The organism is Salinisphaera dokdonensis CL-ES53, assembly GCF_040361215.1.
In the GTDB taxonomy this organism is placed as follows: Bacteria; Pseudomonadota; Gammaproteobacteria; order Nevskiales; family Salinisphaeraceae; genus Salinisphaera; species Salinisphaera dokdonensis.
This window is the reverse complement of record NZ_APND01000001.1, coordinates 1,077,910-1,134,127: the sequence shown is the minus strand read 5'-3', so window position 1 is coordinate 1,134,127 and position 56,218 is coordinate 1,077,910. Positions and strand designations below refer to the sequence as shown.

57 protein-coding genes and 1 tRNA gene (2 of these 58 running past the window's edge) are annotated in these 56,218 nt (G+C 64.4%); 30 read left to right on the top strand and 28 right to left on the bottom strand.

Annotation, left to right across the window (positions count from 1 at the left end; translation table 11 throughout):
• Together flgM and flgA are read right to left on the bottom strand one after the other, a co-directional pair.
• Positions 1–14, bottom strand: partial view of a flagellar biosynthesis anti-sigma factor FlgM gene (gene flgM / locus SADO_RS05355; protein WP_353109831.1) — the 5' portion only. The gene continues 262 nt to the left of window position 1, outside the view; only the first 14 of its 276 coding nucleotides appear in the window; the start codon lies at positions 12–14; its stop codon lies beyond the left edge, outside the window.
• Between the two features lie 140 nt (positions 15–154).
• Positions 155–817 carry a flagellar basal body P-ring formation chaperone FlgA gene (gene flgA, locus SADO_RS05350; RefSeq protein ID WP_353109830.1) on the bottom strand — a complete coding sequence of 221 codons (663 nt, stop codon included), beginning with the start codon at positions 815–817 and terminating at the stop codon, positions 155–157.
• Positions 818–1,054: 237 nt separating this feature from the next.
• Here flgA and flgB point away from each other — a divergent pair, with 237 nt between their 5' ends.
• The 11 genes from flgB (at position 1,055) to flgL (ending at position 11,828) form a co-directional block, all read left to right on the top strand.
• Positions 1,055–1,480, top strand: coding sequence for a flagellar basal body rod protein FlgB (gene flgB, locus SADO_RS05345; protein WP_353109829.1), 426 nt, complete (start codon positions 1,055–1,057; stop codon positions 1,478–1,480).
• Positions 1,481–1,505: 25 nt separating this feature from the next.
• Entirely contained in the window at positions 1,506–1,910 is a 405-nt protein-coding gene (flgC, locus tag SADO_RS05340) for a flagellar basal body rod protein FlgC (RefSeq protein WP_353109828.1), read from the top strand.
• A gap of 17 nt (positions 1,911–1,927) precedes the next feature.
• Complete coding sequence (locus SADO_RS05335; RefSeq protein WP_353109827.1) at positions 1,928–2,602, top strand: flagellar hook assembly protein FlgD; 675 nt, start codon at positions 1,928–1,930, stop codon at positions 2,600–2,602.
• 114 nt (positions 2,603–2,716) lie between these two features.
• Positions 2,717–4,135, top strand: coding sequence for a flagellar hook protein FlgE (flgE, locus tag SADO_RS05330; RefSeq protein WP_353109825.1), 1,419 nt, complete (start codon positions 2,717–2,719; stop codon positions 4,133–4,135).
• 58 nt (positions 4,136–4,193) lie between these two features.
• A complete protein-coding gene (gene flgF / locus SADO_RS05325; RefSeq protein ID WP_353109824.1) occupies positions 4,194–4,952 on the top strand; it encodes a flagellar basal-body rod protein FlgF in 759 nt (252 codons plus the stop codon).
• A 67-nt stretch (positions 4,953–5,019) separates the two neighbouring features.
• Complete coding sequence (flgG, locus tag SADO_RS05320; RefSeq protein WP_353109822.1) at positions 5,020–5,802, top strand: flagellar basal-body rod protein FlgG; 783 nt, start codon at positions 5,020–5,022, stop codon at positions 5,800–5,802.
• A gap of 9 nt (positions 5,803–5,811) precedes the next feature.
• Positions 5,812–6,501, top strand: coding sequence for a flagellar basal body L-ring protein FlgH (locus SADO_RS05315; RefSeq protein ID WP_353109821.1), 690 nt, complete (start codon positions 5,812–5,814; stop codon positions 6,499–6,501).
• Between the two features lie 49 nt (positions 6,502–6,550).
• Positions 6,551–7,660: a flagellar basal body P-ring protein FlgI gene (locus SADO_RS05310; RefSeq protein ID WP_353109819.1), complete on the top strand. Its 1,110-nt coding sequence runs from the start codon at positions 6,551–6,553 to the stop codon at positions 7,658–7,660.
• Complete coding sequence (flgJ, locus tag SADO_RS05305; RefSeq protein ID WP_353109817.1) at positions 7,661–8,842, top strand: flagellar assembly peptidoglycan hydrolase FlgJ; 1,182 nt, start codon at positions 7,661–7,663, stop codon at positions 8,840–8,842. It abuts the gene before it with no gap.
• Between the two features lie 116 nt (positions 8,843–8,958).
• Complete coding sequence (gene flgK / locus SADO_RS05300; RefSeq protein ID WP_353109816.1) at positions 8,959–10,587, top strand: flagellar hook-associated protein FlgK; 1,629 nt, start codon at positions 8,959–8,961, stop codon at positions 10,585–10,587.
• Between the two features lie 23 nt (positions 10,588–10,610).
• Complete coding sequence (flgL, locus tag SADO_RS05295) at positions 10,611–11,828, top strand: flagellar hook-associated protein FlgL (RefSeq protein WP_353109814.1); 1,218 nt, start codon at positions 10,611–10,613, stop codon at positions 11,826–11,828.
• Positions 11,829–11,888: 60 nt separating this feature from the next.
• Here flgL and fliR read toward each other — a convergent pair whose 3' ends face one another.
• From fliR to fliF, 13 genes are all read right to left on the bottom strand, one after another.
• Positions 11,889–12,680: a flagellar biosynthetic protein FliR gene (gene fliR, locus SADO_RS05290; protein WP_353109813.1), complete on the bottom strand. Its 792-nt coding sequence runs from the start codon at positions 12,678–12,680 to the stop codon at positions 11,889–11,891.
• A gap of 31 nt (positions 12,681–12,711) precedes the next feature.
• Positions 12,712–12,981: a flagellar biosynthesis protein FliQ gene (gene fliQ / locus SADO_RS05285; protein ID WP_353109811.1), complete on the bottom strand. Its 270-nt coding sequence runs from the start codon at positions 12,979–12,981 to the stop codon at positions 12,712–12,714.
• Positions 12,982–12,997: 16 nt separating this feature from the next.
• The gene (fliP, locus tag SADO_RS05280; protein ID WP_353109810.1) at positions 12,998–13,753 is read right to left on the bottom strand and encodes a flagellar type III secretion system pore protein FliP; all 756 of its coding nucleotides are present in this window, start codon (positions 13,751–13,753) and stop codon (positions 12,998–13,000) included.
• Positions 13,753–14,265, bottom strand: coding sequence for a flagellar biosynthetic protein FliO (fliO, locus tag SADO_RS05275; RefSeq protein ID WP_353109809.1), 513 nt, complete (start codon positions 14,263–14,265; stop codon positions 13,753–13,755). Before fliO ends, fliP begins: the two co-directional genes overlap by 1 nt.
• Complete coding sequence (fliN, locus tag SADO_RS05270) at positions 14,262–14,744, bottom strand: flagellar motor switch protein FliN (RefSeq protein ID WP_353109808.1); 483 nt, start codon at positions 14,742–14,744, stop codon at positions 14,262–14,264. The genes fliO and fliN overlap by 4 nt, the downstream gene beginning before the upstream one ends.
• Positions 14,741–15,754: a flagellar motor switch protein FliM gene (fliM, locus tag SADO_RS05265; protein ID WP_353109806.1), complete on the bottom strand. Its 1,014-nt coding sequence runs from the start codon at positions 15,752–15,754 to the stop codon at positions 14,741–14,743. Before fliM ends, fliN begins: the two co-directional genes overlap by 4 nt.
• A gap of 8 nt (positions 15,755–15,762) precedes the next feature.
• On the bottom strand, positions 15,763–16,248 hold the full coding sequence (gene fliL / locus SADO_RS05260) for a flagellar basal body-associated protein FliL (RefSeq protein ID WP_353109804.1): 486 nt from the start codon (positions 16,246–16,248) through the stop codon (positions 15,763–15,765).
• A 105-nt stretch (positions 16,249–16,353) separates the two neighbouring features.
• Positions 16,354–17,763, bottom strand: a complete 1,410-nt coding sequence (locus SADO_RS05255) for a flagellar hook-length control protein FliK (RefSeq protein WP_353109802.1) — start codon at positions 17,761–17,763, stop codon at positions 16,354–16,356.
• 21 nt (positions 17,764–17,784) lie between these two features.
• Entirely contained in the window at positions 17,785–18,231 is a 447-nt protein-coding gene (fliJ, locus tag SADO_RS05250) for a flagellar export protein FliJ (RefSeq protein ID WP_353109800.1), read from the bottom strand.
• A gap of 1 nt (position 18,232) precedes the next feature.
• Positions 18,233–19,627 (bottom strand): flagellar protein export ATPase FliI, encoded by a 1,395-nt coding sequence (fliI, locus tag SADO_RS05245; protein ID WP_353109799.1) that lies wholly within the window; start codon positions 19,625–19,627, stop codon positions 18,233–18,235.
• The gene (locus tag SADO_RS05240; protein WP_353109798.1) at positions 19,628–20,317 is read right to left on the bottom strand and encodes a flagellar assembly protein FliH; all 690 of its coding nucleotides are present in this window, start codon (positions 20,315–20,317) and stop codon (positions 19,628–19,630) included.
• Positions 20,310–21,314, bottom strand: a complete 1,005-nt coding sequence (gene fliG / locus SADO_RS05235; protein ID WP_353109796.1) for a flagellar motor switch protein FliG — start codon at positions 21,312–21,314, stop codon at positions 20,310–20,312. The genes SADO_RS05240 and fliG overlap by 8 nt, the downstream gene beginning before the upstream one ends.
• A complete protein-coding gene (gene fliF, locus SADO_RS05230) occupies positions 21,307–23,025 on the bottom strand; it encodes a flagellar basal-body MS-ring/collar protein FliF (RefSeq protein ID WP_353109794.1) in 1,719 nt (572 codons plus the stop codon). The genes fliG and fliF overlap by 8 nt, the downstream gene beginning before the upstream one ends.
• 303 nt (positions 23,026–23,328) lie before the next feature.
• Between fliF and fliE the strand changes: the two genes are divergently transcribed.
• Positions 23,329–23,679, top strand: a complete 351-nt coding sequence (gene fliE, locus SADO_RS05225) for a flagellar hook-basal body complex protein FliE (RefSeq protein ID WP_353109793.1) — start codon at positions 23,329–23,331, stop codon at positions 23,677–23,679.
• An 81-nt stretch (positions 23,680–23,760) separates the two neighbouring features.
• On the opposite strand, the gene SADO_RS05220 is transcribed toward fliE, so the two are convergent.
• The 3 genes from SADO_RS05220 to SADO_RS05210 form a co-directional block, all read right to left on the bottom strand.
• On the bottom strand, positions 23,761–24,810 hold the full coding sequence (locus tag SADO_RS05220; protein WP_353109791.1) for a flagellin N-terminal helical domain-containing protein: 1,050 nt from the start codon (positions 24,808–24,810) through the stop codon (positions 23,761–23,763).
• A 276-nt stretch (positions 24,811–25,086) separates the two neighbouring features.
• A complete protein-coding gene (locus tag SADO_RS05215) occupies positions 25,087–26,145 on the bottom strand; it encodes a flagellin N-terminal helical domain-containing protein (RefSeq protein WP_353109790.1) in 1,059 nt (352 codons plus the stop codon).
• 278 nt (positions 26,146–26,423) lie between these two features.
• Positions 26,424–27,476, bottom strand: a complete 1,053-nt coding sequence (locus SADO_RS05210; protein ID WP_353109788.1) for a flagellin N-terminal helical domain-containing protein — start codon at positions 27,474–27,476, stop codon at positions 26,424–26,426.
• 288 nt (positions 27,477–27,764) lie between these two features.
• On the opposite strand from SADO_RS05210, the gene SADO_RS05205 reads away from it, so the two are divergent.
• Positions 27,765–28,475, top strand: coding sequence for an RNA polymerase sigma factor FliA (locus SADO_RS05205; protein WP_353109786.1), 711 nt, complete (start codon positions 27,765–27,767; stop codon positions 28,473–28,475).
• A 383-nt stretch (positions 28,476–28,858) separates the two neighbouring features.
• Positions 28,859–30,538 (top strand): methyl-accepting chemotaxis protein, encoded by a 1,680-nt coding sequence (locus SADO_RS05200; RefSeq protein ID WP_353109784.1) that lies wholly within the window; start codon positions 28,859–28,861, stop codon positions 30,536–30,538.
• Positions 30,539–30,640: 102 nt separating this feature from the next.
• On the opposite strand, the gene SADO_RS05195 is transcribed toward SADO_RS05200, so the two are convergent.
• Positions 30,641–31,804 carry an MFS transporter gene (locus SADO_RS05195; RefSeq protein ID WP_353109783.1) on the bottom strand — a complete coding sequence of 388 codons (1,164 nt, stop codon included), beginning with the start codon at positions 31,802–31,804 and terminating at the stop codon, positions 30,641–30,643.
• Positions 31,805–31,938: 134 nt separating this feature from the next.
• Between SADO_RS05195 and pyk the strand changes: the two genes are divergently transcribed.
• From pyk to SADO_RS05175, 4 genes are all read left to right on the top strand, one after another.
• Positions 31,939–33,360: a pyruvate kinase gene (pyk, locus tag SADO_RS05190; protein ID WP_353109781.1), complete on the top strand. Its 1,422-nt coding sequence runs from the start codon at positions 31,939–31,941 to the stop codon at positions 33,358–33,360.
• A 203-nt stretch (positions 33,361–33,563) separates the two neighbouring features.
• Positions 33,564–34,553 carry a hypothetical protein gene (locus tag SADO_RS05185; protein ID WP_353109779.1) on the top strand — a complete coding sequence of 330 codons (990 nt, stop codon included), beginning with the start codon at positions 33,564–33,566 and terminating at the stop codon, positions 34,551–34,553.
• Between the two features lie 10 nt (positions 34,554–34,563).
• A complete protein-coding gene (locus SADO_RS05180) occupies positions 34,564–35,145 on the top strand; it encodes a Maf family protein (protein WP_353109777.1) in 582 nt (193 codons plus the stop codon).
• Positions 35,142–36,086, top strand: a complete 945-nt coding sequence (locus SADO_RS05175; RefSeq protein WP_353109774.1) for a bile acid:sodium symporter family protein — start codon at positions 35,142–35,144, stop codon at positions 36,084–36,086. Before SADO_RS05180 ends, SADO_RS05175 begins: the two co-directional genes overlap by 4 nt.
• On the opposite strand, the gene SADO_RS05170 is transcribed toward SADO_RS05175, so the two are convergent.
• The 4 genes from SADO_RS05170 to SADO_RS05155 all read right to left on the bottom strand — a co-directional run bounded on the left by SADO_RS05170 (position 36,083) and on the right by SADO_RS05155 (position 39,737).
• A complete protein-coding gene (locus SADO_RS05170) occupies positions 36,083–37,225 on the bottom strand; it encodes an alpha/beta fold hydrolase (protein WP_353109773.1) in 1,143 nt (380 codons plus the stop codon). The two genes, SADO_RS05175 and SADO_RS05170, sit on opposite strands and share 4 nt — an antisense overlap.
• 52 nt (positions 37,226–37,277) lie before the next feature.
• Positions 37,278–37,949: a peptide-methionine (S)-S-oxide reductase MsrA gene (gene msrA, locus SADO_RS05165; protein WP_353109771.1), complete on the bottom strand. Its 672-nt coding sequence runs from the start codon at positions 37,947–37,949 to the stop codon at positions 37,278–37,280.
• Between the two features lie 62 nt (positions 37,950–38,011).
• Complete coding sequence (locus tag SADO_RS05160) at positions 38,012–39,346, bottom strand: MFS transporter (RefSeq protein WP_353109769.1); 1,335 nt, start codon at positions 39,344–39,346, stop codon at positions 38,012–38,014.
• Between the two features lie 28 nt (positions 39,347–39,374).
• Positions 39,375–39,737, bottom strand: a complete 363-nt coding sequence (locus tag SADO_RS05155) for a gamma-glutamylcyclotransferase family protein (RefSeq protein WP_353109767.1) — start codon at positions 39,735–39,737, stop codon at positions 39,375–39,377.
• A 67-nt stretch (positions 39,738–39,804) separates the two neighbouring features.
• Between SADO_RS05155 and SADO_RS05150 the strand changes: the two genes are divergently transcribed.
• The gene (locus tag SADO_RS05150; RefSeq protein ID WP_353109765.1) at positions 39,805–40,503 is read left to right on the top strand and encodes an NUDIX hydrolase; all 699 of its coding nucleotides are present in this window, start codon (positions 39,805–39,807) and stop codon (positions 40,501–40,503) included.
• Positions 40,500–41,330 (top strand): MBL fold metallo-hydrolase, encoded by an 831-nt coding sequence (locus tag SADO_RS05145; protein WP_353109763.1) that lies wholly within the window; start codon positions 40,500–40,502, stop codon positions 41,328–41,330. The genes SADO_RS05150 and SADO_RS05145 overlap by 4 nt, the downstream gene beginning before the upstream one ends.
• Here SADO_RS05145 and SADO_RS05140 read toward each other — a convergent pair.
• The 4 genes from SADO_RS05140 to murB all read right to left on the bottom strand — a co-directional run bounded on the left by SADO_RS05140 (position 41,327) and on the right by murB (position 46,228).
• Complete coding sequence (locus tag SADO_RS05140; protein WP_353109762.1) at positions 41,327–42,115, bottom strand: dienelactone hydrolase family protein; 789 nt, start codon at positions 42,113–42,115, stop codon at positions 41,327–41,329. The genes SADO_RS05145 and SADO_RS05140 overlap by 4 nt on opposite strands.
• Before the next feature lie 71 nt (positions 42,116–42,186).
• Positions 42,187–43,845, bottom strand: coding sequence for an isovaleryl-CoA dehydrogenase (locus SADO_RS05135; RefSeq protein ID WP_353109760.1), 1,659 nt, complete (start codon positions 43,843–43,845; stop codon positions 42,187–42,189).
• Between the two features lie 177 nt (positions 43,846–44,022).
• Positions 44,023–45,144, bottom strand: a complete 1,122-nt coding sequence (locus SADO_RS05130) for a PstS family phosphate ABC transporter substrate-binding protein (protein WP_353109759.1) — start codon at positions 45,142–45,144, stop codon at positions 44,023–44,025.
• A 70-nt stretch (positions 45,145–45,214) separates the two neighbouring features.
• Entirely contained in the window at positions 45,215–46,228 is a 1,014-nt protein-coding gene (gene murB, locus SADO_RS05125) for a UDP-N-acetylmuramate dehydrogenase (RefSeq protein ID WP_353109757.1), read from the bottom strand.
• Positions 46,229–46,375: 147 nt separating this feature from the next.
• Between murB and SADO_RS05120 the strand changes: the two genes are divergently transcribed.
• The 3 genes from SADO_RS05120 to SADO_RS05110 are packed head-to-tail and all read left to right on the top strand — an operon-like array spanning position 46,376 to position 47,782.
• Positions 46,376–47,032 carry an HAD family hydrolase gene (locus SADO_RS05120; protein WP_353109756.1) on the top strand — a complete coding sequence of 219 codons (657 nt, stop codon included), beginning with the start codon at positions 46,376–46,378 and terminating at the stop codon, positions 47,030–47,032.
• Positions 47,029–47,385: an EamA family transporter gene (locus SADO_RS05115; RefSeq protein WP_353109755.1), complete on the top strand. Its 357-nt coding sequence runs from the start codon at positions 47,029–47,031 to the stop codon at positions 47,383–47,385. Before SADO_RS05120 ends, SADO_RS05115 begins: the two co-directional genes overlap by 4 nt.
• Entirely contained in the window at positions 47,375–47,782 is a 408-nt protein-coding gene (locus SADO_RS05110; RefSeq protein ID WP_353109753.1) for a DMT family transporter, read from the top strand. The genes SADO_RS05115 and SADO_RS05110 overlap by 11 nt, the downstream gene beginning before the upstream one ends.
• Before the next feature lies 1 nt (position 47,783).
• Here SADO_RS05110 and SADO_RS05105 read toward each other — a convergent pair whose 3' ends face one another.
• Positions 47,784–49,568, bottom strand: coding sequence for a pilus assembly protein TadG-related protein (locus SADO_RS05105; RefSeq protein WP_353109751.1), 1,785 nt, complete (start codon positions 49,566–49,568; stop codon positions 47,784–47,786).
• 139 nt (positions 49,569–49,707) lie between these two features.
• On the opposite strand from SADO_RS05105, the gene SADO_RS05100 reads away from it, so the two are divergent.
• The 7 genes from SADO_RS05100 to SADO_RS05070 all read left to right on the top strand — a co-directional run.
• The gene (locus tag SADO_RS05100; protein WP_353109750.1) at positions 49,708–51,498 is read left to right on the top strand and encodes a M61 family metallopeptidase; all 1,791 of its coding nucleotides are present in this window, start codon (positions 49,708–49,710) and stop codon (positions 51,496–51,498) included.
• Entirely contained in the window at positions 51,482–53,329 is a 1,848-nt protein-coding gene (locus tag SADO_RS05095) for an AMP-dependent synthetase/ligase (protein ID WP_353109748.1), read from the top strand. The genes SADO_RS05100 and SADO_RS05095 overlap by 17 nt, the downstream gene beginning before the upstream one ends.
• Positions 53,330–53,341: 12 nt before the next feature.
• Positions 53,342–53,965, top strand: a complete 624-nt coding sequence (gene plsY / locus SADO_RS05090; RefSeq protein ID WP_353109746.1) for a glycerol-3-phosphate 1-O-acyltransferase PlsY — start codon at positions 53,342–53,344, stop codon at positions 53,963–53,965.
• Positions 53,965–54,927, top strand: a complete 963-nt coding sequence (locus SADO_RS05085; protein WP_353109744.1) for a biotin--[acetyl-CoA-carboxylase] ligase — start codon at positions 53,965–53,967, stop codon at positions 54,925–54,927. The genes plsY and SADO_RS05085 overlap by 1 nt, the downstream gene beginning before the upstream one ends.
• Entirely contained in the window at positions 54,924–55,640 is a 717-nt protein-coding gene (locus SADO_RS05080) for a type III pantothenate kinase (RefSeq protein WP_353109742.1), read from the top strand. The genes SADO_RS05085 and SADO_RS05080 overlap by 4 nt, the downstream gene beginning before the upstream one ends.
• A gap of 64 nt (positions 55,641–55,704) precedes the next feature.
• Positions 55,705–55,780 (top strand) — tRNA-Thr (locus tag SADO_RS05075).
• A 375-nt stretch (positions 55,781–56,155) separates the two neighbouring features.
• A protein-coding gene (locus tag SADO_RS05070; protein ID WP_353109741.1) for an NADH-quinone oxidoreductase subunit NuoE family protein crosses the window boundary here: on the top strand, positions 56,156–56,218 show its 5' end (the start). 408 nt of this gene lie beyond the right edge of the window; 63 of the gene's 471 nt are visible here — the first part of the coding sequence; the start codon lies at positions 56,156–56,158; its stop codon lies beyond the right edge, outside the window.

Sequence of the window (56,218 nt, the reverse complement as noted above, 5' to 3'; positions counted from 1 at the left end):
GGGTCGATCTGCACGGCGGTTATCCTTCGTTATAGAACGATTGTGGGTGCCATGGCGGGAAGATCGGCGATCCGGTTTTTTTCTTTAATCCGTTCCGTAGATATCTGGTGCCGGCGTCGCATCACATTCCGTTCCTGTACACCCGCGCGGCGATTCAACGCCGCAGGGTCACCGTATTCTGGTCCGTGCTGGTGCCGGAAACAATCGCGCCGTCATTCGTGCTTACGCGCACCTCGCCGCCGAGTGGGGCCGCGTTGAGCGCCTTGCCTTCGGTGGCGATCGAAAACCCAGGCCCCATGGCGATCACACGAACCCGCGCGCCGCGCTCGATGGCCACCGGCTGCTTGACCATGTAACTGCCCAGTGGCCGGCCGGCCGCGACCCGTCGCGTGACCGCCATGCCCAGCAGCGCGTCCGGGCGCGTGGCTACGCCGGCCGGCAGGCGCGACAGATCGCCGCTTTCGCGTTTGAGATCGGCCATGCCGAGCACGGTGCCGGGCATCAGCGCGCGTGCAGCGACGTAGTAGTCCGCAACCACATCGACGCGCGCCTGGTAGTAGCGCGTCCCCGGCCGATCGCCCGGGCACTGAACGCCGACGGTGAGATTGCCCGCGACCCGCGTGTTGCGACCGGGAAGGAAGGGGGCCGGCTGGCGGCATTCGCTCATCGCCACGCGCGGCATCGTCACGCTCACCCGCACGTCGGCAGCTGCGGCATCGGTCTGCGAACGCAGATACTCGACCAGCAGCGATTCCATATCCGTCGTGGCCGCCTGCGCAGACGACGCAGCCAGAACGCATAGCAATGCGGTGGGCATCAAGGCGTTACGGAATATTGGAATAAGTCGTCGCATGGCGAAAGACCGGCGTGCTGCGGGGACGAGAGCCGTTGGGGACGGCGGTGTCTGCCGGCGAATTGTAGGCGGCGAGCGTGAACGCCTAAACGCGGAAATAGACCAGAAAGCGTGTCTTGTTCTTCCGATAAGGCACGTCGCCACGCTCTTAGTATGGCCTTCCACTGAGGGAACCGACCGCGGCACGAGAGGACAGCCGGCATGCTCGACCGACTTGAAGCATCACTGAGTTTCTACAAGAACGCGCTCGATATTCGCGACAAGCGCCAGGGCGTGCTGGCCGCGAACATTGCCAACGCCGACACGCCCAATTACAAGGCGCGCGACTTCGATTTTCGGGCTGAGCTCGATCGCGCGATCGGCGCGTCGTCGAGTGCGACCGGCGGCGGCATGCCACTTGCGACCACGGCCGCGGGCCATATGGGGCCGCAGGCGCCGGGCAGCGTCGGCGCCGGGACCGAGCTGGCCTATCGCAACGCCTCGCAGCCGAGCCTCGACGGCAACACCGTCGACATGGACGTGGAGCGCGTCGAGTTCATGGACAACGCGGTGCACTACCGCGCCAATCTTCAGATTCTGGGCAACCAGATCAAGTCGCTGCGCAGTGCCATGCAGCCCGAGCGCTAGCCGCTCGTCCAACGGGGGATAACCAATGTCGATTACCAGCCTGTTCAACACCGCGAGCTCGGCGCTGACTGCCCAGTCCCAGCGCATGAATGTGGCCGCGAGCAACCTTGCCAACGCCGACAGCGTGGCCGGGCCCGACGGCGAGCCCTATCGCGCCAAGCAGGTCATGTTCCAGGTCGATGCCGCGCCGGGCGCGAACGTTGGCGGCGTGAAGGTGGGCGATGTCGTCGAGAGCGACGCGCCGTTTCGCGAGGAATACAACCCCGGCCATGCGATGGCCGACGACCGCGGCTATGTGCGCATGCCCAACGTCAATCCCACCGACGAGATGATCAACATGATCTCTTCGTCGCGTTCCTACCAGGCCAATATCGAAGTACTCAATACCGGCAAGGAGCTGGCGCTGCGTACCTTGACGCTCGGCGAATAACGCGAGGTTTCACGATCATGGCATCAGACATTCTGGGTTCCGTCGGCGCCGCCAGTAGCGGTACGGCGACCGCTTCACCCGCACGCGGCCGCGCGACCGACATGAGCGAGCAGTTCATGACGCTTCTGGTGGCGCAGATGCAGAATCAGGACCCGCTCAATCCGATGGACAACTCGCAGGTGACCTCGCAGATCGCGCAGATCAACACCGTGAGCGGTATCAACGATCTCAACGATTCGCTGGCGAACATCAATAGCCAGATCGACACCTCGCAGCAGTTGCAGGCGAGCGCGCTGATCGGTCGTGGCGTTCTGGTGCCAGGCGACGGCATCAGCGTGGGCGAAGAGGGCGCGGCGACGCCGTTCGGCATGGAGCTGGACGGCCCGGCGAGCAGCGTCAAGCTCACCATCACCGACAGCATCGGCACCGTCGTGCACGAGTCCAGCTACGCGGACCAGCCGGCCGGCGTGCAGTCCTTTTCGTGGGACGGCCAGGACGCGGCCGGCGCCATCGTCGGCGCAGGCAGCTATCGGGTGACCGTTGCCGCGACCGGGCCCGACGGCGAGCCCGTCGCGGTGAAGCCGCTTTCGATGGGCTATGTCGGCGGCGTGGTGTCGGGTAGCGACGGCCCGCAGCTGGATCTGGGGCCGAACGGGCTGGTGTCGCTGGATGAGGTACGCCAGATCATCTGAGCTTCGGTCTGAGCATCGACCGGAACTGGCGCCGCAAACGCGCGCTTATTGATCAATCGGTATTCGCGATCCTCGTGAATACTTACAAAAGTCGAAAAACGAGGGGCAACCATCATGAGTTTCACGCAAGGCGTCAGTGGTCTGAATGCTGCCAACAGCAGCCTGGACACCATCGGTAACAACATCGCGAATTCGCAGACCGTCGGCTTCAAGTCGGGTCGCAGCGAGTTTGCTGATATATATGCCGGTGCCAAGACCGGCCTCGGCGCCCAGGTCTCCGGTGTGACCCAGAGCTTCACCGGTGGCGCGCTTACCAATACCGGCCGTAATCTCGATCTGGCGATCGACGGCGGCGGCTTCTTTCGGCTGACCGACGGGTCGCAGACGCTGTATTCGCGCAATGGCCAGTTCCAGCAGACCAAGGAAGGCAATCTCGCCAATGCGCAAGGCGCGTTGCTGACCGGCTACAACGTCAGCAACTTTAACAATCCCAGCGCCGAGCCCAGCGTGGCGGCGGGCGGCAACCCCGTGCCAATCCAGATTCCGACCGAGCGTCTGAACGCCAAGGCCACCACCGATGCGTCGCTCGAAGCCGCGTTGGATGCCGGCACCGAGGTCAAGGGCGACGCGTTCAGTGCCGACGATCCCGCCAGCTACAACTGGAGCACGCCGAATACGGTATTCGACTCGCTCGGCAACGCGCACAGCGTGAACCTGTATTTCACCAAGACCGACGTCAACAGCTGGCGTGTGAATGGCGACATGGCGCTGGGCGCGGAAGCCAACCTGCCGACCACCGTCGACGCCAACGAAACCTATGAAGGCTTCGATCCGGTCAATGACGGCAACGGCACCTACAGCTACACCTCGGCCAGCGGCAACAGCTACACCGCGTATGTCGCCGGCGCGATGGAAAACGGTGACGGCACCTACTCCGGCGGCCAGATTAGCTACACCGAGCAGCTGCCCGCGACCACGTTGAACTTCGACGCCAACGGCAATCTGAACGCGGCGACGCAGCCGGGCAAGGGAGCGAACGTGCCGGCGACTGCAGTCGCCTACAGTCTGGACGCCAAGAACGGTTCGGCGCCGATCGATTTCGTGTTCGACTTCAACGGCTCCTCCCAGACCGCCCAGAGTTTCTCTGCGGGTACCCCGCAGCAGAATGGCTATGTCTCGGGTGATCTGACCGGTATCTCCTTCGAGACCGACGGCATGATCCGTGGCACCTACTCCAATGGCCAGGCGCTCAACCTGGGCCAGGTCGCACTCGCCAGCTTCCGTAACGAACAGGGGCTGTCGCCGGTCGGCGGCAATGCCTGGGTCGAGACCGCGGAATCCGGTCAGGCCGGTCTGGGTACTGCGGGTACCGGCCAGCTCGGCAGTGTGCTGGGCGCCACGCTCGAGAGCTCCAACGTGGATCTGTCGCAGCAACTCGTCGAGATGATCATCGCGCAGCGCAACTACCAGGCCAACGCACAGACCATCAAGACGCAGGATCAGGTACTGCAGACCGCGGTCAATCTTCGCTAGACGACCGCACTGAGCTTCCTTGATCCCTGATCGTTCACTGCTGCCGGATGCCTGAGTCATGGACCGATTGATCTATACCGCCCTGAGCGGCGCCACCCAGACCCTGGATCGCCAGGCCGTGGTGGCCAACAACATGGCCAACGCGTCGACCCCGGGTTTCCGGGGCCAGCTGTCCATGTTTCGGGCGGTGCCGGTCAACGGCGACGGTCTGGCAACGCGCGCGATCACGGCTAGCACCACGCCCGGCGCCGACATGTCGCCGGGGCAGATGACCGAAACCGGCCGTTCGCTCGACGTGGCGATCGATGGTTCTGGCTGGCTGGCCGTGCAGGACGCCGGCGGACGGGAGGCTTACACCCGTGCCGGCGGCCTGCAGACCGATTCCACCGGCATCCTGCGCAGTAACGGCAACCCGGTGCTCGGCGAGTTCGGGCAGCCGCTGGTGCTGCCGCTGGGCGCGCAGGTCACGATCGCGGCCGACGGCACGATCTCGGCCCTGGGCGCGGGCGATCGGCCGAGCGCAATCGCCCAAGTGGGCAAGCTGAAACTGGTCGACCCGCCGGCCGAAGCCATTGCGCGCGGTGCCGACAACCTGTTCCACCCGCGCCAGAAGGCGGATGGCAGCGAAGGCGAGCCGTTCGCCGCCGACGAGAACGTGCGCGTGGTCAGCGGCGCGGTGGAGTCCAGCAACGTGGATCCGACCGAGGCGATGGTGTCGATGATCGACAACGCGCGTCGCTTCGAGATGCAGATGAAGATGATCAGCAGCGCGGACGAGAACGCGCAGAGCGCCAATCAGCTGCTCTCACTGACCTGATCGCGCAGAAACCAAGCATTGATGCAGGCCGACTTCAGCGCGGCCCGCTCTTAACGAGGAAAGGCACATGATTCGTTCTCTCTGGATTGCCAAGACCGGCCTAGAGTCCCAGCAGGTCAAGCTCGACACCATCGCCAACAACCTGGCTAACGTGTCCACCAACGGCTTCAAGCGTTCGCGCGCCGTGTTTCAGGATCTGCTCTATCAGGACATGCGCCAGCCCGGCGCGATGTCCTCGGTACAGACGAATCTGCCCTCCGGCCTCCAGGTCGGCTCCGGCGTGCAGCCGGTGGCCAGCGAGCGTCTGCATACCCAGGGCAATCTGGAGCAGACCGGCAACTCCAAGGATATCGCCATCCAGGGCAAGGGCTTCTTTGCCGTGCAGATGCCGGACGGCACCAGCGCCTACACGCGCGACGGCTCGTTCCAGATCGACCAGAACGGCCAGCTCGTCACCGCCACCGGTTTTCCGGTCGAGCCGGCGGTCACGATCCCCGAGAATGCGCTGTCGATCAGCGTGGCCAGCGACGGCACCGTGTCGGTCACCCAGCCGGGCACGCCCGAGAACGTACAGGTCGGCCAGATCCAGCTGACCACCTTCATCAACCCGACCGGCCTGCAAAGCATCGGCGACAACCTCTACCGCGAGACCACTGCCTCCGGCCCGCGTAACGACAGCATCCCGGGCCTCAACGGGGCTGGCCTGCTGCGCCACAAGTTCGTCGAGACATCGAACGTGAATGTGGTGGAAGAGATGGTGAACATGATCGCCACCCAGCGTGCCTACGAGATCAATTCCAAGGCGGTCGAGACTTCCGACCAGATGCTCCAGCGTCTGGCCCAGATGTAGTCGACGACCATGCACAACCCGTCATTCCGGTTTCGCGTGCTGCGCTTGGTCGTCATGGTCGCCGCACTCGTGGCGCTGTCGGCCTGTGCCCAGTTGCCGCGCAAGAACGTGGTCGAAGGCCCGACCAGCGCGCCGCCGCAGCCGATGCCGGCCCCGCCGGCGGATGGCTCGATCTTCAGTGCCAGCTATACCAAGCCGCTGTTCGAGGACCGCCGCCCGCGCCAGGTCGGCGATATTCTCACCGTCGTGCTCGACGAAAAGGTCAGTGCCTCGAAGAGTTCGGCTGCCAACGCCAGCCGCAACGGCTCGGTCGAGTTCACGCCGACGCAGATCCCGGAAGTGCTGGAAGACCTGCTGTCCGGGCAGGCCACCGATCTGTCGGGCGCCAACACATTCAAGGGCAGCGGCGGCGCCAACGCCTCGAACAACTTCGTCGGTACGATCACCGTCACCGTCATGGACGTGATGCCCAACGGCAATCTTCAGGTTGCGGGCGAAAAGCGCATCGGCATCAATCAGGGCGTGGAATACATCCTGTTTTCCGGGGTGGTCAATCCCCGCATGATTTCGGCCGACAGCACCGTGGCCTCGACCCAGGTCGCGAACGTGCGTCTCGAGTACTACGGCGACGGTTATATCGACGAAGCCCAGAACATGGGCTGGTTTCAGCGTCTATTACTCAATTTGTCGCCGATCTAGGTCGGGTCTAATAAGTCGCGCGCTCCTGTCTGCATGAATGGAACATCAGATGATCAAGTCCCTGTGCCGTACTCTGACCGCGATCACGCTCGGTGTTGCCGTGGTCGCGACCGCGCATGCGGCACGCCTGGGTGATATCGCCACTTTCAGCGGCGTGCGTTCCAACCCGCTGGTCGGTTACGGCCTCGTCGTCGGCCTCGGCAACACCGGTGACCAGACCACGCAGACGCCGTTCACCAGCCAGGCGCTCAAGAACATGCTCACCCAGCTGGGCGTGACCGTGCCGGCCGGCACCAACATGCAGCTCAAGAACGTGGCCGCCGTGATGGTCACCGCCGATCTACCACCGTTTGCCGGCCCGGGGCAGGAGCTCGACGTGACCGTGTCCTCGGTGGGCAACGCCAAGAGCCTGCGCGGTGGCACGTTGCTGATGACGCCGCTCAAGGGCGCGGATGGCAATATCTATGCGCTGGCGCAGGGTAACGTGCTCGCGCCGGGCATCAGTGCCGGGGCGGCCGGCAGCAGTGTGCAGGTCAACCAGACCAGTGCGGCGCGGATTCCCAACGGCGCCATCATCGAGCGGACCGTACCGTCCGAGCTGGCCCGTGGCGGCGAGATCGAACTCGAACTCAAGCGCGCTGACTTCAATACCGCGCTGCGGACCATGAACGCCGTCAACCAGGCCTTCGGCAGCAATGTGGCCAGCGCGCTCAATTCGCGCACCATCAAGCTGCAAGCGCCGGTCGATGCCAGCGCCAAGGTCGCCTTTCTGGCCCGTATCCAGGATCTCGACGTGACGCCGGGCCGCGAGACCCCGCGCGTGGTGATCAACTCGCGTACCGGCTCGGTGGTGATGAACAGCAACGTCACGCTCAAGAGCGCCGCGATCGCCCATGGCAGTCTGTCCGTGGTGATCGATTCCAACCCGATCGTGAGCCAACCGAACGCCTTTTCCGGTGGCCAGACCGCGGTGGTGCCGAATGCTGATATTAGCGTGCAGGAAGGCAGCGGCGTGTTGCATACGATCAGCGAAAGCGCGTCACTGCGCCAGGTCGTCGATGCGCTCAACCGTCTCGGTGCGACGCCGACCGATCTGATGGCGATCCTCGAAGCCCTGAAATCCGCCGGCGCGCTCAATGCCGAGCTCGAGATCATCTAGATGAACAGCGGCGGAGCCTCGGGCGAGTTCGCGCTCAGCGTCCAGTCGATCTCGAAGCTGAAGTATTCCGCTCGACGTGACCCGGAAGAAGGTGTACGCCAGGCCGCCAAGCAGTTCGAGGCGCTGTTCCTGCAGCAGATGCTCAAGCAGATGCGTGCGGCCGTTCCGGAGAGCGGGCTGCTGCAGAGCCAGCAGTCGGATATGTATCAGTCGCTCATGGATCAGCAGTGGTCGCAGACGCTCGCCGAGCGCGGCGTCGGCTTGGCCGACATGCTCACGCGCCAGTTGCAGGGCAGCCCGAAAGCCGCCGATGCCGCGGCAGCGGACGCCGCCAATGGCAGCGCGTTCGCCGGTATTCCCACGGCCGCGCCCCAGCCGCTGCGTGCCTCCGATCCGATCGACGCATCGCGCGCCAAGGCGATGGCCACGGCGGTAGCCGCGAAAGGCGCAGAAGACAAACCGCGTCCGCCGCTGCAGGCAGCACAGACGCCGGTCGTCCCGGCCTTTGCCGCGGCTGTCGAGAGTTCGGATACAAGCGCAGCCGACAAGGTGCGGCGCGCTGTCATGCCCAAGCATGTCAACGATTTCCTAGATCGCATGGAGTCCGCGGCCCAGGTCGCCAGCGACGAAACCGGTCTGCCCAAGCGGCTGATTCTGGCCCAGGCCGCGCTCGAGACCGGCTGGGGCCGGCATGAAATCCGGCATGCGGACGGCTCGCGCAGCTACAACGTGTTCAATATCAAGGCGACCGGCTGGCAGGGCGATTCCGCCGAGGTCACCACCACCGAGTTCGCAGGCAGCCGCGCCTACAAGACCCGCGCCGCGTTTCGTGCTTATGAATCCTACGAACACGCCTTCTCCGACTACGCGCGCCTGATCAGCGAGTCACCGCGCTACGCGCCGGTAGTCAACGCGCCGACGGCCGAGGATGCTGCCCGCGCGCTGCAGAACTGCGGTTATGCCACCGATCCGGCCTATGCCGAGAAACTCGTCTCGATCATGTCGCGCCTGCCCGAGGACACAGCAGGACCTGTCGCGGCGGCGCCGCTCGTCGATACCGCGGGCCAGGCGCCAGTGATCAATACGTCGGCCGGCGTTGGCGCGCCCCAGGTTCTGCCCACCGAGGGCGTGCAGATCGCGCGGGCGGACAGAGCAGGCGTCGATCTGAGCCAGCTGTTCTAGGTGCCGATTCGGGCCGCCGGTAGTGGCCGGGACGGCGTTCAATATTGCAGGGGTTTGGCCGTTAATCACTTAAGCGTTGCGCAAATAGAGCGCAACAGACATTTATAGAGCGATCCATGTCCAATCTCTTCGGTATTGGCCTGAGCGGTCTCGGTGCGGCACAGACCGGGCTGTCCACGACCAGCAACAACATCAGTAACGTCAACACGGCCGGCTATAGCCGCCAGACGACGAGCCTGAGCACTACGCTTGCCGGCAGCGGCCAGGGCGGCGTGCGTGTCACCGGGGTGGAACGCCAGTACCAGCAATATCTGACCAGCCAGCTCAACGATGCCAAGAGTAGCTCCTCGGCGCTGGATACCCATCTCGGCCAGATATCCCAGATCAACAACCTGCTCGGCGACAGCGAAGCCGGCCTCGCGCCGCTGATGCAGCAGTTCTTTGCCGGTCTGCAGACGCTGGCCGCCAGCCCGGCCGACCCGGCCGCGCGCGAGTCGATGCTGGGTGACGCGAACAACATGAGCGCCCAGTTTCGGGCCTTCTCCGAATATCTCGGCGACATGCAGGAGAGCGTGGCGTCGCAGATGGGCGGCGCGGTGGATCAGATCAATAATTACGCCGCCCAGATCGCCAATCTCAATACCCAGATCGTGCAGACCGAGGCCAAGACCGGACAGACGCCCAACAATCTGCTCGACCAGCGGGACAGTCTGGTTTCGGCGATGGGCGAGCTGGTGGATGTGAAGGTGTCGGTCCAGGACGGCAACAGCTACCAGGTCACGGTCGCCGGCCAGCCCATGGTCGACGCCAACGGCGCGAAATCGCTCAAGCTCGTGAACTCCAGCGACGACCCGACCCGCAAGGCCGTGGCATTCGAAACTGGCGGTGGACGCCTGCGTGAACTGTCGGAAGACAGCATCCGGGGCGGCACGCTCGGTGGCCTGTTGGCCTTCAGTTCGGACTCGCTTGAGCCGGCCCAGCAGCGTCTCGATCAGCTTGCCCACACGTTGGCGGCACGCGTGAACGAAGTGCACCAGAGCGGCAAGGACCTGAAAGGCAACGACGGCCAGGCGTTCTTCGGTGTCGCCTCGCCGGCCAGCTATGGCGATGCCGACAATCTCGGTACCGCGACGCTGAACGCCCAGTTCGTCGACGGTGAGAGCGCCGATGTGCGCGCCAGCGACTACGAGATCGCCTACCGCGGTGACTCGAATCAGTACGAAGTGACCCGCCTGAGTGATGGCGACAAGCAAGTATTCGATGGCGGCGATATGCCGCTGACCTTTGGCGGCATGACTGTCGATGTCGACGGCGCGCCCCAGGACGGTGACTCGTTCCGACTCAAGCCGCTCGCGCGTGCCGCGGCATCATTCGAAGTCGAGATCAAGAACACGTCACTGATCGCGGCCGGTCAGGCCGACGGCGGCACCGGCGATAACCGCAACGCGCTGGCACTGGCCGGTCTGCAGAGCGAATCCAGCGTCGACGGCGATACCAGCTTCAACAGCAGCTATGCCCGGCTGGTCAGCGATATCGGCAACAAGACCCGCTCGTTGCAGGTCAACAGCAGCGCTCAGGAGCGCCTCACCAGCGAACTCGAGACCGCCCAGCAGTCCGTGTCTGGCGTGAATCTCGACGAGGAGCGCGTGAACCTGCTGTATTACCAACAGATGTATCAGGCCAATGCGCGCGTGATCGAAACCGCCGCCAGCCTGTTCGACTCGCTGCTGGGCATCCGCGCCTAGCCGCCACCGGGAAGACAAACGCCATGCGCCTGAGCACCAATTCGATCTACAGCATGAGCATGCGGTCGATACTGAACCAGCAGAGCAAGGTGGCCGATGTCGGCCAGCAGCTGGCCACGGGCAAGAAGATTGTCACCCCCGCCGATGATCCGCGGGCCGCGGCCCAGGCGCTGGTGGTCTCGCAGGCGTCGGCGGTCAACGACCAGTTCACCGCCAGCCGCAGCGCGGCACGGAACAGTCTCTCCGCCGAGGAGGCTGAACTCAATCAGGTGACATCGGCACTGCAGGCGGCGACCCCGCTGCTGGTTCAGGCCGGCAACGGCACGCTCAGCGATGCCGACCGCAACTCCATCGCCACCCAGCTCGAGGGTGTCTACGCTCAGCTACTGGGTAGCGCCAACGCGCAGGATGGCAATGGCCGCTATCTGTTTTCAGGCTTTGATGGCGACACCCAACCCTTCGTCGAAGAAGCAGGCGGCGTGATTTATAAAGGCGATCAGGGCCGCCAGGAACTCCAGGTCGATGCCTCGCGTTTCATGGCGGTGAACGATACCGGCACCGCGGTTTTCGCTTCGGTCACTGACAGCGCGCAGTACGTCGGTACGGCGGATGCAGGCAATGCCGGTACCGGCGTCTTCACGAGCCTGAACGTGGCCAACGCGTCGGCGCCCGACCATGGCGACAACTTCGAAGTGCGCTTTACCGAAAACGGCGGCCAGACCACCTATACGGTGAGCAACGCCACAACGGGCGACACGGTGGTCGCCGAGCAGCCGTTCGTCGAGGGCGAGGCGATCGCGCTCGGCGAGAGCATGCAGGTCAGCCTCAAGGGCGTGCCGGCGGACGGCGACAATTTCGTTTTCGCCCGTGGTCGTGCTGAAGACAACAACGTCCTCGATACCATCGCCGGCGTGATCGACGGTCTGCGTCAGGGCACGGAGACCCCGGCCCGCGATGCGGCGCTCAAGAACACGCTCAACAGCGCGCACCGCAAACTCTCCAACTCGCTGGACAACGTGCTCACCGTGCGTGCGTCGCTGGGCTCGCGCATGAACGAACTGGATACGCTGGATACGGTCGGCGAAAACCGCTCGCTCAACTACGAGACCACCCGCTCGCAGCTCGAGGATCTCGATTACGTGAGCGCGATTTCCGAATACAGCCTGGCCCAGGTGGCGCTGCAGTTCTCGCAGCAGACCTTCACCGATATCCAGAAACTGTCGATGTTCGATATCGTCTGATCGCGATGGGCGGCGATCCTGAGCGCCGCCCGCCGGATTGCGCGTGAAAGGTCGTGCTAGCTAGCCGGCTCCGGCCATCGCGGCCAGTATGGCCTCCATGGCATTGATGCCATCCACGAACATGCGCTCGAACAGGCCGCCCATTTCCGGCGTCATGAAAGTGAGCAGCACGATGCCGGCTATCAGTGTCAACGGGAAGCCGATCGAGAAGATCGACAGCTGTGGTGACGCGCGATTGAGGATGCCGAGCGCGAAGTTGATTGTCAGCAGCGCCGTGACCAGCGGCAAGGCGAGCGTCAGCCCGGCGCTGAACACCGTACCGCCCCACATCACCAGCAGCTGCCAGCCCTGAGCGTCTATGTTGCCGGCGCCGATCGGTAGCTGGATGAAGGTCAGCGCAAGTATGCGGATCATCACCAAGTGGCCATCGAAGGCGAGAAAGAACAGCAGCGCGAACACGTTGAGGATCTGCGCAAGCACCATGACGTTGGCGCCCATTGCCGCAGAATAGAAGGAGGCGAAACCGAGCCCCATCTGCAGGCCGATATAGTCGCCGGCTGAGCGGATCGCGGCGAACACCACGCGCATGACCATGGCGATGGCCACGCCGATCAGGATCTGCTGGATAACGAGCCAGACCCCGGCATAAGACACCGGCGGCACGTCGGGTGGCGCCGGCAGGGTGGGCGCGATGACCAGCGCCAGCAGCACCGCGAGCCCGACCTTGGCCACCCGCGAAAGACCGTTCTCGCCGAGGATCGGTGCGACCGCCACGAACGCCAGGATGCGAACGAAGGGCCAGAACAGGCTCATGACCCAGCCGGTGATCTGGCTGGTGGTGAATTCGATCATGGCGTGCGGCGGATCGCGGCGCGACCGGCGTCTAACCGATCAGGCCGGGAATGCTCAGGAACAGATCGCGGGTGAAATCCTGGATCAGGCTGAGCATCCACGGGCCGGCCAGAATCAGCGTCGCGAACACGGCCAGAATCTTGGGGATGAATGACAGCGTCATCTCGTTGATCTGGGTCGCGGCCTGGAACAGGCTCACGATCAAGCCGACCAGCAGCGCGGTGAGCAGCAGCGGCGTGGCCATGAGCAGGGTCACTTTCATGCCCTGGTAGGCCAGCTCCATGACGGTTGCGGGATTCATCGAAGCGGCCTCGCATTCACATGAAGAAGCTGTCGGCGAGCGAGCCGATCAGCAGGGTCCAGCCATCGACCAGCACGAAAAGCATCAGCTTGAACGGCAGCGAGATGGTCGCCGGCGGCACCATCATCATGCCCAGTGACATCAGCACGCTGGCGACCACCAGATCGATGATCAAGAACGGGATGAAGATCATGAAACCGATCTGGAACGCGGTCTTGAGTTCGCTGGTCACGAACGCGGGCAGCAGCAATCGCATGGGTACGTCTTCGGGGCCCTGCATCGGCGGTATGTCGCCGAGGTTGGCGAACATCGCGAGATCCGCTTCGCGGGTCTGATGCAGCATGAACTCGCGCAGCGGCTGGGCGCCGGTCTGCAGCGCCTGCTGGAAAGTGATCTCGTCGCGCGTGAGCGGTTCGTAGGCGGTTTCGTATATCTGGTCGAACACCGGCGCCATCACGAAAAAGGTCAGGAACAGCGCCAGCCCGAGCAGCACCTGGTTGGGCGGTGCGGTCGGCGTGCCGATGGCACTGCGCAATAGACTGAGCACGATGATGATGCGGGTGAAGCCGGTCATCATCAGCAGCAGGGCCGGCAGGAAAGCCATGCCGGTGAGCAGGACAAGCGTCTGCACCGACAGCGTCCAGGCCTGGCCGCCATCCTCGAGCGGGCGCGTGACTACGCCCGGTAGCGTGCTGGCGTCCTGCGCGCCCGCGCTCAGGCTGATGCCGACGCCGAGGCCGATCAGCAGCAGCCGCCAGACCCCTGAAAGCATCAACGCCGCCCGTCGCGGCTGAACCGGGAACCGGCGCGTCGCAGATTCTCGGCAAACGCCTCGCTGAAGCTCGGGTTGGTCGCCGGCCGACTCTTGTCGTCGGGTGCTGGTCGCTCGCCCGCCGGCATGGTGTGCAGGGTGTTCACGCTGTTTGGAGCTACGCCAAGCACCAGCCAAGTGTCCTCGACCTCGATCACGACCACGCGCTCGCGTGGCCCGAGACTCTGGCTGGCGATAATATCCAGCGAGCGGCCGCCGCGGTTCTTGTACGGCCCGAAGCGCTTGAGCAGGGCGCCACAGGCGAAGATCAGCCCGATGACGATGATCAGCCCGATCGACGTCCGCCCGAGGCTGCCTGCGCCGAGCGGTTCGCCGGCCTGCGGCACGGCGGCCGGCGTATCCTTGCTCGTACGCGTCTGCGTGTGCAGCCAGTCGGCCGTGCCTCTGGTGGGCGCGGTCTGGGCGTTGCCGGTATCGGTTGCTGCCTGGGGCGCGTCGCTCTCGTCGTTCATTTGTTGAGCTTGTGAATCCGTTCCGAGCGGGTGACGATTTCGGTGATCCGGATGCCGTACTTGTCGTCCACGACCACGACTTCGCCCTGGGCGATGAGGTAGCCGTTGACCAGGATCGACATCGGCTCGCCGGCCAGGCCGTCGAGCTCGACCACCGAACCTTGGGCGAGATCGAGCAGCTCGCTGATCGTCAGGCGGGTCTGGCCCAGTTCCACCGACAGCGTGACCGGTATTTCCATGATCATGTCGAGTTCGCGTGGCGTGCCGGCCTTGGCTTCTCCTTCGAGCGGCTTGAACACGCTATCCCCGGCGTTGGTGGCCTCACCGGTGCCGGGCTTGCTGCTTCCGGCCTGCTCGGCCATCGCGTCACCCCAGGCATCGTCGGTGCCGTGGCCGGTGGCCAGGTCGGCATCGGCCTGTTCGGCGAGTGCGCTGGCCCATTCGTCGCGGGCGCCGTTGTCGGCGGTCTTGTCGTTCATTGCTTTGATCCCTGATTAGGCGTGGCGGCCTTATGATCGATGACACGGGTGACGCGCAGTGCCTTGCGGTCGTTCAGGCGACCGAAGTCGCATTCGAGCACCGGCACACCGTCGACACGGGCGGTGATTTCCTTGGGCAGGTCGATCGGCAGTACATCGCCGACCTCGAGCCGCGAGACGCGTCCCAGCGTGGTATCGATCGTGGTGAAGTCGGCGACCAGGCGGACGTTGCTTTGCTTGATCTCGCCGGCGAGCTGCTGGGTGCGTTGGCGTTCTTCTTCCGGATCCTTTTTCTGCAGCGGCCCGGAAAGCACGTCCCGAATCGGCTCGATCATGGAATAGGGCATGCAGATCTGGAAATCGCTGCCGAAGGCGCCGACCTCTACGTGAAAGGTCGAACTGATGACCAGCTCGTTGTCGTTGTTGGTGATGTTGGTGAACTTCACCTGCATCTCGGCGCGCTGATATTCCAGCTCGACCGGGTATACGCCTTTCCAGCCTTCGGCGTAGCTGTCCAATGCCAGCGATAGCAGGCGCTGGATGATGCGCTGCTCGGTGTGAGTGAATTCGCGACCTTCGGAACGGGTCAGGAAACGGCCATCGCCGCCGAACAGGCTGTCGACCACCAGATAGACCAGGTTCGGCGGAAACACCACCAGTGCATTGCCGCGCAACGGCTTGATGCTGATCAGGTTGATGTTGGCCGGCACCGGCAGGTTGCGGGTGAAGTCGCTGTATTTCTGGATCTTGACGCGGCCGACGGTGATATCGGCGTTGCGGCGGATCAGATTGAACAGCGCCATGCGGAAACGCCGCGCAAAGCGTTCGTTGATGATGTCGAAGGCATGCAGGCGGCCGTGCACGACGCGTTGCTGGGCGGCCGGGTCGAAGGCACGAATCGTCTTGCCTTCGCTCGTTTCCGGTTTCGCGGGCGCAGCGGCTTCGTCTCCGCTCACGCCGTGCATGAGGGAGTCGATTTCGTCCTGCGAGAGCATGTCGTCGTTGGCCACGGCGTTGCCTACTGAACGATGAAGTCGGTGAAGAGCACGTCCTGCACGCCGATCGGCTCCTCGCCGTCGATGAACGGCTCGGCGATCGCGACCTGCAGCTTGTTGGCGAGCATCTGCTTGCCGTCGCCGGTGGTCAGCTGCTCGGCCTGTGAATCAGTGAGGATCATGAGGATACGGTTGCGCACCTGGGGCATGTGCTCGGTCAGGCGGCTGGCTTGCGGTTCGCCATCGACCTTGAGCGCGATGCGGATATAGAGAATGCGTCCGCGCGCGTCCTGCAGGTTGGCGGTAAACGGATCGATCTCCACGAAAACCGGTTTGGGTGGCGGCGCCTTCTTGGCGTGCTCGGCTTCGCCGCCAGCGGCGTCATCGTTCATGAACATGTACGTGCCGCCGATCGCCGCGCCGGTGACGATGACCAGCGCCAGCGCCATGATCACGAGCCAGAGTGTCTTGTTGCCGCTGCCGGCGGATTGGGTGTTGTCGGTGGCCATTCGAAGTGGTTGTCCTGCGTGTTTTTCGGGCCGCCCGGTCCCGGGTCGGTCAGCCGGCCATGGGCCGGATCCGTGCGTTTATCGCCGCGTTGTACGAGCCGCCTGTCAGGCGAAGATGTCGATGCCGCCGTCGACCGTTCGACCGGCCAGCGTGGTTATGGCAATCGGGCCGGCCGACATGTTGTCCGCGAGCCCCTCGCGCGTTTGCTCAGCCGTCGCGCCGGCTTGCGTACCGGACGAGCCCGTGCCCGGATCCTGTTCCGGGTTCTGGCCCTGGTCGCTCACCGATGCCTGGCCTAGGGCGATGCCGCTGTCGGCGAAGGCATGGCGCAACTGCGGCAGCGCGGCCTCGACCGCGGCGCGCACGTCGGCATGGGCGGATACGAAATGCAGCTGTGCCTGCTCGCCCATCTTCAGCGAGACGTGCAGCTGACCCAGTTCGCGCGGGTACAGCGTGAGTTCTGCCGAGCCGTCGCCGAAATGGCTCAGGCGCAGCGCCTGCTGGTTGACGGCTTGTTTCCAGGCCTCACTGCCGAGCGGCGCGTTCACCGCGGCGGCCAACATGGGCGACGGTAATGCCGGTGATGCCATGGCGGCCGGTGCCGGGCTCGCATGCGCGCTATTGGCCGACGCTGCCGACAGGCTGGTGAAATCGATATTCGATGCCGTGGCCGTGCGGCCGTCGCTCAGCTTGAAGCGCTCGCCGTTCGCCGCGAACAGGCGGTCGATGGTCGGCGCGAGCCGGGCAGCGTCGTCGCTGGCGCTGGCTTCAGCCTGGAGTGCATCGAGCGTCATCGCTTCGGTGGCCTGGCCCTTAACTGGAGAAGCGGTCAGGCGCGCATCCGAACGCACCCGGCTCTGTGCGGTGCTGTCTATTCTTGCGCCTTGTCCGGCCCGTGCGGCTTCAACGTCCGGAACGAGCGTCGCGTTGCGCGGATCGATCGGCGCCTGCAGCGATCCGGCGGGCGCTGCGAGCGCGGCGGTCTGCGCATCGCCCGGCGACGATTGCGTGTTCGGCGATCGTGCTACGGGTGCGGTGTTGTCTTCAGCGGTTGGCGGCGTGATGTGCGCCGACAGCTCGACGGCGCTCTGGTCGAGGTCCTGTTCGTCGGTCGTATTCTGCTTGTCCTCGCGCGCGACACGCGGGTCGCCATCCGCGATCGCGGCCTGGTTGTCGACGTTGGCGTGATTCGATGTCCGGACCGAGCGGGCCAGCGGAGCATCCGTTGTGTCCGCATCGTGCCGATGAGCGCTGGCAAGGCCGCGCTGGCGCTCGATCGCCTGGGCCGGATCTTCGATCTCCTTGCCGGCGTCAGCGGTCTTCGCTACCGCCGCTTTACGCGCGTCGGCAACAGCCGAGTCGTTACCTTCGGGCGCGCTGTTCGTCGCCCTCTGACCGGCCAGAACGGTGCCGAAGCTCACGCCACCGTCGTCTGCGGGCGTGTCCCGGGTCTGCGGGCTGCGCCCCGAATCGGTCGGGGTGGTTGCTGCCGGGCGCATGAGTTCGACGCTCATCGTGATGATTACCGAAAAGAGTTAGCGGCCGGAGCCGACGAACAGGGCGCGACTGGCGAACTCGTCGGTCTGACGCTGTTCGCGTTTGGCTTCAGTCTTGGCGGCCGCATCTCGGCGGCGCGTGGCGAGCACGTCGAAAGAGTTCAGCCGGCGCTGGCGCGCGCGCCAGTTGCTGTTGCCGGTTTCGACGTGGCGCTCGCTGGTGTCCAGTGCCCGGCGCTGATGGTCGATGGCCTGCTCAAGCGAGGCAACAAAGCGCTGATAGTTCTGCAGGCTCGACATGCTCATGCCGTCGGCCATGGCGTCGTCGAAACGGCGCTGGTATTCGGCGCGATAATCCACCAGCGCCTGGAGCTTCTGTTCGGAGGCGCGCCGGGCCTGCTGCAGACGGCCGAGTGCGCTGGCCGCGGCGTCGCGTTCGTCCGTGGCCAGGTCGATGAGGGTGTCGAGCGTGCTGGTCGCGGGCATGTCAGTTCACCGCCCGTTCGGGCAGCAGCTGACCCAGCCGCTGGCGTGATGTATTGAAGTCATCGTGCTCGTTCATCGATTGCTGCAGAAACGCCTCGAGTTGCGGATACAGCTCGATCGCCTGATCGAGCAACGGATCGCTGCCCGCCGAATAGGCGCCGACACTGATGAGATCGCGGTTGCGCTGGTAGCGAGAGAGCATTTGCTTAAAGTACTGGATGCGCGCCAGGTGCGTTTCGTCGATAAGCGCCGTCATTGCGCGGCTTATCGACGCTTCGATATCGATAGCCGGGTAGTGGCCGGCCTCGGCCAACGTGCGCGAGAGTACGAAGTGGCCGTCGAGGATGGCGCGCGCCGAATCCGCGATGGGGTCCTGCTGATCGTCGCCTTCGGTGAGCACGGTGTAGAAGGCGGTGATCGAGCCCTTGCCGGGCGCATCGTTGCCGGCGCGTTCGACCAGTTTCGGCAGCTTTGCGAACACCGACGGCGGATAACCCTTGGTCGCCGGCGGTTCGCCGATCGCCAGCGCGATCTCGCGCTGGGCCATGGCGTAGCGGGTGAGCGAATCCATGATCAGCAGCACGTTCTTGCCGCGATCGCGAAAATCCTCGGCGAGGCGAGTGGCGTAGTCGGCACCTTGCAGGCGCAGCAGGGCCGAATCGTCGGCCGGTGCGGCGACGACCACGGCTCGTTTCAGACCGTCGGTGCCGAGAATGTTGTCGATGAAATCCTTCACTTCGCGACCGCGTTCGCCGATTAGGCCGACAACGATGACGTCGGCCTGCGTGTAGCGCGCCATCATGCCCAGCAGCACGCTCTTGCCGACGCCGGAGCCCGCGAACAGGCCGAGCCGCTGACCGCGGCCGACCGTGAGCAGGGCATTGATTGCGCGAACCCCGACATCCAGTACCTGATGTATCGGCTCGCGATTCAACGGATTGAGTTTGGGCGCGGTCAGCGTCGCGTGCCCCGCATCGTGCAGCGGCCCGTGGCCGTCCAGCACGCGCCCGCGCGCATCCACCACGCGGCCGAGCAGCACATCGCCGACCGGCACACGCTTGCTGCCGATAGACTGCGCGCCCGGTGGCGGCAGGGTGGGCCATACGCGTGCGCCGGGCACCAGGTCCGCGGTATCCACGAACGGCATGAGCAGGAGTTTTTCCTGGTTGAAGCCGACGACTTCGGCTTCCGCGAAGTCGTCGCCGTTGTGGATTTCGACCATGCAATGCGCGCCCAGGGGCAGCTGCAGGCCGACCGCCTCCAGCACCAGGCCGGTCGCACGGGTCAGACGACCGCCCTCGCGACAACGATCAAGGCTGCTGACCTGTTCGCGGGCCGCGGTAAGGTCGTTCAGCCAGAGCGAGAGCAGGGCGTCGGCGTCGGAGGATTGGGTCATTTAGTGTTCGCCGTGGCCGACGGTGTGCAGCAGCCGTGTCCAGCGATCACTGCCGGTGGCATCGATCGCGCGTTGCTCGGTTTCCACGCGGCAGTCGCCGCGGGCCAGGCCCATGTCGGGCCGCAGCGCCCAGCCCGAAGCGTCCAGCGCCTGCGACAGGTGCTGTTCGACGAGCGCGAGATCCTCGATGTTCACGTAGAGCGTCGGGGAACCGGTGATGCTCGGATTGTCGGCAAGCAGGTCCTCGATGTCGTCGACGATATGGGCCGGCTTGAGTTCGAGCGCGCGCCCTGCCAGCTGGCGGCCTGCTTCCAGGGCCAGCTCGACCAGCTCGTAGGAAATCTTGTCGTTTAGCGAGTCGACCGCTTTGCGAAAGCTGGTCGTCATCTCGCGAATCGGCGCGAGCTGGGTTTCCAGTTCGGCAGCGAGTTGTGCCTGCTGTTCGGCACGCACCTGGGCTTCGGCCTCGGCGCGCCCCTGTTCGAGGCCGGCGGCATAGCCTTCTTCGCGGCCCTTGTTGACGGCTTCTTCCTTGGCCAGCTCGAACAGCGCAAAGCTGATGCCGTCTTCGCGCCGGCGTGCGGGCGCGTCGTCCGGTTCTCCGGCTGCGCTTCGCGAGGTCCGGCGATCGAGCGCGCCCATCTGCCAGGGGCGCCATGCATCGCTGCGGGCGGCGCTGCGATCAGACATATTCATCGTCGTCCTTGCTCAGGGTGATCTCGCCGGTATCCGCAAGACGGCGTACGAGCAGAAGCAGCGCCTTGCGCTCGGTTTCGACCTGAGACACGCGGATCGGGCCGCGCATTTCCATGTCTTCGCGCAGCATCTCGGCGGCGCGATTCGCCATGTTGGCGGTGAAGCGGCCGATGAGTTCTTCCGTGGCGCCCTTGAGTGCAATGACCAGGCTGTTCTGGTCGATGTCCTGCAGCAGGCGCTGGATGGTGCGGTCGTCTGCGCTGACCAGATCCTCGAACACGAACATCTGGTCGAGAATCTTCTGGGCGAGCGACTCGTCGTGGGCGCGCACGCTCTGGAGCACGCTTTCCTCGTGTGCCGAATTCATCAGGTTGAGGATTTCGGCCGCGGTCTGGACGCCGCCCATCTTGCTGCGCTTGAGGTTCTGGCCGTCGAGCAGGCTGCCGAGCACTTCGGTGAGCTCCTGCAGGGCGGCCGGCTGGACGCCGGAAAAAGTCGATACGCGCAGAACCACGTCGTTGCGAAGCTGCTCGTCGAAATGCAGCAGCACCTCCGCCGCCTGCGAGCGCTCCAGATGCACCATGATGGTGGCGATGATCTGCGGGTGTTCGTCGCGGATCATCTCGGCGACGACGGTCGGCTCCATCATGTTGAGCGCGTCGATGCCGGTGCCTTCGTTGGCGTCGAAGATGTCCTCGAGCAGGCTCGCGGCGCGTTCCTCGCCCATGGCCTTTACCAGCACCGAACGGATGTGGTCGCCCGAGTTCACGTTGACCGCGCTGACCTGCTCGAATTCGTCGTGGAATTCGCGCATCACTTCGCTGATCTGCTCGTTCGAGACGTTGCGCAGGTTGGCCATCTTGAGGCCGAGTTCCTGGGCGTCCCGGGCCGACAGATGCTTGAACACGTCGGCCGCGGTGTCCTCGTCGAGCGTCATCATCAGGATGGCGCCGCGCTCAGTACCGGTGTCGTTGAACAGTTGTCTAGCCATTGGCGTGCATCCAGCTCTTGACGATGGCGGCGACCAGGCGCGGGTCGTTCTTCGCGGCGTCGCGGGTGGTGGTCAGCAGGGCGTCCTGCTGGCGGCGCAGCGTGCGCCCGGCATTGAGATTGGCGCTCAAGTCCTGGCCCTGCGGATCGTCGACGCCGAGGTCGCCCGCGATATCGCCGTTGCGCGCATCGGCCAGGCGCACCGGCGCCATGTTCGGGATCTGGGCGAGCATCGGCTTGATGAACTTGCGCCACACGAACCAGGCGACAATGGCGAGCAGCAGGTACTTGAGTGCGTTTTGCGCCATCGCGAGCAGTTGCCGGTCCTGCCACCAGGGCGCGCTCGGCTGGGTCACGACGTCCGGCTTGGCGTTGAACGGCATGTTGATGACTTCGAGCGAGTCGCCGCGCGCCGCCGAGAAGCCGATCGCTTCGCGCACGAGGCTCTTGATCTGGTCCATGCGCTCCTGCGACAGCGGCATCGGCTGTAGCTCGCCTTCGGCGTTCGGCTGCATCGGATAGCCGATCACCACCGCCGCGGAAAGCCGCTGCAGGCGGCCGGCCTGATCACGCGTATGGCGGATGGTCCGGTTGAGCTCGTAGTTGACCGTAGAGCTGGTCACGCTGGAGCCTTTCGGGTCGTTGCCGCCGAAGGCCAGGCCGGCACGGCCGTTCATGTTGAGGTTGGACTCGCCCGCGCCGCCGCCCTGTTGCTGCGGGCTGTTGATCGGCGAGGCCATGTCCGGGCTGGGCTGGTTGCTCAGCGCGCCGGGCACGCCGCCAATCATCGCGCCGCCGTTGTTGCGGGTCGAGTTGCTTTGCTCGCTGCGGATCGCGGCGTTGTCCGGATCGCCGTTGGGGGTGTAGATCTCCTGGGTCTGTTCGCCGGTGGAGAAATCCACGTCGGCAACGACCTGGGCGCGAATGTTGTCGCTGCCGACCACTGGCGAGAGTATCGACTGGATGCTCTGGCGGTAGCTGTCTTCGACCCGCGTCACGTAGGCGAGCTGGGTATCCGTGCTCGCCTGGGCCTTGGTGTTGTTGTCGGACAGCAGTTTGCCGCTGGCGTCGACCACGGTCACGGATTCGGTCGGCAGGTTGGTGACGCTGCTTGCAACCAGGTTGACGATGGCCGTGACCTGGCCGTCACCGAGCGCACGGCCACGGTAGAGATCCAGCACGATCGAGGCGGTCGGCTTTTCGCGCTCGCGCACAAAGACCGAGGACTCCGGGATGGCCAGATGCACGCGCGCGCTGCCGACGGCCGCGATGGTTTCGATGGAACGGGCCAGCTCGCCCTCGAGCGCGCGCTTGTAGTTGACGTGCTCGGCGAATTGGCTGATGCCGAAAGACTGGTTATCCATCAGCTCGAAGCCCACACCGCCGCCGTTCGGTAGGCCTTCGCCGGCCAGGCTCAGGCGCGTGCGGTCGATCATGTCGGTAGGCACGAGGATCGTCTGGCCGTTGGCCGCAAACTTGTAGGGAACCTGCATCTGCTCGAGTTCGGCGATGATCTCGCCGCCGTCTCGGTCGCTCAGGTTCGAGAACAGCACGCCATAGCTCGGGCCCACGCTCCACAGCGCCATGCCCACCAGCAGCGTGATGGCTGCGGCGATGCCGACAATCAGCGGAATACGCGGGTTGGCGCGCAGCTGATCCAGCAGACCGGGTTTGCTCTCGGTCGCTGCGACGGGCGTTTCCGCACTCGCCATGCCTGTCCCTCATGCAAGAGAAGTTGCCGTCGCGCTGCCTGTGTGCAGACGTCGCGACGCCGATTCTCCTCGCTTTCCGGGTCGCAACAGCGCGCACCGAACGAGCGGGGAGTGGCGCCATTATTGCCGAGCCGAGAAAAATCAAAGGCCGAATAAGCCCGCTTTTTGTGCGGCATTTGATTGGATTAGCTTTGCGAGCGGTGCGCTACTCTGCGTCACATGCAAACTGGAACCGAAGCCAGCGCGGCTTGTGAAAGCGCCTTCTTCTGACCGGTTGCCCCATCAGATCAGGAGTTCGACGGCATGAGTGTCTCGGGTGTGAGCAACCTCAACAACGTATTGCAGCAGCTGCAGTCGACGGCCGCCCAGGCCGGCGCGAAGCCGACATCCGCGCCAACCGCAGCGCAGAAAGTCAACGAAGGCCCCGACAAGGTCGACTTCTCGAATGCGCTGGTGGCTGCGATCGACAAGATCGACAGCATGAAGCAGAGCGCCGTCGCCCAGGGTCACGCCTTCGAGCGCGGCGATGCGGGTGTGGGCATCAACGATGTGATGGTCGACATGCAGAAAGCCGGGCTGGCTTTCGAGATGGGCGTGCAGGTGCGCAACCGCGTCGTCAATGCTTATAAAGAGATCATGAATATGCAGGTCTAGCGTTTTGTCTTGAACGCTGAAACGAAAAGAGGGCGCCCTGGGACGCCCTCTTTTTTTGCCTCTTGCGAGATGGTCAGGCCGTTAGCCCAGCAGCGAGAGCACGCCCTGACTGGTCTGGTTGGCCTGTGCGAGCACGGAGGTACCGGCCTGCTGCAGGATCTGGGCCTTGGACATGTTCGACACTTCAGTGGCGTAGTCGGCATCGACGATGCGCGAGCGGGCCGAGCTGATGTTGATCTGGGTGGTGTCGATGTTGTTGATGGCCGAATCCATGCGGTTCTGTACCGCACCGAGATCCGAACGCAGGTCGTCCACTTGCTTCAGAGCACTGTCGAGGGCCGCCAGTGGGTCGCTGGTCTTGCTGACCGGCCCGCTTGCGACGTCGACGGTGTAACTCGCAGTGTCATTCGCGTCGTCGAAGGATACGCCGGAAACTGAGAAGGCCTCGCCATCACTATTTACAGCGTACTGGTTGCCGTCGGCATCGACCTGGAGTGAGTAGTCGCCTGAAACGTCTGTACCGTCTCCATCGACGACCGTAGCGTTTGTAACAGCGTCTCCGTCTCCGTCGACAGCGCCCGTCAAGGGCGCATCGACCCCATCAACGTTGAAGCCGTCAAGATTGAGCGACTCTGAGTCCATCTTGGCCAGGTTGATGGTGATGGTCTCGCCATCCTTGGAGCCGACCTGGATATCGATGGCGGTCTTGGAGCCATCGAGCACGTTGGTGCCGTTGAAGGCGGTCTGCTCGGAGATGCGATCGATCTCGCCCAGACGCTGGTCTATTTCGTTCTGGATGGATTCCAGATCGGACTGGCTGTTGGTGCCGTTGGCGGCCTGCACGGTCAGTTCGCGCACGCGCTGCAGGTTGTCGTTGACCTGGTTGAGCGCGCCTTCGGTGGTCTGGGCCAGCGAGATGCCGTCGTTGGCGTTGCTGGAAGCCTGCTTCAGACCGTTGATCTGCGAGGTCATGCGGTTGGAGATGGCCTGACCGGCAGCATCGTCCTTGGCGGAGTTGATCTTGCTGCCCGAGGACAGGCGCTCGATGGCGCTGTTGAGCGACTTCTGCGAGGCGTTCAGATTGCTCTGGGCCGTCAGCGAAAGCGTATTGGTGTTGATGACGAATGACATGTTTTTGTTCCTGTGGCTGCGGTCTGTGACGTGCTGAAAGGCGGGGCCTTGTGCCGTGATACGGCGTCAGTTCGCGCCGTTGGTGTCATATCGCCCCAGGGCGAAAATTCTTTAGTGAAAGGGCTTTTTTCGCTGGTTTATTATTAGCCTTGCATTACGCTCGTTTGTATCGGCAACTGTCGGTGCCCGTCTCGTGTATTGAGGCGATTAGTAATAAAAAAGGGGCGCCGCAGCGCCCCTTCTGAATACCGCGCATTAGAACGCGATGGTTGGCTTTTAACCCAGCAGCGAGAGCACGCCCTGACTGGTCTGGTTGGCCTGGGCCAATACCGAGGTGCCGGCCTGCTGCAGGATCTGGGCCTTGGACATGTTCGATACTTCAGTGGCGTAGTCGGCATCGACGATGCGCGAACGGGCCGAGCTGATGTTGATCTGGGTGGTATCGATGTTGTTGATGGCCGAATCCATGCGGTTCTGCACCGCACCGAGATCCGAACGCAGATCGTCGACCTGCTTCAGGGCGCTGTCGAGGGCGGCCAGTGGGTCTTGGCTGGTGTAGCTGACTGCGTTGGTATCATTAATGGTCGTAGCATCTGCCGAGGTGAGGCTATCCAGGCTAGTGCCCGTATCACTGGCGACTCCATCTTTGTCAATTGTTGCCCCCGTATAGGTTTCACTGCCGGCGCCGGCGCTACTGTCCTCGATAGCGTAGGCAGTCTTGCCTTCGCCATCTGTGTAAGACACTAGTGCTTTATTAGCGCCCAACGCGCTTGTGGTGGCGTCGAATGTGGTTGCGCCACTACCGTCGACGTTGAAGCCGTCGAGGCTTAGCGACTCGGCATCCATCTTGGCCAGATTGATGGTGATGGTCTCGCCGTCCTTGGAGCCGACCTGGATATCGATGGCGGTCTTGGAGCCATCGAGCACGTTGGTGCCATTGAACGCGGTCTGCTCGGAGATACGATCGATCTCGCCCAGACGCTGATCGATTTCGTTCTGGATGGATTCCAGATCGGACTGGCTGTTGGTGCCGTTGGCGGCCTGCACGGGCAGTTCGCGCACGCGCTGCAGGTTGTCGTTGCCCTGGTTGAGCGCGCCTTCGGTGGTCTGGGCCAGCGAGATGCCGTCGTTGGCGTTGCTGGAAGCCTGCTTCAGACCGTTGATCTGCGAGGGCATGCGGTTGGAGATGGCCTGACCGGCAGCATCGTCCTTGGCGGAGGTGATCTTGCTGCCCGAGGGCAGGCGCTCGATGGCGCTGTTGAGCGACTTCTGCGAGGCGTTCAGATTGCTCTGGGCCGTCAGCGAAAGCGTATTGGCGTTGATGACGAATGACATGTTTTTGTTCCTGTGGCTGCGGTCTGTGACGTGCTGAAAGGCGGGGCCTTGTGCCGTGATACGGCGTCAGTTCGCGCCGTTGGTGTCATATCGCCTAGGGAGGAAAATTCTTTAATAGTTGGAGATGTTTTTAAGATTTTCTGCTTTGAATAAATTCTAGAAAATTGTTTGCACTAATCCGATCGGGCAGCCTATTTCTCGCTGGCTGTATCTGTGAATAGAAAAGGGGCGCCGAAGCGCCCCATGAACCCGTATAAATACGAGGTGATTTTTCAGGTCTAGCCCAGCAGCGAGAGCACGCCCTGACTGGTCTGGTTGGCCTGTGCGAGCACGGAGGTACCGGCCTGCTGAAGGATCTGGGCCTTGGACATGTTCGATACTTCAGTGGCGTAGTCGGCATCGACGATGCGCGAGCGGGCTGAGCTGATGTTGATCTGGGTGGTGTCGATATTGTTGATGGCCGAATCCATGCGGTTCTGCACGGCACCGAGATCCGAACGCAGATCGTCGACCTGCTTCAGAGCGGAGTCGAGTGCCGCAAGCGGATCGGAGCTTTGGGCTTCTACCGCGGCGTCCTGATCAACCGTGAACGAAACGGTGTCGGCGTCTTCGTCGATCTCAACATCGCTTACTTTGACGAAAGTCGCACCGGTGTCGCTGGACGCCATGTAATTCCCGTTGTCGTCTTGGTAGAGCGAGTACCCGGAAACGTCCGTGCTTCCATCGGCCGCGGTCGGTGTGGCAGTCAAAGTGTCGCCATCCGAGTCGGTCGTGACCGTTGCGGGGGTGCCTGCGTAGCCATCGACATTAAAGCTGTCGAGATTCAGCGACTCGGCATCCATTTTGGCCAGATTGATGGTGATGGTCTCGCCATCCTTGGAGCCGACCTGGATGTCGATGGCGGTCTTGGAGCCGTCGAGCACATTGGTGCCGTTGAAGGCGGTCTGCTCGGAGATGCGATCGATCTCGCCCAGACGTTGGTCGATTTCGTTCTGGATGGATTCCAGATCGGACTGGCTGTTGGTGCCGTTGGCGGCCTGCACGGTCAGTTCGCGCACGCGCTGCAGGTTGTCGTTGACCTGGTTGAGCGCGCCTTCGGTGGTCTGGGCCAGCGAGATGCCGTCGTTGGCATTCGAGGAGGCCTGCTTGAGACCGTTGATCTGCGAGGTCATGCGGTTGGAGATGGCCTGACCGGCGGCATCGTCCTTGGCGGAATTGATCTTGCTGCCCGAGGACAGGCGTTCGATGGCGCTGTTGAGCGACTTTTGCGAGGCGTTCAGATTGCTCTGGGCCGTCAGCGAAAGCGTATTAGTGTTGATGACGAATGACATGGCGGTATTCCCCGTGTGAGGTGGTGTTCGGCGGCTTGCCGGGTGCGGCAGGAATTCGCCGCTGGGGTGCATATCGTCCCGGGCGTCTCGATCTTTAATGCGGCCTGTTCGCGATCGCCATGGCTTTGGCATCGGTATCGCGCTATCTGACGAGAAGGCGTCGAAACATGCTCTTAATTTGTCGATCGACCGGATGGCGGTCGGCCTACTATTTCGTCATCGAAAACATCCCGCATTGCTCAGTCGGTCGACGCGCAGCGACGGGTTGCCATTCCAGACGGACAGTCTATGTATACGGCTCAAGGCAAGATCGATCGGTCCCAGGCGGTGGAGCAGTATCTGCCGCTGGTCAGGCGTCACGCGCTGTCGTTGCAGGTGCGCCTGCCGGCCAGTGTCGAACTCGACGACCTCATTCAGGCCGGCATGGTCGGACTGCTGGACGCGTTCAATCGGTTCGACGCCTCCCAGGGGGCGTCGTTTGCGACCTATGCATCCCAGCGGGTGAAGGGCACGATGATCGACGAACTGCGCAGCCGCGACTGGCTGCCGCGCAGTGTGCGCCGCGCCAGCCGAGACGTGGATCGCGCGATCCAGCGTCTGGAGCATCAGATGGGTCGTCATCCCAGCGACCGCGAGATCGCTGAAGAACTCGACATGCCCATTACGGAATATCACCGTCTGCTGCACGACGTGAACAACGGCTTCATCGAAGCCTTCGAGGAAAGCGGCAGCGACGATACGGTGGCATCGGTGGTTTCGCCGGATGTGGCGACGCCGACCAACCCGCTTGACGCGCTCATGGCCTTTGGCGACCGCGAACAGCTCGCCGAAGCGATCGACGAATTGCCCGAGCGCGAGAAGCTGTTGCTGGGTCTCTACTACCAGGAAGATCTCAACCTAAAAGAGATCGGTGCGGTGTTGGGTGTCAGCGAGTCGCGAGTCTGTCAGCTGCACAGCCAGGCGGTGGCGCGGCTACGCGCGCTGCTTGTCGAGCACTAACTGTATCTCGACTGCGTCGCGGTCTATTCCAGTTGATCTTGCGCCGGTGAAATTCTAGGCCGGCCGAGCTCCCGTGCGTGGAGTCGTCGCAAAACCTCCGGCTTCGAGCGAGCAAGCCCGGTCAAAGCGCTTACCCCGCAAGTTTTTTGGCGTACCGAAATAACACCCCACCACGTTCAAGCATTGCATCGATGCGCCGATAGGTACCGCGTTTAGCGTGGCGTACTCGTGACGCGTCGATTGCGCTTGAGAGTGCGATCGGATGCCTGTCGGCTTAGTCGAAACGACGCCACCGAAATTGCTGCGCCGGACTTTTGGCCTACGTGAGCCAAGAGCAGCGTCGTCACAAATACAGCATGGGCATGCTTGCGATGAGAAAAAGTGTGAAAGCGAAGTTGGGGTTGGGTTTCGGCCTGATTACATTACTGTTTGTCGCGCTCGGCGCGTTCTCTCTCTACAGCAACAATGAAGTCGCTGCCGTTACCGATCGCATTTACTCCAAGAACTTGCAGGGTTTGATCGCAGTGGACGGGGTCAGAAGCAAGCTCAATGAGATGCGTAACGATGTGCAGCGGGCCATGTTGTTTGGCGACGATGGCACGCAGCTCGCTCAGTCGATAGACGACCGGATCGCTCAGATCACACAGCAATGGGAAGCGTATTATCCAGCGCTGCTGACCGGTCCGGAAGAACGGGCCCAGGCCGATAGCGCAGCGGCCGAATTCAAGGCGTTCGTCCCGGTCTTGAGTACCGTGCTCGAGCCGATGAAGACCGGTGAGATGTACGAGGCGACGGCGCTTTATGCCGTAGACGTAGCACCAGCTTTCGAAAAGCTGATCCAGAACATGGATGCACTGGGCGCTTACCAGACGCAACGTGCCGGCGCGTTCTTCGCACAAGGCGAAGCCATGGTCGCGACCGATCGCAATATCGTTATCGTGAGCCTCGCGGCGGTGATGCTGCTCTCGCTGGCCATCATGTTTTTCCTTGCTCGAATGATCACGCGCCCGCTGGATCAGGCGCGGGCGGTGGTTGCCTCGATCGCCGAGGGGCGGCTCGAAAACGACATCGACAATCCCTACAAGGACGAATTCGGTGCCATGCTCGGCGCGCTCAAGGACATGCAGAACCGGCTGTCCGAGACGGTCGCGGGCGTGCGCAAGAGTTCCGAATCAGTCGGCGTCGGCGCGAGCCAGATCGCCTCGGGCAATGACGAACTCAGCAGTCGCACCCAGGAACAGGCGGCGAATCTCGAGGAGACCGCGGCCTCGATGGAACAGATGACCTCCACCGTGAAGCAGAACGCGGACAACGCGGCCCAGGCCGATCAGCTGGCGCGCGGTGTACGCACCCAGGCGAGCGAGGGCGGGGCCGTCGTCGGGCGCGCGGTCGCAGCGATGCAGGAGATCAACGCGTCCAGCCGCAAGATCAGCGAGATCGTGGGCCTGATCGATGACATCGCCTTTCAGACCAATCTGCTTGCGCTGAACGCGTCGGTCGAGGCGGCGCGTGCCGGCGAACAGGGTCGCGGTTTCGCGGTCGTCGCCTCGGAAGTACGCAATCTCGCCAGCCGTAGTGCGGCGGCGGCCAAGGACATCAAGGCACTGGTGGAGGACAGCGCGGCCAAGGTCGCCGATGGTTCCGAGCAGGTGGCGTTGTCCGGCAAGACGCTCGACGCGATCGTGGAGAACGTGCACAAGGTCGGTGACATCATTGCCGAGATCGCGGCGGCGAGCAGCGAGCAGTCCAGCGGTATCGAGCAGGTCAATCTGGCCGTGTCGCAGATGGATAGCATGACCCAGCAGAACGCGTCGCTGGTCGAGGAATCCGCGGCGGCCAGCCGCTCGCTGGAAGAGCAGGCGCTCGCGCTCAAGCGCCAAGTCGCGTTCTTCCGACTTGAAGGTGATGCCACCGTGACGGCCGGCCACGCGCCGGCGACGGTCGGCGAGCCACAGGGTGTCCGTGTCCGACAGCCGGTGTCCGCGCCGACCCCGGTTGCTGGCAAGGCCGCAGCTTTCAATGATCCCGCCTTCATCGACGACAAGGAATGGGCGACGTTCTGAGTCGTCCTTGATAACGATCAAGCCCTGCCTTTCGCGGGGCTTTTTTCTTGGTGTCCTGTCATCAGCTGGAGACGCCGGCTTAGACGGCTACCAGTTTCCCGCTCAGTCGTGCGTGGGCGCGCGCCAGATCAGAGGTAGACAGAGCAGATTGAACAGCAGCAGCACGCCGAGCCCGGCATTGATCGTGCCGCTCATGTCAGTGGCGAGGCCTGCGATCAGCGGGATCACGAACGCCAGTACATAGCCGATTGCGAACATGCCCGCGGCAAGACGGCCGGCCTCGTCGGGCGTACGTACCAGCGCGGGCAGAGTGGTCAGCGAAACGAGTTGCAGGGCGGACGCGGCACTCAGCATCACCGCGATTCCAATCAGCGCCTCGTTCGGGGCGAGCAACAGGCCCGTGACGCCCACGATGTGTACCGCGATGGTGATTGCCAACAGCCGCGGCGTCCTCAGCACATGCCGTGCGGCGATCATCATGACGACCGAAGCGCCGATCTGTGCAAAATTGAAGAAGAACAGCGTGGTGTCGAGCGAATCAGCCATGTCGCGTCGCGCGAGCAGGGAACCCATATACGCATTGAGGCCGAAGAACGTCGCGGCCGAGGCGCCCAGGGCCGCGCCGTATTGCCACATGTGCTTGTCGCGCCAATCGGGCATCTTGCGGCGCGCTCGCGCCGGTTGGCGTTGGCCCTGCAGCGTGGGGCGATAGAGCCAGGGCAGTATCAGCAACGCGGGGATCGAAAATACGAGCAACGCGGTCCGCCAGCTATCGTCGACGGCCGGAAGTAGTACGGGCAGCGTCAGCCCCGCGCCGATGAACTCGCCAAGCATCATGCCGTTGATATAGACCGTCGAGCCCAGAGCGACGAAGCCCGGGCACCAGCGACCGACGAGGGCCGGCAGTGCGGGTTGCATCGCCGCGATTCCCAGCCCCATCAATGCAGTCAGTGCCAGTAGCGCATAGAGATTGGGTGCTGTGCCGCGAAGCAGCGATGCGATGGCCGTGAGAAACAGCGCGGCAGTCAGCGTGCCGCGTGCGCCGAAGCGCCCGATCAACCAGGCTGCGGGTAGCGCACCAAGCCCGAGCATGAACACCGGCAGCGTGGTGAGCATGCCGAGTGCGGTCTGGGCGAACCCGAGTTCTTCGCGGATCTGCTCGCCCAGCGGTGCGGCCACCATGATCGGCGCGCGCATGTAGACGCCGGTGAGCCAGAGCAGGAGCAGGATGCCCGCGCGGCGAACATGTTGATGAGTGATAGGCATAGACGGCAGTGCGTGTCCGGTCGGCAGCGCATTGTAGTGATTGCTGAGCCAGGCTGAGCCGGCCGCAGCTGAAACGGCCGATTTTCCTTGCATTTCACACCAGTGCGCTGGGCGCTGTGCTAGCGTCTAGGCGCATGAAACGTAAAACCAAGATTGTAGCCACACTCGGCCCGGCGTCTGATTCGCCGGAAGTGCTTTCCCGCCTGCTATCGGCGGGTGTGAACGTTGTCCGGATCAACTTCTCCCACGGCAGCGCCGACGATCATCGGGGGCGCGTGGCCCGGGTTCGGGCTACCGCGAGCGAACTGGGTCTGCCGGTGGCGGTACTCGCCGATCTGCAGGGGCCGAAGATTCGCATCGAATCGTTCGTGGACGACGCGGTCGAGCTCGAGGCCGGGCAGCGCTTCACGCTCGATACCCAGCTGGCCGCAGACGCCGGCACCCGCGAGCAGGTCGCTATCCATTACCCGCCGCTGCTGGACGACGTGAAACCCGGCGGCCAGCTGCTGATCAACGACGGCGCGATCTCGCTCGCGGTCGACGAAGTCGATGATCACCGCATCGTCTGCACCGTCGAAGTGGGCGGCAAGCTCTCCGGTCGCAAGGGCGTGAATTTGCGCGGTGGCGGTCTGTCGGCCGGCGGCCTCACTGAAAAGGATTTCGGCGATATCCGCGTCGCAGCGGAGTTGGAAGCGGATTATCTGGCGGTTTCGTTCGTGCGCAGCGCCTCGGACATGCACGAAGCTCGGCGCTTGCTGACTGAAGCCGGCGGCAAGGCGCGACTATGCGCCAAGATCGAGCGCGCCGAAGCGATTACCGCGCTGGACGAGATCATCGAAGCCAGCGATGCGGTAATGGTGGCGCGCGGTGACTTGGGCGTGGAGATCGGCGATCCGGAACTGCCTGGCGTACAGAAGCGCATCATTGCCCAGGCGCGGGAGATGAATCGGCTGGTGATCACCGCCACCCAGATGATGGAATCGATGATCGAGAATCCGATTCCCACCCGCGCGGAAGTGCTCGACGTGGCGAATGCCACGCTCGACGGCACGGACGCCGTGATGCTGTCAGCCGAGACTGCTGTCGGTCGCTATCCGGTCCAGACCGTTGCGGCCATGGGCAATATCTGTATCGGCGCCGAGCGTGAGGCAACGGCCGATCGCCCCATCAGCGGGCTCGCCGCGCATTTCGAGCGCACCGACGAGGCCATTGCGATGGCCACCATGTATACCGCGCGTCACATGCATGCCGACGCGATCATCGCGTTGACCGAGTCCGGTACCACGGCGCTGTTGATGTCGCGCCAGGACACGCATATCCCGATCTATGCGCTGACCCAGTACCCGGCCTCCGAGCGCTATCTGGCGTTGTGTCGCAACGTGTTCCCGGTGGCCTTCTCTCCATCCGAGTTGAACGGCGTGGTGCCGGTCGAAGAAGCCGTCGCTTGCCTGAAAACGCGCGGCGATCTGGAAAAAGGCGATCGCGCACTGCTCACAAAGGGCGATTTCACCGGCCCGGGTGGCACCAACGCGATGAAGATAATCACGGTGGATTAAAGACTTTGCGACGGTTTGTGTTGACCGCTCGGTCAGTCGGCGCAAGCCATTGACGAGCAAGCGTTCGTGGAGATCGTTAGAATGCGCATATCGCTTTTATTTCGGCTTCCATGGCTTTCGATGATGTCCTGACGATCCGCGCGGGTCGTGCGGCATATGCTGCGTTGAAAAAAGACGGTTTTTCGCCGCGACAGGTCGGCGCTATGTCGGGTGCGGCCGGCGGGCCCAAATGGCTGATCCTGTCCGCGCTGGATCGTTACCTGTTCGGCGACTGGCTGGCACAGGGCGACGCCTCCCACCCGATCGAAATGGTCGGCTCCTCCATCGGCGCGTGGCGCTTCGCCGCAGCTTGCGATCGGGTGGATCCGGTGGGTGCGATCAATCGGCTCGAGTCGGCCTACCTGAGCCAGCGGTATAGCGAGCGCGCCGATCGTAACGAAATCAGCGGCACGATCCGTGGGATTCTCGATACCTTTCTCACCGATGACGTGCTCGACGGCGTGCTCACGCACCCGCGTTATCACCTGCATGTGGTTACCGTACGCTCGCGGCTGCTCACGCGTAGCGAGAGCCGAGGCGTGCTTGCGGCGGGCTCCGCAATCAGCGCGCTCGGCAACGTGGTGTCGCGCCGGACCTTGAACTGGTTCTTTGAACGCGTGGTGTTTTCGCGCAACCAAGGATCGGTGCAGTGGGCCAACGATGGCCTCAGCCGCCGTACGGTCGGTCTGACGGCTGCCAACGTGCGCGACGCCGTGTATGCCAGCGGAAACGTGCCACTGGCGATGCGTGGTGTGGTGGACCCGCCGGGCGCGCCGCGTGGCATCTACCGTGACGGCGGCATCGTCGACTACCATATCGACCAGCCATTGATCGCGCCCGACAGCGATGCGCCGATCGTGCTCATGCCACATTTCGACGACAAACTGGTGCCCGGCTGGTTCGACAAGGGCCTGCGTTGGCGTCGCCCCCGTTACGCCGAGAACACGCTCATGATCGGTCCGGGCCCGGCGCTGCGAGAGCATCTCGTGGCGGGGAAGGTGCCCGATCGCAAGGATTTCTATCGATATGCCGGCCAGGACGAGGCGCGGCTGGCCGCCTGGCAGCAGGCACTTGATGCCGGCGAGCGCATGCGTGATGCGTTCATCGAATTCACCCAGGCACCGGACCCGGCCCGGTACGTCAAACCCCTGTAAAGCGACTGCCATGACCCGAACGATCGTGCTTGCCTCATCGTCTCCCCAGCGCGCCCGCCTGCTTGCGCAACTGGGGCTGACGCACGAGACCATCGCTGCAGATATCGACGAGACGCCGCGAGAAGGAGAGCCCGCTGAAGCGCTTGCCGAACGGCTCGCCCGCGGCAAGGCGGAGGCGATCGCGCATGAGCAGCGCGATGCTCTGGTGCTCGGATCGGACACCGTCGTGGCGCTGGGCGAGCGGTTGTACGGCAAGCCGCGCGACGATGCCGACGCCGATCGTATGCTGGCCTCGCTCTCGGGGCAGACGCATCGCGTGGTCAGCGGTGTGGCACTGTGCACGGGCGGACGCACGGTTTCGCGGGTCGCGATCAGCGAAGTGTCCATGCGTGAGATCAGTGCCGGCGAGCGCGCGGGCTATATCGCCAGCGGCGAGCCGATGGGCAAGGCCGGCGGCTATGCGATCCAAGGCCTGGGCGCGGTGTTCATAGCCCGGCTCGACGGCAGCTATTCCAGCGTCATGGGCTTGCCCCTGTTCGAGACCGCCGCGCTGCTGCGCGATGCCGGCATCGACGTGCTGCCCTCGTCATGAGCATGCTGCAGCCCGCGCGCATCGTGTTGGTCTTTCCGGTCTGGGCCGGCATGCTCGCGCTCGTTGCCTATGCCGAGCCCACGTTATTCACGCCGGCGGCGGGCGGCATCGTGCCGCTGCTGGTGGTGATCATGTTCGGCATGGGGCTGACGCTGCTGCCTGCCGATTTCGGCCGTGCCCTGGCGCGCTGGCCGGTGGTGTTGCTGGGGCTTGCGCTGCAGTTCGGGCTGATGCCGCTGGCGGCCTGGGCGATCGCCAGCCTGTTCGATCTGGACGCGCCGCTCGCGCTTGGCATGATTCTGGTCGGCAGCGTTGCCGGCGGTACCGCCTCGAACGTGATCTGTTTTCTCGCCGGCGGGGACGTGGCGCTGTCGATCACGCTCACCAGCGTGGCGACACTTGTGAGTGTCCTTGCCACGCCGTTGCTGACCTGGCTCTATGCAGGCGCGCAAGTGCCGGTGCCGGTGTTTTCGATGCTTGTGAGCATCGCCGAGATCGTAGTGTTGCCGGTGGTCGCCGGCATGGTCGTCAATCGATTGATTGGTGATCGCTGGCCCACGCGCGACGGCTGGTGTGCGTTGGGTTCTTCGGCTGCGATCGGTGTCGTGATCGCGATTATTGTGGCGCTCAACGCGGAGGCGATCGCCAGTCTCGGGTTGGTCGTGCTCGGCGCGGTGGTTCTGCACAACGGCATAGGGTTAGTGGCCGGCTATACCCTGGGCCATGTCGTGACCCGCGATACGCGCACGGCACGCACGCTGGCGATCGAAGTCGGCATGCAGAACTCGGGGCTGGCGGTCGCGCTCGCCCAGCAGTATTTCTCGGCGGCCGCAGCGCTGCCGGGCGCGCTGTTCTCGGTCTGGCACAACGTGAGTGGTGCGTTGCTGGCTGCGATCTGGGCACGTACCGCGGCTGCGCATGAGGAGCAGGCGGGCGTCTAGTCCGAGCGCTCACTGAGCCAATCGGCAGCCATTCGCCAGGTGTGGGCCGGCGCGTCACGGCCGGCGAATACGCCCGCATGGCCGCCCGGCGCCAGTTCGAAGCGGCGGTCCGGGCTGGTCACCAGATCCATGATGCGGCGCACGCTGGCGATGCCCATAAGCTGGTCGGATTCGCCGGCGATCGCCAGCAGCGGACAGTCGATGCTGGCCAGATCCGACTCCACCTCGCCCAGGCGTACTGTGCCGCTGGCCAGCGCGTTGTCGATCCACAGCTTGACCAGGAAGTCCTGCACCAGGGTGCCCGGGTAGTCGAGCATGTCGCCCATCCACCGGCTTGTGGTGACATGCGCGGCGACGAAATCGCGATCGCCCATGCGCCGGAGCAGATCGACATAAGTGGTGACGCTGCCGACCGGATTGGTGAGCTTGAAGGCCAGGCCGTTGAGCCAGCCGGGTACGTGCATGAACCGCGGGTCGATCTGGTGGATACGCCACGGCGTATGCCGGCGAATCATCCGAGCCGGGCCATTGAGCGCCCGCAGTGCGCGCGCGGCGATGGTGGCATCGTGCATGTCCACCGGGCTGGCAATAGTGACGATATTGCGTACGCCCGAGTCCCGACCGGCGCCGGCATAGATGAGCGAGAACAGACCGCCCATGCAGTAGGCCACCACCGATACGTCGTGACTGCCGCTATGCTGGCGCACGGCGGTCAAGCCATCGGGTAGCAACCGTAACGCGTAGTCACGTACGCCCAGATGGGCGTCGTCGCGCCCCGGCTCGCCCCAATCGAGTAGATAGACTGCAAAGCCGCGGGCGCGCAGGTAGCGCACCAGGCTGCGTTGGGGCAGCAGGTCGAAGATGAGGGTGCTGGCCGCCAAGGGCGGCACCAGCACGATCGGTGTAGCGTGCTCGTGATCGGCGACGTCCATCGTGGCGTCGCCGACCTGGACCGTGTCGGTTGCCAGCGGCGGATAATAGCGTACCGCCATCAGGCCGAGCCGATGGATCACCTCGTACGGTGTCTGGTCGGCCTGATAGAGCTCGCTGTCGTTGAACAGCCAGTCGCGGCCGTTGGTCAGCCTGCGGCGTGCATCGTCACGTGCGCTGTCAATGCGCCGTCGAATCCCGTTGAGCATGCCGGCATTATCGCATGCTCGCGATTACGCGCCGGCGCCCAAAAGCCGGGGTTCAGTGACTGCCTGCGGCCTCGCCCCAAAGCTTCTCGAGCGTGGCGGTGCGCCGGCAGGAGTTCTTGTAGAACTTGTAGCGCAGCGAATTCTTCTTGTAATAGTTCTGATGATATTCCTCGGCAGCGTAGAAGGTCGTGGCGGGCGTGATCTCGGTCACGATCGGCGAGGGGGCTTTTTCGTCGTCCTGCAGCGCTTTCTTCGAGGCCTGCGCTGCGGTCTTTTGTTCCGGCGTCACCGAAAAGATCGCGCTGCGATAGGAGTCGCCACGGTCGCAGAACTGCCCGCCTGCATCGGTGGGGTCGACGTTGTGCCAGAACACATCCAGCAAGTGGTCATAGGTGACGACGCCCGGCTTGTAGATCACTTTAACGGCTTCGGCGTGGCCGCTGGTTTCGGCAGTGACATCCTTGTAGCTGGGGTTGTCGACATGGCCACCGGTATAGCCCGACGTGGTTGAGACCACGCCCTCGACCTGATCGAACGCTTCCTCTACGCACCAGAAACATCCGCCCGCGAATATGGCGACCGCTTCGTCACTACCCACAGCCGGCTCGAACGGCGCCTCCGGCGCCGGGCCCTCGGCCGCGCCTGCACTGGTGGCAGCGCAGGCCAGCATCACGATCGCTGCGATCAGGAAGGCGAAGGTCTTGTCGAGAAAAATCGGTCGCATGTCGGCGGTCGCGTTCGGGAACTGTGCCCCAGTTATACGCGGATCGCCGCTGCCGCGATGCGTTACTCGGTCTCCGGCAGGCCCACGGCGAGCGCTGCGGCAGCCAAGGCGGGAACGGTCAGTGCCGCCACTGCAACGGCTGCGCCGAAGCTGCCGATGAGCGCGATCATGCCACCGCCGGCCAGCAGGATGACGCCAATGGTGGTGTTCGCCACCGCGGTCAGCTGGGCGCGATCTTCGGCGGTACCCAAGTCAGTCAGATAAGTTTTTCGGCCCAGTCGTACGCCGGCATGCACGCCGGCGAGCAGGAAATAACCCACCGCGAACGGCCAGACGCCGAAGGTCGCGCCGAGGCCGAAGACTGCGCTCGCGGCGACCAGCAGGTTGAGCACGGCTGCCAGTACGCCGGTCAACATCAATACCTGGCGTGATGAGCGATCCGAGAAACGGCCCCATATGGGCGCGGCGATGAGTGATGCCAACCCGGATAGCGCCAGCAGCACCGCAAGATTGCCAATGGCGTCACCGCCACTCGAACGCGCCAGCTCGGCGTAATAGGGTGCGGCCAGTGCGGTCGCGATAAGCAGGCCGCGTACGGCGATGAAGCGCGCGAAACCGGGCTTGCTGCGGATGATGTCCAGGCTCTGCCAAGCGGTCTTGAGCGCGTTGCCGCCACCTTCAGTGGCGCCGGCATATTCACGCAGGCTGGAGAAAATGACGGCGGCGAACAGCCAGGCCGTGCCGGCCAGTGCGAGCAGCACGAGAATCGGCGTCAGCTTGGCGTTGGCTGCAGGCGTGAGCCACAACGTCAGCCCCAACAGCATCGCGACGCCGCCGGCCGCGCTGGCGGCATAGCCTGACAGGGTGCCGCGACGTGTCTTGGCGATGGTCTTGCCCTGCACGTCCTTGTACGAAACCGAGCACACGCCGCGCCCGAGCGAAAAAAGGGCCAGCAGCGCGAGGATGGCCAGGCCTGCCGCGCCTGCGTCGAGCGCTAGTGCTGCAGCTATCATCGCCACCACGCTGGCGCCCTGGATCGCCGCGCCGGCAACCCAGAACCATTTTCGCCGCGGTTTGGAACGCATCCAGCCGGCCACCGCGAGCTGTGGCAACAGCGCCAGCGATTCACGGATGGGCACCAGCAGGCCGGTCATCCACACGGGCGCGCCGATCGCGCCCAGCAGCCAGGGCAGAACGAGCTTGGGGCTGGCGATGAGATCGCCGGCCTTGTTCGCCAGCAGGGCGACGAGATGGATGAAGAAATTTGTTGGTTGCTCGCGGCAGGCGTCGTCCGAAATATCCCGGCAGACGCGCGCGTTCTCGTCGCCGGTGACCAGATCATAGAGATCGCGGATGCGGCCTTGTTCGGGCGTGCGCTGTGCCGTTTCGTCGTCCAATGTTTTCTTGCCTCGTTATGCCTTGCGATCAGCCGGCGGTTTCGACATGCCGGCGCCAGTCGCCGTGCGCGATGGTCGGCCAGGCCGGGTCGCGTGCCGCGATCCATAGATAGATCCACGCCTGGCCATGGTCGGTACCGATCTGGCGACGTGTGTAGTGCACGGGGTAGTCCTCGAGCCGGTCGAGCGCTGCGAAGCTGTCTTCGTCGACTTCGAACACGTCGCCGATCAAAGCGGTTTTGCCTTCATCGAGCGCGGCCGGGTAGGGGCCGGTATCGAGGAGGGTGAAACACGCCGGCGTCGTGTACGCGCCGCAATGCCTGGCGGTTGCCATGTAGTGATGATTACGCTGGCCGGGGCGCAGCGTGCCGTAGACGAAAACGCGTCTCATGAAGTCGAGGGAATAAGGGTCATGCAGGTATGCTAGCCGACATGAAAAAGCTGACAACAGGCATAAGGTGAGCCGCGAAGTCGTTGTGCGCGAGGCGGCCACCACGGTGCTGCTGCGCGATGCCGCGCAGCGCGGGCCCGACCAGCTGGAGGTGCTGCTGCTGCGTCGCCACGCCAGCCACGTGTTTGGCGCCAATGCCTATGTGTTTCCCGGCGGCGCGATTGATGAGGCCGACAGCGACACGGCGCTGGCTGCCCGCTGTATCAGCGGGACGGAACAGGCGGCGACCGCGGGCGGGTCGGTAGGATTGGCCGCCTCGATGGCGGCGATCCGCGAATGCTTCGAGGAGGCCGGACTGCTCGTCGGCTGCGTGGCGCGCGGCGACGAAAGTCAACGCGATGCGCTGCGCGTGGCACTCAACGACCAGACCCGCGCTTGGGCTGACGTCGCCGCGGTGCTCGATCTGCGGTTCACACTGGATGATCTTCGTTATTTCGCGCACTGGACTACGCCGGCCGGCCCGCCCAAGCGCTATTCGACCCGTTTTTTCGCGGCTGCCGCGCCGGATGGCGAAGCCCTGTGTGATGGCCACGAGACCACGCATGTCTGGTGGGCGTCGCCAGCCGAGGCGGTGACGGCCCACGATCGCGGCGAGATCACCCTGATGACGCCGACGCGTGCCACGCTCGAAACCCTGCGCAATTACGACAACGTCGACGATGCGCTGGCCGGGCTGGTCGAGACCGCAGCGGCGCTACGCGCATGAGTGCCGTACGACGCACCGCCGAGACCGTGGCGCCGGGCGTGGTGCGCGTGATCGCGCCGAACCCGAGCCCCATGACCGGCCCGGGTACCAACAGCTATGTGGTGGGTACCGGCCCCTGCGCGATCATCGATCCAGGTGTGAACGACGACGATCATCTCGATGCGCTGATCGCTGCGGCACCCGGCGAGATCGTGGCCATACTCGTCACTCACGCCCATCCCGACCACACCGGCGGCGCGCGTCGGCTCGCCGAGCGGCTGGGTGTGCCCGTGCATGCGCATGGGACGCCGTTGCAGGGCGTGCGCGACAAGGAGTTTTACGCCGACCGTCCCATGGCGGATGGCGATCGCCTGGTGCTGGGCGAGCTCACCCTCCAGGCGCTGCATACGCCCGGCCACGCGGCCGATCATCTGTGTTTCTTCTGGCCCGAGGCAGGGCTGCTGTTTGCCGGCGATACCGTCATGGCCGACGTGACGGTCGTGATTCTGCCGCCGGATGGTGGCATGACCGCCTATCTGGAGAGCCTGACCCGGTTGCGCGAACTGCCAATCAAGCAGATCGCCCCGGGCCATGGTCGGCTGCTCGACAATGCCTTGGTCGTGCTCGCCCAGATCGTCGAACATCGGCTGGCGCGCGAGGCCCAGGTACGCGAGGCGCTGAGCGAAAGTGACTCGGCGACGACGTCGGATGAGATCGCCGGGACACTCTATCCGGATCTCGATCCACGCCTGCGCGGCATGGCGGCCGCACAGGTCGAATCCCATCTCGTCCGCCTCGCCGAACTCGGCGCGGCGCGGGCGGACGGTGCCTACTGGATGCCGGACTAGTCGTCGGCGCCGGCTTCGCCACCGGCCAGCTTGTCGGCCAGGAACGTCTGCGTATGGGCCCAGGCCCGCTGGGCCGCAGCTTCGTTATAGGAAACGCCGTCGATGCCGTAGTCGTCGGCGGCCGGGTTGGTGAAGGCGTGCTCGGCATCGCCGTACATGGTGAGATGCCAGTCGAGGTCGTCGCGGGCGTCGAGTGCTTTAGCGAGCGTGGTCACGTCTTCCATCTTCACCATCGGGTCGGCCGCGCCGTGCAGCACGAGAATCGATGCATTGACGTCATCCGAGGTGGCTGGCGGCGGCAGATGGCCGTGCAGGCTCACCACGGCATCCACCGGCGCGCCGGAATAGGCCAGTTCCAGCGCACTCGTGCCGCCAAAGCAGAAGCCGATCGCGCCCAGATGCGCGTCATCGACCCGGGGCGCATCGGCCAGCTGTGACAGCGCGGCCTGACCCAGCCCGCGCAGATTCGCCTTGGCTGCAGTCGACCAGCTCTTGGCCTCCTGAGGGCTTTCCGTTGTCTTGCCATCGCCGTACATATCGGCGGCGAACGCCACATAGCCGGCAGCCGCCAGTTCGCGTGCCCGCTGCTTCGCGTAGTCGTTCAGGCCCCACCATTCGGGGATCACCAGCACGCCGGGGCGGGCGGTATCGTCGCTGTCGTCGTAGGCGAGATAGCCGACATGGGTCGTGCCGCCGACGTCGTATTCGACGCTTTTGGTCTGCACTGCCGCGGCCGCCGGCAGGGCGAGCAGGCCGAGCATGAGTCCGGCGATCTGATTTTTCATGAGGCGCATCCGAGTGTTGATGAGTCCGGCTCAGCCTAGCGCAACTATCCCGACGGCTTCATGAACGAAGCTCACGCCTCGATCGGCACGCCCGCACGCTCGATCAATGCGGCGCAATCGAGATCGGCCTCGACCGTGCCGTAGGCCATGCCGTGACTACCGGCCAGCCGCGCATCGCAGAAGGCTGCGCCCACCCAGGCGGATTCGCCGGTCAGCAGGGTCTTGGCCTGCAGGGCACGGGCGACGCCCTCGGCCACGCGGCGTGCCTGGGTGGGCTTATCCGCAACTGTGGCCAACATGGTCTCGAGCGCCTTGCAGTGGGCATCGTAGGCCGGATGCGCGCCTTCGGCCTGGGCCAGTTCGGCACGCAGGGCGTCGACCGCGTCCGGGCTCTTGGCCATCGCGCGCAGCATGTCGAGACACTGGACGTTCCCTGAGCCTTCCCAGATCGAATTCAACGGCGACTGGCGGAACAGCCGGGGCATGATCGACTCCTCGACATAACCCGCGCCGCCGAGGCATTCCTGCGCCTCGTTCACCAGCGGCGGGGCGGCTTTGCAGATCAGATATTTGCCGACCGGCGTGGCAATGCGCGCCAGCAGTTTCTCGTGCTCGTTGTCGGACTCGAAGGCACGGGCGAGGCGCATCGACAGCGCCATGGCTGCCTCGGACTCCAGTGCCATATCGGCGAGAACCTGCTGCATCAGCGGCTGTTCGACCAGGCGCGCGCCGAAGGCCTCGCGATAACGGCAATGATGAATGGCCTGCACCAGCGCCTGGCGCATGAGGCCGGCCGAGCCGAGCATGCAGTCGAGCCGTGTCTGCGAAACCATGTCGATGATGGTCGGCACGCCGCGCCCGGCTTCGCCCACGCGATAGGCCTCGGCGTCGAAGAACTCGACTTCCGAAGAGGCGTTGGAACGATCGCCGAGCTTATCCTTGAGGCGCTGAATTTCGATCGCGTTGCGCCGGCCGTCGCGGGTCCAGCGCGGCAGCAGGAAACAGGACAGGCCCGTGTCTTCCTGGGCGAGCACCAGAAACGCATCGCACATGGGCGCGGAGAAGAACCACTTGTGGCCGGTGAGCCCGTGGCTGCCGTCGTCGCGGGGCGTGGCCCGGGTAGTGTTGGTGCGCACGTCCGAGCCGCCCTGTTTCTCGGTCATGCCCATGCCGATGGTCAGGCCGGTCTTTTCGATATGCGGTGTGAAGGTCGGGTCGTAGCTGTTGGCCAGGATGCCGGGCAGCCAGGCCTCGGCGATGTCCGGCGCATGGCGCAGAGCCGGCACGGCCGCGTGCGTCATGGTGATCGGGCACATCGTGCCGGCCTCCATCTGGTTGTGCATGTAGACGAGGCCTGAGCGCACGACCTGCGCTCCTTCACGCTGGGCGGTCCAGGTCAGCCCGTGCAGGCCGTGTTCCTTGGCCAGCGCCATGCTGCGGTGATAGGCGGGATGGAAATGCACCTCGTCGATACGATGTCCGTAGCGATCGTGGGTCTTGAGCTCGGGTGGGTTCTCGTTGGCCTCGAAGCCGATTTCGATCAGTTCGGTGCCGGCGATTGCGCCGTAGGTCTTGAGCCGATCCTGGCCCCAGTCGCCGCCTTCGCGCCGTATTGCCTCGGCCAGCGCGGTATCCGCGGTAAACGCGTTGTAGTCCACCAACGGCGGCGGCTGGTTGGTGACATCGTGAGTACGCAGGTTATGGCGAGGACGCAGCGGAATATCGGTCATGGTGTCGGGCGGTTACAAGCCGAGCCGCCGATTGTGCCTGATCGCACGAACCGTGAACGATACGCGTCGTTACCCTGTGGTTGCCTGAAGAGCGCGCATAAAAAAGGCCGACCCTCGGGTCGGCCCCTGTGGCACGGGGCATACCCCCGAAACCACCCGATACCGGTCAGGTAACGATTAGCCGTGACCGCCCTTGAGCGAGTCGGCGGTAACCTTTTCCTTGTTCTTCCAGTTCTGGCGCATCTGATCGAGCTCTTCGGCAGGCAGCGAGATCAGGCCCAGTTTCTTGAGCGCGCCCCGGTCGCTGGCCATCTGGTCGGACAGGAACAGGGTGACGTACTCGTCGAAGCCGCCGATCTTCTCGGCATGCGCGTTCTTGGTGTAGAAAAACATCGAACGCGAGATCGGATACTCACCGGACGAGATCAGCTCGCGCTTGGGTTCGACGCCGTCGATCTTGGCGGCCTGGATCTTGTCGCGGTTCTCCTCGAGAAAGGAGTAGCCGAAGATGCCGATCGCATTCGCGTTCTGGGCCAGCTTCTGCACGATCAGGTTGTCGTTCTCGCCGGAGGGCACGAACTTGCCGTCCTGGCGGATGGCCGGCTTCTCGCCGTTGTAGCCGTCGATGTTCTCGGCTCCATGTTCGATGACCAGCTCCTCGAAGGCGTCGCGGGTGCCGGAAGAGGTCGGCGGGCCATAGACGAGGATGTCGTAATCGGGCAGCGAGGAGTCGATGTCGCTCCACTTGGTATAGGGGTTGTCGACTAGCTGGCCGTCCTGCGGCACCTTGGCGGCGACCGCCTTGGTCAGCTGCTCACGCGACAGATCCAGAGCCGGCTCGCCGGACTTCTGGCCCACGACGATGCCGTCATAACCGACCATGACCTGGGTGATGTCTTCGACACCGTTGTCCTGGCACATCTTGAGCTCGGAGGCCTTCATCGGACGCGACGCGTTGGTCATGTCCGGGGTGTTCTCGGCCACGCCGGTGCAGAAGAGCTTGAAGCCGCCACCCGAACCGGTCGATTCGACCACCGGAGTACGGAAATCGGTGGTCGCGCCCATTTCCTCGGCCACATAGGACGAAAACGGATAGACCGTGGACGAGCCGACAATACGAAGCTGGGCGCGATCGAACTGCTCGGCGCTCTGGGCATTGTCACCGCTGGAGCCTTCGGCGTTGCCCTGGCTGGCCTCCTGGCCGCCGTTCTGGCCCTGGCCGCAGGCCGCCAGCAGCACAGTGCCCGCTGTGAGAGCCAGCAGTGATTTCGATCGTTTGTTGATCAGCGTTGTCAGCATGAAGAATCCTTTCGGTATGTCCGCCTGGCGGCATGATTGAGCGCAAGGCTGTCAGCTAAAGATGACAGTTTTATGACGTCGCGGTTCGGTCTGTCGACCCGCGTGCATCGGCGGGAAGGCGTGTAACGGGTGCAAAGTCGCCGATGAAAGAGATTTCCGGCGTTAACCAGTAACCGGTGGCGGCCTGCACGGTGCGTTGCGCGTGCATGATCAGCGCACAGACATCGGCCGCTTGGGCGTTGCCGTTATTGACGATGATGTTGGCGTGCCGCGGCGAGATCTGGGCGTCGCCACAGGCCAACCCCTTGAGCCCGCATTCGTCGATCAGTCGGCCGGCGCCGATGCCTTCGATCTTGCGGAAGATCGAGCCGGCAGACGGTTCGCTGTCCAGCGGTGGGTGTCGTTCGGCACGCCAGCGCAGGTTCTCTTCCATGATTCGGGTCAACGTTTCGGCAGGCGCCGGTTCGAGTTCGAAGGTGGCCGACAGCACGATGTCGTCGCGCGAATGCAATACCGACTGGTCGTAGCCGAACTCGAAGTAGTCCACGTCCACCCGCCGGCGTTCGTTGTCGGCGGTGAGCAGTTCGGCGGATTCGAGCACTTCGCCGATGAACATGGTGCGTTCGCGCTCGGGCGCGGGCGACAGGAAATGCAGGTTCTGCCAGAGCGCGCCGCCGACCGTCGACGGGATGCCGACGTAGTGTTCGAGGCCCGACAGGCCGTGCTCGACGGCCGCATCGATGAGGTCGGGGTAGACAAGTGCGCCGCTGGCGGCCGTCACGCAGGTGCCGTGGATATCGATCGCCTGGGCGTGGTTGGCGATCACCAGTCCCGCATAGCCACGATCACCGATGAGGATATTGGCGCCGCGCCCGAGCAGGAAGTAATCGACGCCCAGATCGCGCGCGACACGCACGGCCGTTGCCAGTGCCTCCGGTGTGCGGGCTTCGAAATAGAACGCCGCGGGCCCGCCGATCTGGAAGCTCGTACGCGCGGCCAGCGGCACGTCGCGCTCGAGTGCGCTGCCGAGGCGCTGGGCCAGGCCGCGCTGCTGCGCGGGCGTCGGAGTACGGGGTTTTCGCATGTCGTGCGCTGAGACCGGGTAACAGCCAAAGATAGTCGATGCCGAACCGTGCAAATACAAGGGCGCGAGCGCGATCGCCGCTGCGGATGTCGGCGGCCGCCGGGTTTCGCGTAAGCTGAGGCGAAACGGGGTTTACCAGAGGTTGTCTTGTCACAGTCGCAGCGCATCGTCGTGTTTGATCTCGACGTCACACTCACCCGCTACGACACGTTCCTGCCCTTCGTGATCGGCTATCTGCGCTACCAGCGCAAGCGGCGCAGCCTGTCGTTATGGCGGTTGGCGACGTTGCTGAAATTCTGGCGCTGGGGCGATCGCACCTGGGTGAAGACCCAGGTGCTGCGGGCGTTCATCGGCGGCCAGCCGCGTGACCGGGTCGAAGCCTGGGCCGATCGATTCGTCGAGGAGCTGCTGCAGGACGCCATGCGCGAGCAGGGCCTCGACCAGTTGCGCCGGCACCAGCAGGAAGGCGCACGGGTGATCCTGGCGTCGGCCAGTTTCGATATCTATGTCGCCCGGCTGGCCAAGCGTTTGGAAATCGAGGAAGTGCTGGCCACCCGTGCGGCATGGAATGCGCGCGGTCGCCTGGTGGGCATGGACGGCGAGAACTGCCGTGACGACGAGAAGCTGCGCCGCGTGAAGGCGATGGCCGACATGCCGGACGACGGCCGCGGCGTGACCGCCTATTCCGACTCCCACGCCGATCTGCCGCTGCTGTCCTGGGCCGAGAACGGCGTGGCCGTCTGTCCCTCCAAGCGACTGTTTCATCAGGTCGGAGGTCTGGGCCTCGAAGTCGCGCGCTGGTGAGTGTGTCCCAGGTGTTTCTGGTGCTCGCCGTGGGCTTGGCGAGCCTGGCCCAGATTCTGCTCAAACACGGAATGAATCAGGCGGCAGTGGCCGATGCCGGCCACGTCTGGTTGCGGCCCCTGCGCCAGCCCTTGGTGCTGGCCGGCATGAGCACGCAGGTGCTGTTGACCTGTTTGTGGCTAGTGGTGCTCTCGCATATCGATGTCAGCCTCGCGTTTCCGGTGCTCGCACTCAGCTATGTCGTGGTCGTCGCCTATTCGGCGTTGTATATCGGCGAGACGGTGGGCAAGCGGCGCTGGTGCGGTGTTGCGCTGATCGTATTGGGCGTGGGAGTGCTGGCCTATGCGGCTTGAAAAGCGCGCCCTGAACAGCGCCGGCCTGTTGGTGCTGTCCGTGTCGCTGATGGCGGCCGGCCAGTTGTGCATGCGCCGCGGCATGCTCGCCTTCGGGCCGATCGAGTCGCCCGCGGCGTTCGGCAACCTGGTGTGGGGCGGGATCATCGCGCCGATGAGCATCCCCTTTGTCTGGCTGGGCATGATCGTCTACGCCCTGGCGATCATGGTCTGGCTGCAGGTGCTCTCTCGCATGGATCTGAGCATCGCCTTCCCGCTGATGAGCCTGAGCTATGTGCTGGTCTATCTCGGCGCGGCCCTGTGGCCGGCGCTGGATGAGGCGATCACGGTCGGCCGGCTGGCCGGCACGGGCCTGATCATGTGCGGCGTGGCGATGGTCGCCGGCTCGCGACGCTGATTCAGCTGCCGTCCTCGGCCTCGAAGCCGCAGTCGGACGAGGAGGCACAGAACAATGCCGGTTGGTTGGGCGTCAGGCCGGCCAGGGTAATGGTCGGTGAGGCGAGGCTGATACCGAGCCCGTCGAGCAGCGGATCGAGAACGGGGCCTAGTGTGTTTACAGCAATCGTCTCGAGTACGCCGCTGACGCCGTCGAGCGCGGCGCGTAGTAGCGGCCGCGTTAGCCCCGTAAGCAGATCGCCCAGGCCGTCGAATATGCCGCCGAGAAGGCCGCCGCCTCCACCCGTGTTCAGCAGGTCATAGTCGAGGTTGATATCGCCGAGCAAGCCAGCGATATCATTAGTGCGCACAGTTTGGTCGCCTTCGAAAGTCTGCGGGAGCAGCGCCAGGTCGTCGATATCGTCGAACACGGCCTCGTAACGGTCATTGCCGAGCACTGTGGATACGGCGTCGCCGTCGTTGAAAAGTTCGGCCACTGTGGTGCCCAATACGGTCACGTCGGCACGTGCACCGGTATTGATCGAACCGTCCGGGTTCACGCTGCCGATGGCAGCTGCCGCTGTCGCGGTATCCGCAGACACCGTGACGGTATAGAAACGATCATCAGGCGTCGGACAATCAATACGCTCGAGGCGTGCTTCGCCCTGGGCGAGCTGTATCGCGATCGGCAGGTTCACTTCCGCGACATCCAGCAGGCCGCCAAGGCCGAGGCGAAGGGCGAGATCGACGCTCAGCGATGCCTGGGACGAGCGAACCACCGTGTAGTAGTTCTGGCCGTCGTAGGTACCTGCCGGGCCGATTTCAGTGCCTGCGGGCTCGAGTAGGCGCAGGCTGACGTCGAGCCCGCCGAGATTGGCCGGTAGCTCGGACAAAATGGTCGGCAGGCTGATCGCCTCTTCTCGGTCGACGGCCACCAGTTGCGCAGCGGCGTTGACGATGTTGCCGAGCGCGACCGATGCATCGCTGCCGACCGGGCCGGCCAGGCTGAGAATTTCGGACAACGGCTGGTCGCCGAGCGCGCTGCGGACGTCACCGATCACGCCACGGGCCAATGCGTTGACCCCGTCCGATACGTTGTCTAGTGCTTCGTTGACGGTTACCCGGGCCACGTCCTCGCTAGTGGCCACCCCCGCATCGATATCGAGCAGATCCGCAAGCGTTACCGAGGCATTGGCCAGGTCCCCGAGGCTGGCGACCTCGAGATCGACGTCGATCAGCGCCGACAGCAGGTCGGGATTTACCGCGGCGAGTGTGGTTCCGAACTGTATCGCCGCTTCGGGCTGGGCGATGGCGCCGGCAGAAGCCGAAAGCGTGATTTCGTTGTCGCTGAACAACGAAAACAGCGGGGCGTAGCTGTCGTCGGTGACGGTCAGACGCACGCCGTTGGGCCGTGTCGTGACGGGGGCGTCGGTCGCGAACTGGCGCAGCCCGGTTGCCTGATTGGTGGTCACAAGGCCTTCGTCGTAGCGCGTGATCGTGGGTGTCGTGTCTTCGTCCCGGCGTGCGAAGTTGCTGGTGACGCTCGCTTGTGCGGCTGCCAGCCCGCTGGCGCTATCCAGGTCGACGCGACAGCCGCTGGCCACGCGAGCGGCATCGAGGGCGGCGATATTGGCGGCCGACTGCAGCTTCTGCTGGGTGGCGTACAGGCGCCCGGTGTCCACGGCGAGCGCGAGCAGGGCCACCGCGGCCACGATGAAAGCCGCCGTCATGATGAGAATGGCGCCGCGCTGACGATGCGGGCGCCGCGAAGCGAGCGGGTTCACGGTCCGGGTTACCCTCGTGCGCAACGGATTGGCTCCGTACAGCGTAATCTGGAGACTGACTAACAGTATCGGCGGCGCGTACAGCGACTGAATACGGTGTCTGTGTGCAGCGCCGGGGCGAGCGCGTACACTTGCGCGCCTTCGAAACCGAAGACGAAGCGTGATGCCAACGCTGGATTACATCGTAACGCCGGTCGATGCGGCCGCCCATCGGTTCCGGGTCGTACTGCAGACTGACGTCGTGCCCGGCGACACGATCGAGCTCGCCTTGCCGAGCTGGATACCCGGCAGCTACGTGATCCGCGATTTCGCGCGGCACATGCTGTCGATTGCGGCCGAAAGCGGGGGCGAGGCGATCTACGTTCAGCCCATCGATCGACAACGCTGGCAATGCACGCCCGGTAGCGATCACCTGACCGTGGCCTGCGAGTTCTATGCCCGCGACGAGTCGGTCCGAGCGGCGTTTCTTGACGACACCCGCGGCTTCTTCAACTTCACCTCGCTGGCCTTGCGTCCTACCGGCCGAGAGAACGACGTCTGCCGGGTCACGCTCGATCCGCCGAGCGGCATCAGCGACTGGCAGGTCGCCACCACGCTGCCGGCCGTCGATGTCGACAGCCGTGGTTTCGGTGGCTACGAAGCCGAGAGCTACTGGGCGCTGATCGACCAGCCGGTCGCCATGGGCAACGCCATCGAGTACGTGCGATTCCAGGTGCGTGGCGTGCCGCATGCCTTCGTGCTGCTCGGCAGCCACGATGCCGATACGCAGCGTCTGGCCGCTGATCTGGCCGCGGTGTGCGAAGCCCAGGCGGCGGTCTTCGACGAACTGCCGGCACGCGAGTATCTGTTCCTCGCCCAGATCACCGCCAACGGGTTCGGCGGTCTGGAGCATTGCGAGTCCAGTGTTCTGCAGGTGCCGCGTGCGGCGTTGCCGTCGCGCGTGCCGGCCGCCAACGGCGAGTCGGTCCGCAGCGAGGCCTACGAGACCCTGCTCGGGCTGTGCAGCCACGAATATTTCCATCTCTGGAACGTCAAGCGTATTCGACCGCAGGCGGTGGCCGAGAACGATCTGCAGTCGGAAGCCTATTTTCGCGACCTCTGGGCCTACGAAGGCGTGACCTCCTATTTCGACGATCTCGGCCTGGTGCGCGCCGGGCTGATTTCCGAGCAGGGTTATCTCGACCGGCTGGCGACGCTCGCCACGCGCATCGACCGCACGCCGGGCCGGCATCGCCAGAGCCTGTCGCAGTCCAGCTTCGATGCCTGGCTGAAGTTCTACCGCCCGGACGAGAACACGCCGAACGCGGTGATCAGCTACTACGGCAAGGGCGCACAGTTCGCGCTCGGCCTGGATCTGAAGTTGCGCGTGGAGACCGACGGTGCGGTATCGCTGGACGACGTCATGCGCCGTGCCTGGGAAGTGCACGGTCGTGAAGACAGGCCGGTGCCGGAGCACGGTCTGGCCGCGATCGCGGCCGAGGCGAGTGGCCTCGATCTGGATATTTTTACCGAGTCCTATCTGGAGACGATCATCGACGCGCCCTGGGCCGACTGGCTGGGCTATTTCGGTATCGATGCCATGTTCGCGCCCGGCAAGGATGACGAAGCCGCGCTGCGCGGGCGTTTTGGCGTGCGCACGGGCGCCGGCGCGCAGCCGCGTGTGAGCCATGTGTTCGACGACACGCCGGCTCAGACCGCCGGCATCTCGCCACAGGACCGCCTGGTCGCGATCGACGGCATCGAGGTCGGCGCAAACCTTGTCGGCCAGCTGCGACGGTATCCAGCCGGGGCCGTGGTGGCGGTGCATCTGTTTCGTAGCGACGAGCTGCTGGTCCGCCATGTCACGCTCGGGCGAGCCGCGGCAGGTGAATGGAAACTGCGGATCGACGAGAATGCAGATTCTGCTGCTCATGCGCGACGCGCACGCTGGTTAAAAAATGCCCATTCGGCCTGAAGCCTGGATCGACCGCAGCGAGGCCGACACCCTCTGTGACCTGTTCGCAGCGCGTGTCACCCGTACACCGGATGCGCTGGCCTATCGTTTCTACAGTCCGCGCCGGCACGAATGGATCGAACTGAGCTGGGCCGAGGCGGCGGCGCGCGTGCAGCGCTGGCAGGCGGTGCTGGCCGAAGCCGGCGTGCAGCCGGGCGACCGGGTCGCGATCATGCTGCGCAACAGCCCGGAATGGCTGTGCGTCGATCAGGCCGTGATGGCGCTGGGCGCGGTCACGGTCGGCCTGTTCTGTGCCGATACACCGGCTAGCAACGCGCACCTGATCGACGACAGCGGCGCGCGTGTGCTGGTGGCGGTCAAGGCGCGCTGGGCCGAGCGCATTCTTGAAGCCGGCGATTGCCCGCAGCTGGAAACCGCGCTCGTGTTCAGCGGCGAAATTGCAAACGCCAAGCGCATCCGCCATGCCGACGAAGCGCTCGCGCGCGCGGACGAGGCCCACCATGCCGCGGTTTCAGCACGCTTCGACGATCTCGCCAGCTTGGTCTATACGTCGGGTTCGACCGGCCGGGCACGCGGCGCGATGCTCACCCACGCCAATCTGCTGTTCAACGCCCATGCCGTGGCCGACGCGCTGCCGGTGGTCGAGGATGAGCACGCGTTGTCGTACGTACCGCTGCCGCATTCCTACGAGCGCGTGGTCAATGCCTATCGGGCGATGATCACAGGCGCGGTGATCACCTTCTGCCGGCACCCGCGTTTTCTCGGCCTGACCCTGGCGCGGGCGCCGGTGACCACGCTGGTCGGTGTCCCGCGGGTTTATGAGCGTTTTTATATCGAGCTCAACCGCTGGCTGTCGCGACGGCCGCGTTATGTGCGCCGTCTGGTGGCGTTCACGATCAAGCTGGGCGAGTCGGTTTTCGAGCGCGAGCAGGGGCGCAGCCGGCGCCATATGCGGCATCTGCTGTGGCCCGTGCTGCGCCGCTTCGTGGCCCGCCGCTGCCTGCGCCTGTTCGGTGCCGACATGCAGTATGCGGTGTCGGGCGCGGCGGCCCTGCCGTACCCGGTCGCGCGCACGCTGGTCGGCCTCGGCGTGCCGGTGCTGCAGGGCTACGGGCTGACCGAGGCCGGCCCGGTGGTGAGCGTCAACCGGCTGCACGACAACGCGCTCGATAGCGTCGGCATCGTGCTCGACGGCATCGAGACCAAGATCGGCCCGGACAACGAGCTGTTGGTGCGCGGGCCCGGCGTGATGCGTGGCTACTGGAATGACGAAGCCGCGACGGCCAAGTCGCTATCGGCCGGGGGCTGGCTGCATACCGGCGACAAGGTCAGCCGGCTGGACAAGAACCGGCTCTATCTCACCGGGCGCATGAAAGAAGTCATCGTCATGACCACGGGCGAAAAAGCCTCGCCCGAGCCGATCGAGGAAGCACTGCGTCTGGATGAACTGGTCGAGCGCGCCGTGGTCGTGGGCGAGGCACGCCCCGTCTTGGCCGCGATCGTGAGCTGCCCGGCCGATGCGCTGGTGCCGGTGATGAAGCGGCTGAATCTCGACCCGGCATCGCCGGCGAGCCTGGCCAGTTCACGGCTGGAGAATTTCTTCATCGAGCGTTTTTCGCGACTGCTGGTCGGCTATCCGGCCCATGCGCAGATCCGGCGTGTGGCGGTTACCACCGACCGCTGGAGCCAGATCAACGGGCTCGTCACGCCGACCGACAAGACGCGTCGACGCCGGGTCGCGCGCTGCTATGCTCGTGATATTGCGCGTCTGTACGGCCGGCGCGCGCCGGGCGACAAGGCAGATGTGTCGCAGAATACGAATCTGGGGTAGGGGAGACAGGATTTGAGCACGGGATTGCTCGTCGCGCTGGGACTGGTCGCGGCATATCTGATGGGTTCGCTATCCGGCAGTCTGCTGCTGGCACGCGCATTCGGGCGCGCTGACCCGCGCAGCAGTGGCAGCGGCAACGCAGGCGCAACCAACGCATTACGTACCGGGGGGCGTGGCTATGGCGCCGCCGTGCTGGTGTTCGATCTGGTCAAGGGCGTGGTCGCGGCATTGCTTGTGCCGGCGCTGCTTGGCCTGGGCTTTGCGGCCGCACTCGCCTGCGGCGCGGCCGCGGTGATCGGCCATGTCTATCCGGTGTTCTTCGGCTTTCGCGGCGGCAAGGGCGCGGCCACGTTGATCGGCGTATTGCTGGCGTTGCTGCCGGGCGCGCTGCTGCTCGGTCTGGCTGTCTGGATCGCCACTCTGGTGGCAAGCGGCTATGTGGGTCTGGCGACGCTGCTGGGGATGGTCGGCGTATCGCTGGCCACGCTGTTCGCGCCGGCTGCCGGCCTGGCGGCCAAGGTGTTCGTGATCGTGATGACGGCGCTGATCTTCTACACCCACCGCGAGAATATTCAGCGGCTGCGCGCCGGCACCGAAAATCGGTTCGAGCGTGTGATGTTGCGGCGTCGGCGTTGATGACCGCACCGACGCTGATCTCGCTGCTGGCGGACGGCGCCTGGCATCGTGGCCCGGCGCTCGCCGAGGCACTGGGCGTGAGCCGCGCCGCCATATCGAGCCGGGTCGCCGAGCTGCGTACGGTCGGCTTGTCCGTGCATTCCGTGGCGGGGCGGGGCTATCGTTTGCCGGCCCCACTGGAACTGCTCGACGAAGACCAGATCCGGAGTGCGATGGGGCCCGGCGCCAAGCGTCTGGATGAGCTCACGGTGCTCGAGCGTACCGATTCCACCAACGCTGAGTTGGCCCGCCGGGGCGGCGACGGCATGCGAGCCTGTCTGGCCGAATACCAGTCGTCCGGCCGTGGGCGCGCGCAGCGGCCTTGGACATCGCCGTTCGGTGCCAATCTCTATGTCTCGCTGGGCTGCGACTTGGCCGGCCAGCGCGCGCCGCTGGGGGCGCTCAGCCTGGCCGTTGGCGTTTGTGTGGTCGAAGCGCTGGCAGCCCAAGGCGCGCAGTCGCTGGGGCTGAAATGGCCCAACGATATCTGGGCTGGCCAGAAGAAACTCGGCGGCATCCTGATCGAACACCGAGGCGAGCTTGGCGGGCGCGCACGGCTGATTGTGGGTGTTGGGCTGAACGTGACCATGCAGCGCGATCAGGCGAAAACGGTCGATCAGCCCTGGACCCGGCTGGCCGATCACCTGCCTGTGCTGCCGGGGCGCAACGTGCTCGCGGCGGCCGTGGTGTCGGCGCTGGTCGAGGCGGTGACCGGGTTCGAGCAGACCGGTTTCGATGCGTTTCGGGATCGGTGGGCGCGATTCGACGCGGTCCGAGACCAGCCGGTACGCGTGATCGAAGCGAATGGCGAGCGTTTCGGTTTTGCCCGCGGCATTGCTGATGACGGCGCCCTGCAGGTCGAGATCAACGGCGAGACGCGTCCGGTGTATTCGGGCGACGTGAGTCTGCGGCTGGCGCCATGAACCTGCTGGTCGATATCGGCAACACCCGCTGCAAGTGGGCGCTGGGCGTGGCTGGCCGGCTGGCAGAGACAGGCGTCATGGTGCGTGACGCCACGCCCGGCTGGGTCGAGGATCTGCCCACAACGGCGGTTGATTCGATAGTCGTCTCCAGCGTCGCCCAGCCTGAGGCGCTGGACGCGTTGGAGGCCTACGCCGCACGCCGCGGTGTGCCGCTACTGGCGCTTGCCAGTAGCGCGCGCTCCGGCGCGCTCGTGAACGCCTATCCGGAGCCGCAGCGCCTCGGCGTGGATCGCTGGATGGCGTGCATCGCGGCCGAGGCCGATGGCGAAGGCTCGGTACTGGTCGCCGATGCCGGCACGGCGCTCACACTCGATTTCGTCGATGGCCAGTCGCAGCACCAGGGCGGATTGATCACCCCGGGTGTGGCGACCATGCGCGGGGCCTTGCGGCGTCGGACACAGCTACGCCCGAGCAGCGAAGAGAGCGCGCCGGCCTGGCTGTCCACCAATACCGACAACGCAATCGCCGCGGGCACGCTACGCAGTGCCATCAGTCTGCTCGATACGGCCGTTCGCGATCTGGTGCCGGCACGCCTTCTGTTGACGGGCGGCGATGCCGCGTTGCTCGCACCGCATCTGACACACAGCTGGACACTGCGCCCCCATCTCGTGCTGGAAGGGCTCGCACTGCAAGCAGAGCGCGGGTCGGGGTAGCCATGCCGGGCATCAGGCGTCAGAATACGCGCCGTGGCGGCGCCCGCCGCTCGTATTGCGCCCAGCCGGCGTAGCTCAGTTGGCAGAGCAGCTGTTTTGTAAACAGCAGGTCATCGGTTCGAACCCGGTCGCCGGCTCCATCGCGCTTCTCGTGATTGCATCGCGCCGCGTTTGCTCTACGGGTCCTTTCGATTCGCGCGATATCGCCGCGTATGCCTATCCGGCTTTCTCGACAGTCGCATACGGCTTTTTCCGCTGAAAACGACTGCGCGGAGTCTGCTGCGTTTGCAAAGGCCCGTATTACCCTTTCGTCGGTGCGCCGAACGGCTCGAGATCGCGCCTTGCCGGCCGAGCCTTTGCGGGTCGGCACCGCTGCGCTGCACCATAGGTAATATCGATAACGCTATCGGCGGCCCCGATTTGACAGCTTTTCGGCGAAGTGTATTGCTGTATCAAACGCGTGTTTCCGCGACATGCCTATAAAAACAGATACACCGAGAATAAAGGTCGAAAAGATGGCGAGGAGTAACGGCAAGGCCGATCCCGAGGTCGTCGCGATCTGTGCCCGCCACCAGGCG

Coding starts and splice junctions, on each gene's coding strand:
- SADO_RS05315 (WP_353109821.1), top strand. CDS start 5,812: ATGCACAACCCGTCATTCCGGTTTCGCGTGCTGCGCTTGGTCGTCATG.
- flgB (WP_353109829.1), top strand. CDS start 1,055: ATGCTCGACCGACTTGAAGCATCACTGAGTTTCTACAAGAACGCGCTC.
- SADO_RS05185 (WP_353109779.1), top strand. CDS start 33,564: ATGTCGGGTGCGGCCGGCGGGCCCAAATGGCTGATCCTGTCCGCGCTG.
- SADO_RS05135 (WP_353109760.1), bottom strand. CDS start 43,845: ATGACCGATATTCCGCTGCGTCCTCGCCATAACCTGCGTACTCACGAT.
- fliR (WP_353109813.1), bottom strand. CDS start 12,680: ATGATCGAATTCACCACCAGCCAGATCACCGGCTGGGTCATGAGCCTG.
- SADO_RS05310 (WP_353109819.1), top strand. CDS start 6,551: ATGATCAAGTCCCTGTGCCGTACTCTGACCGCGATCACGCTCGGTGTT.
- SADO_RS05110 (WP_353109753.1), top strand. CDS start 47,375: ATGCGGCTTGAAAAGCGCGCCCTGAACAGCGCCGGCCTGTTGGTGCTG.
- fliE (WP_353109793.1), top strand. CDS start 23,329: ATGAGTGTCTCGGGTGTGAGCAACCTCAACAACGTATTGCAGCAGCTG.
- SADO_RS05100 (WP_353109750.1), top strand. CDS start 49,708: ATGCCAACGCTGGATTACATCGTAACGCCGGTCGATGCGGCCGCCCAT.
- SADO_RS05140 (WP_353109762.1), bottom strand. CDS start 42,115: ATGAAAAATCAGATCGCCGGACTCATGCTCGGCCTGCTCGCCCTGCCG.
- SADO_RS05195 (WP_353109783.1), bottom strand. CDS start 31,804: ATGCCTATCACTCATCAACATGTTCGCCGCGCGGGCATCCTGCTCCTG.
- SADO_RS05215 (WP_353109790.1), bottom strand. CDS start 26,145: ATGTCATTCGTCATCAACGCCAATACGCTTTCGCTGACGGCCCAGAGC.
- SADO_RS05210 (WP_353109788.1), bottom strand. CDS start 27,476: ATGTCATTCGTCATCAACACTAATACGCTTTCGCTGACGGCCCAGAGC.
- fliI (WP_353109799.1), bottom strand. CDS start 19,627: ATGACCCAATCCTCCGACGCCGACGCCCTGCTCTCGCTCTGGCTGAAC.
- SADO_RS05155 (WP_353109767.1), bottom strand. CDS start 39,737: ATGAGACGCGTTTTCGTCTACGGCACGCTGCGCCCCGGCCAGCGTAAT.
- SADO_RS05085 (WP_353109744.1), top strand. CDS start 53,965: ATGACCGCACCGACGCTGATCTCGCTGCTGGCGGACGGCGCCTGGCAT.
- fliN (WP_353109808.1), bottom strand. CDS start 14,744: ATGAACGACAAGACCGCCGACAACGGCGCCCGCGACGAATGGGCCAGC.
- msrA (WP_353109771.1), bottom strand. CDS start 37,949: ATGCGACCGATTTTTCTCGACAAGACCTTCGCCTTCCTGATCGCAGCG.
- murB (WP_353109757.1), bottom strand. CDS start 46,228: ATGCGAAAACCCCGTACTCCGACGCCCGCGCAGCAGCGCGGCCTGGCC.
- flgK (WP_353109816.1), top strand. CDS start 8,959: ATGTCCAATCTCTTCGGTATTGGCCTGAGCGGTCTCGGTGCGGCACAG.
- SADO_RS05240 (WP_353109798.1), bottom strand. CDS start 20,317: ATGTCTGATCGCAGCGCCGCCCGCAGCGATGCATGGCGCCCCTGGCAG.
- SADO_RS05175 (WP_353109774.1), top strand. CDS start 35,142: ATGAGCATGCTGCAGCCCGCGCGCATCGTGTTGGTCTTTCCGGTCTGG.
- flgL (WP_353109814.1), top strand. CDS start 10,611: ATGCGCCTGAGCACCAATTCGATCTACAGCATGAGCATGCGGTCGATA.
- flgJ (WP_353109817.1), top strand. CDS start 7,661: ATGAACAGCGGCGGAGCCTCGGGCGAGTTCGCGCTCAGCGTCCAGTCG.
- fliQ (WP_353109811.1), bottom strand. CDS start 12,981: ATGAATCCCGCAACCGTCATGGAGCTGGCCTACCAGGGCATGAAAGTG.
- fliO (WP_353109809.1), bottom strand. CDS start 14,265: ATGAACGACGAGAGCGACGCGCCCCAGGCAGCAACCGATACCGGCAAC.
- pyk (WP_353109781.1), top strand. CDS start 31,939: ATGAAACGTAAAACCAAGATTGTAGCCACACTCGGCCCGGCGTCTGAT.
- flgE (WP_353109825.1), top strand. CDS start 2,717: ATGAGTTTCACGCAAGGCGTCAGTGGTCTGAATGCTGCCAACAGCAGC.
- fliG (WP_353109796.1), bottom strand. CDS start 21,314: ATGGCTAGACAACTGTTCAACGACACCGGTACTGAGCGCGGCGCCATC.
- SADO_RS05145 (WP_353109763.1), top strand. CDS start 40,500: ATGAGTGCCGTACGACGCACCGCCGAGACCGTGGCGCCGGGCGTGGTG.
- flgC (WP_353109828.1), top strand. CDS start 1,506: ATGTCGATTACCAGCCTGTTCAACACCGCGAGCTCGGCGCTGACTGCC.
- flgA (WP_353109830.1), bottom strand. CDS start 817: ATGCCCACCGCATTGCTATGCGTTCTGGCTGCGTCGTCTGCGCAGGCG.
- SADO_RS05095 (WP_353109748.1), top strand. CDS start 51,482: ATGCCCATTCGGCCTGAAGCCTGGATCGACCGCAGCGAGGCCGACACC.
- flgG (WP_353109822.1), top strand. CDS start 5,020: ATGATTCGTTCTCTCTGGATTGCCAAGACCGGCCTAGAGTCCCAGCAG.
- SADO_RS05220 (WP_353109791.1), bottom strand. CDS start 24,810: ATGTCATTCGTCATCAACACCAATACGCTTTCGCTGACGGCCCAGAGC.
- fliF (WP_353109794.1), bottom strand. CDS start 23,025: ATGGCGAGTGCGGAAACGCCCGTCGCAGCGACCGAGAGCAAACCCGGT.
- SADO_RS05080 (WP_353109742.1), top strand. CDS start 54,924: ATGAACCTGCTGGTCGATATCGGCAACACCCGCTGCAAGTGGGCGCTG.
- fliJ (WP_353109800.1), bottom strand. CDS start 18,231: ATGCCCGCGACCAGCACGCTCGACACCCTCATCGACCTGGCCACGGAC.
- SADO_RS05130 (WP_353109759.1), bottom strand. CDS start 45,144: ATGCTGACAACGCTGATCAACAAACGATCGAAATCACTGCTGGCTCTC.
- SADO_RS05255 (WP_353109802.1), bottom strand. CDS start 17,763: ATGAGCGTCGAACTCATGCGCCCGGCAGCAACCACCCCGACCGATTCG.
- flgF (WP_353109824.1), top strand. CDS start 4,194: ATGGACCGATTGATCTATACCGCCCTGAGCGGCGCCACCCAGACCCTG.
- SADO_RS05180 (WP_353109777.1), top strand. CDS start 34,564: ATGACCCGAACGATCGTGCTTGCCTCATCGTCTCCCCAGCGCGCCCGC.
- fliP (WP_353109810.1), bottom strand. CDS start 13,753: ATGCTTTCAGGGGTCTGGCGGCTGCTGCTGATCGGCCTCGGCGTCGGC.
- SADO_RS05205 (WP_353109786.1), top strand. CDS start 27,765: ATGTATACGGCTCAAGGCAAGATCGATCGGTCCCAGGCGGTGGAGCAG.
- SADO_RS05170 (WP_353109773.1), bottom strand. CDS start 37,225: ATGCTCAACGGGATTCGACGGCGCATTGACAGCGCACGTGACGATGCA.
- fliL (WP_353109804.1), bottom strand. CDS start 16,248: ATGGCCACCGACAACACCCAATCCGCCGGCAGCGGCAACAAGACACTC.
- SADO_RS05335 (WP_353109827.1), top strand. CDS start 1,928: ATGGCATCAGACATTCTGGGTTCCGTCGGCGCCGCCAGTAGCGGTACG.